The sequence below is a fragment of the Empedobacter sp. UBA1574 genome, assembly GCF_002322895.1.
Lineage (GTDB): Bacteria > Bacteroidota > Bacteroidia > Flavobacteriales > Weeksellaceae > Empedobacter > Empedobacter falsenii_B.
On sequence record NZ_DCOI01000029.1, the window covers coordinates 1 to 47983 of the forward strand.

The following is a 47983-nucleotide window of genomic DNA, read 5'->3' on the forward strand; positions in this document are numbered from 1 at the left end:
AGTGATTAATTCTTGTTATTTTACACACCTCCAAGGGCATACTATCAACGATAAAACAATTTTTAAATTCATTAAATTCTTTCGCTAATTTAAGTCGAATACTATTAATTTGCTCTGATAATCTTCGTTTTCTACGATTGTAAATACTACGCTCAATTTTACAACTTAGCGCTTTAGGAAGATTTCGAAATAAATGATTTTCACTATCAATACCCATAAATTCAGCTGTTAAAACAAGACTTATGAGTTCTAAATCAAAAAGTTTAGGTCTTCTACGTTGATAAATTAAAAGTGTATCTGTGGAAATTTTTCGTAGAACTTCCAATATTCTTTCATAATTAGCAACTAAGTTGTTCATTGTAAATGTTTTAAAGTTAAATTAATTTACTTATTTTCAATGAAATGAACAACTATATTATTTATTAATCAAAATGCACAACGGGTGTCTTATATCTTTTCTTACTACGGAAGTTTTGTTAGGATATCCAATTCTCTTCATAGTCTTATTTTTATAAAATAGGGTAACAAATCTGAACACTATTTTCTATAGAAAAAACGAATGATACATAATTAACATTTTATCCAAATAAGACATACATTGCTTTATTTTTATCAATTATCCATTATTAAATACTTATTAAATGATTAATAAATCTTTTTTTTATTTTTTTTATAAAATTAAAATCGATACTCATTAACAGATAATTTTTATTTGAATTTTATACATTTCAGAAAGTGAAATCACGTTAAAAAATGAAGAATATTTAGGAATATATTAACCTAATAAAAACAAAAAAGGCAACCAATTGGTTGCCTTTTTTATTATAATATTTAAACTGATTAATTAGTCAATTTTGATATTATCGATAACTAAATCATAAGCTTCATCTTTTCCTACTTTTAGTGCAAAAATATTTTCACCAGCAGTTTTTTGAATATCTACTCCTTCAATATTTAGAGTAACAAGAACCCATTCGCCTTTAGTATCAATTTTACCTGTATATTGATTTGCATCAATTGGTGATAAAGATACATTTGCATTCGATAAATCTCCTACATTATATACTACGTATTTTTTATCAGATTTATACACATTTAGTGACAATGATTTCCCAGATGTTCCTTTTACATAAAATGTAATTTTCTTTGGAGTTGCAGGAATTGTATTATTTACAATAGTTGTAAATACGTAATCATTTGCTTTTGGTGTTCCTTTTAAAAGTAATGCATTTGTGTTATCTCTACCAACACCAACTCCGCTAGTTGCATAGGTATCTTTCACTAAGCCAAAAGAGTTAATAGAAGATAAAAAGTCAGCCCAAACATTGAAATCAGAACCTTTGAACAATAAATTTGCTGCTTCGGAATTATTGCCTCCACCTGGATTTTGGCCTCCACCTACATCAAAACGAGGTTGATCAAAGTTAACATCTTTTGTATCACGGATATATACTTGATATGAAGAATTATACTTACTCACAAGAACTGTTATCTCTCCACTTCCAGTTGGCAACTCTACATCTTTAAAAGAAGCGGAACTATTTGTTCTTAAATCAACCTTACCTCCTTTTTTATCAACTAATTTCACATTATCAGCTGTTGAAGTTGATCCTACTGGATAATAAGTTTGTGCTACTTCTGGAGACTCAAATTGTACATTGTTTATTTTCACCAACGTATTTACATTTTCTGGTTTCAAAGCTTCTGCAAGACTATTTACTTCTTTAGGAGCAATTGTTTGAATTGGATCACACGTTTTGATAAATACTTTTTCTCTCAATTCTTTTGGCATACGATCTAAGTCGAAAGTAGTTGCTTGACCTCCTGTTAACTTAGTACCAATTCTAATTGTTCCACGATCTTCAGCAACTTTAAGTCCTTTTAAATAAACCTGAACTGTACTTCCTATTGGATAAAATCCATAAACAGAGCGTTCTGCTAATTCTATTTGTATACCAGCTGTTGCTCCAGAAGCTTTGTCTTGAAAAGAAATTGTATTTGGTAAGTTTCTAGACTCGTCACTTGTAATAACAATTCCTTCTACTATCAAGTCTTCTACAACCATTCCTTTATCATCAACTTTCAAGGTTTTGTTTGATACTTGATCTAATAAATCTTTAATTGTAATGTTTGCTTCTTTTTTTTGTGGACAATCCAAAGATGGAACCGAATAATCATCATCTTGTACACACGATTGCGCTGTAAATAAACCTAAACTTAAGGCTACAGCTATAGTTATTTTAGTTATTGTATTCATTGTATTTTTCTTAAAAATTGATTAAAATCTGAAGTAAAGGTTCGCGAAATAAGTTGTTCCCATTCCATACCACAATTTTGGACCAAATGTTTTTTGATAAGTAGGATCTATTGCATTCGTATATTTCCCTGTTCTCATTTGTTCAAATCCTCCGGTTACATAATCTTTATTATTCAAGACATTATTGATTGTTCCTGAAATTCCTGCAGAATATTTACCAATACGAAATGTTTTACCAACATTGATATTTAACATAAATTGATCATCCATTTTAGGTTGTCTAAGAACTTCTTTTAAACCTTCTTCTGTTATACCTTCAATTGGATAACCTTCTTCTGTTTTTACAAAACGATCTGTTCTTCTATATGCAGCTATATCTAAATAATTGTTCATTAAATAGTTTCCAGATACACCAATCCACCAGAATTTTGGATCACGGTATTCGGCACTTAAAGAAAATCCTGTTTGTGGTCCACCTCCTAATTTATAGTTCTTTATATAAGCTTCTCCATAATTCTTATAAGCGACACCTTCGTTTCTTGCATAATCATCAGAATATAAATTATAATCTGCATTATCTTTATAAACATACTGCCCTATGGCTGCAACAGCAGAAACTGTAAGAACCGGTAATACTTGTGCCTCTACAGCTAACTCTGTTCCCAAATACTCTTTTCCTACACCTGTCATTACTTCAGATACAAATATTTGATCATTTGTTCCGTCGATATAACCAAACGATTTCTTAACTTCGTCTTTAGTTCTTGTATAGAAAGCTGTCGCACGTGCTTTTATACGTGGAGCTCTTAGGATATATGACAAATCACTTGAGAATATTTTTGCACTTTTTACTCCATCAACAGTTACTTCATTTACACGAGCATTTGGAAAAATCTCATCAGAAGTTGGAGCTTCAGTTTGATACAATACATTTGCTTGAATAAAGTTACGCCCATCTAATTTCACTAAAAAATTTGATTTAACACCAAAATCTAAGAAATCGTAAGTTTTACTTTTTCCATAAGATGAATCAAGATAAATTCCATTTCTATATTTACCTTCTCTATAGAATTTTGTCATTGCAGCTTTCATACCTATTGTTACATCTAAAAATTTTCCTTTTATTTTAGATTGAGCAAACAAATCAGCATAATCTCTATTAATCTCATAATTATAACCATAACGATCATCTTTGTAAGAAATCATATCTGGATTATTAGCATCTGTCGGAGTTCTACTAAAAGAATCTTCTCCTTTTACAAAACCTCCTCCTAACAAATCTTCTACTCTACGAAATAACTCTGATTTTGTTTTCTGATAAGAAGCTGCCAAAACGACATCTATATTTGGTGTTAATTCTGTTTGAAAATTTGTATAAGCAGAATATGTTTTATCTTTATTAACATCACTACCTAACCAAAATGCAGAATAACCATCGCTAATTCCTTGATTAAACTTATATAATGAACTCCAATCCAATTGAGAAGCCGTTCCATTCAACCAAGAAGCTTTATTATTAGCTTGAGAAGGTAAATTTCTATAATATAAAGGAGATGGGTTGTACGCATTATACCAATCTAAACGTGAACTACTTTCTTCTCCAAATTGGTAAGAAATAGTTGTCGTTAATTTTGATTTATTATTAATATTCCAATGATGCGTCAACATATTAATTGGTTCGAAAGTTTTCTTTACACGTTCATTACGTTTTTCACCATCTTGCCAACCCCAATATCCATTATAATATATCCCCATCATATCCACCACCTCTTGCGTATTAGGTGAACCTGTAGAACGACGAGTTGGCGCACCAAAACTTGTAAAGTTTAAGGTATGTTTTTCATTAAACTTTTTCTCAACACCTAAATAGTAAGCATATGCATCATAAAAAGTACCTTCTATAATACCTTCATCTGCCCAACGTCTACTTCCTGAAACCATAAATGCCCAACCGTTATCCATTAATCCTGTATTGTATGTTGCCATTACACGATTTCTGTATGAACGATTTGTATTAGAATAAGCCAAACTTACTCCTTTACGCATTGTTGAAGGTCGAGTATCAAAATTTGTAACTCCTCCTAAATCTCCAAAAGCATAATTAGAAGGTTCGATTCCGTATGTTAACTCATCTGGACGACGAGTTACATCATTCAAACCTCCCCAGTTATTAAAAGTTGCACGACCATTATCCATTTTGTTCATACGAACCCCATTAAATAATACGTCATTATATTTGTTGTCTAAACCTCTTGGTTTAAACCAATACGAACCTAATTCGTACGCAGAAACGCGAGCAAAAACATCGCGCGAAGATTGTAAAAGTCCTGAATTTGAAGCTGTCGAACTTTCATCATCAGATAATTCATCATCTGTTAATGTAATAATTCCAACTTCTGCTGTATTTGGATTAAATGTTAATTTAATATCACCTAAGTCAAGCTCTTTTTGCCCTGTTACAGTGATTTCTTTTTCATATGGGTCATAGCCCACGCCATAAACTTGTAATTTGTATGTTCCATCCGGAATATCTACAAACTGAAAATAACCTATACGATCGGTGATAGCAGCATCGCTTACTGCTCCTCCGTCCAAACGTACAGTGAGGTTATAAACCTCTTCACCTGTAGCAGCATTTTTTGCTACCCCAGTAACCTTTGTTTGCGCCTGCGCCATAGCGACAGTTGCAGCAAAGACTGAAAGACTTAACAATAATTTGTTCATTCAAACGAATTTTTATTTATAAATTAGCTCTCTATTTCCTTCATCAGAAAAAATAGGACAACAAATTTAATAAATTCATAATTAATAACATATGTTTAAAATTAATAAATCTTTAACTTTATTAATAATTTTTAATTTATTCTTAACGTTAAATGTTAAAGCTCAAAGCAAATATTCAAGTGCAACTGTAGCCTTTTACAATGTTGAAAATCTTTTTGACACCATAAAATCAGTTGGATATGTAAATGGAACTTTACCTTTTAATGACAAAAATTATCACATTCAGATTGCAGAATCTGACATATCGAAGTACGAAACAGAAGAATTCAAACAAAGTTATACGTACGAAAATATAAAAGGAAAGAAAATTATCCGTCCATTAATTCTTCAAGAAGAATTTTTACCAAACGGAAATAAAAGATGGAATACAGAAAAATATTTCCAAAAAGTCAATAATATTTCAAAAGTTATTAGCGAATTAGGCGCAGATGTTACAGGCTCTGCTCCAGTAATCGTAGGTATTTGTGAGATCGAGACAAGAGAAACTTTAGAAGATTTAGCAAAAAGCTCTGCTTTGAAAAAATACGATTATGGTGTTGTTCATTTCAATTCGTTTGATGCTCGTGGAGTTGATACAGGTTTATTGTATCAAAAATCTCGTTTCAAGGTTATTGATGCAAGACCTCATCCAATTTTCAATTATGATGCTGAAGGTAAACGCAAATATACGCGTGATATTCTACAAGTTACAGGTTTATTAGACGGTGAAGAAATCACTTTTTTAGTGAATCACTGGCCTTCTCGTAGTGGTGGAGAAAAAGTTTCGATGCCAGCTCGTATGGAAGCAGCAAAGGTGATGAAAGGAATTTTTGATGAGTTAAAATCTAAAAATCCAAATGCAAAAGTAATTGCAATGGGTGATTTTAATGATGATCCTATTTCTCCAAGTATTAAAAACATATTTGATCCGGCTGGAGAAATTGCTAAAGTTTCGGATAACGGATATTACGATCCTATGTTACCTTTATATAAAAAAGGTGTTGGTACTTTAGCTTATCGTGATGCTTGGAATCTATTTGATCAATTTATCTCAACTTCATCATTGGTTACAAAAAATAAAGATTATTCAACGTATAAAATCTTCAAAACTGAAATTTACAACAAAGATTATTTAAAAGCGACAGAAGGTGCATATAAAGGCTTCCCTAACCGTATGTGGAGCGGCGATACTTATCGTGCAAACGGTTATTCTGACCACTTTCCAGTCTATACAATCTTATTAAAACAAGCAAAATAAAAATGAACAAATTAGAGCAATTATTTAGTCAAAAAAATAAAAACCTCATTACAATATACACAACAGCTGGGTATCCGAATTTATCGGATACTCTTGTTATTTTAAAAGAATTAGATCAAAATAATGTTGACATTATCGAAGTCGGTATTCCATATTCTGATCCTTTAGCTGATGGTCCAACAATACAAGCTACAAGTGAAAAAGCGTTAGCAAATGGAATGACATTAGATATTTTGTTTGAGCAATTAAAATCGGTTCAAAATGAAATTTCTGCACCAATTGTTTTGATGGGTTACTACAATCAAGTGATGACATTTGGATTAGAAAAATTCTTACAAAATTGTCAAGAAAGTGGAGTTTCAGGGTTGATATTACCTGATATGCCGTACGAAATTTACTTGGCACAACACAAAGAATTATTTGAGAAATACGATCAAAAAGTTACTTTTCTAATTACACCTTTAACAACAGAAAAACGCATCAAAGAGATTAATGATGCAACTTCTGGATTTGTTTATATTGTTTCTAGTTCTGCAACTACAGGTGCAACAGAATCTAATTATAATGAAGATTTTTTGTCAAATGTTAAAAATCTAGGCTTAACAAAACCACATCAAATTGGATTTGGGATTTCGACAAAGGCTGATGTAGAAAAAGCTTGGAATTACGCAAATGGAGCAATTATAGGAAGTGCTTTTTTACGCGTTTTAGAAAATTCAACCGGAAATCTTTCAGAAGCCATAAAAAATTATCTTTCAGAATTGAGATAAAAAAATAGTTTTCAAAACAAAAAGCAAGCTTAATTCAGCTTGCTTTCTATTTTGGAAATGTTTTATCTAAAAAATTATTCAACAATTAAGATGAAATAATTCTTTTTACCTTTTTGTAATAAAACATATTTATCAGCAATTAAATTTTCTGTTGTTAATACAAATTCTTCCGCTACTTTTTCTTTGTTTACAGAAATTGCGTTTGCTTTTAATTCACGACGCGCTTCTGAATTTGATTTTAAGAAGCCTGATTTTTCTGCTAAAGCAGTAACAATATCCAATCCCGCTTCGATATCAGTTTTTGCAATAGTTGCTTGAGGCACACCTTCGAAAACTGATAAGAAAGTATCTCCATCTAATTCTTTCAAATCTTCTGAAGTTGATTTTCCGAATAAAACTTGAGAGGCTTTTTCCGCTTTGCGTAATTCTTCAACACCATGAACTAAAATTGTAATTTCAGTTGCTAATTTACGTTGTAATTCGCGTAAATGTGGCTCTTGACGATGACGCTCGATTAAATCATCAATCGCTTCTTTTTCTAAGAACGTATAAATTTTGATGTAACGTTCAGCATCAGCATCCGCTTGATTTAACCAAAATTGGTAGAATTTATAAGGAGAAGTACGGTTTTTATCTAACCAAATATTTTCACCACCTTCCGATTTCCCAAATTTAGTTCCGTCCGCTTTAGTTGTTAATGGACAAGTAAAAGCAAAAGCTTCACCTTGTACTGTACGACGAATTAATTCTGTTCCTGTTGTAATATTTCCCCATTGATCAGAACCTCCCATTTGCAATTTTGCACCTAATTCTTTGTACAAATGTAAATAATCATATCCTTGAATCAATTGATATGTAAATTCTGTGAAAGACATTCCGACATTCGATTCAGAAGATAGTCTAGATTTTACAGAATCTTTTGCCATCATATAATTTACAGTAATGTGTTTTCCGACATTACGTGCAAAATCGATGAACGAAAAATCTTTCATCCAATCATAGTTATTCACCAATAAAGCTGAATTTCCATTATTCGTATCAAAATCTAAGAAACGAGACAATTGTGCTTTAATTCCAGCAACATATTTATTCAATGTTTCTTCGTCTAATAAACTTCTCTCTGCTGCTTTACCAGTAGGATCACCGATAAAACCAGTTGCACCACCAACCAAGGCGATTGGACGATGACCGTGACGTTGCAAATGAACCAATAAGAAAATAGGAACCAAACTTCCCACGTGAAGAGAATCTGCTGTAGGATCGAAACCTACATAACCAGAAGTCATTTCTTTATTTAGTTGTTCTTCTGTCCCTGGCATAATATTGTGAACCAGTCCTCTCCAAGTCAATTCTTCAATTAATGGATTCATAGTATTTTAATATATTTTTTATCTAATTTTTACAAGGTACAAAGTTATGATTTTTCAGTAGATTATAATAGAGATTTTTGGATATAAAAAATCAAGGTTTTCCTAATGGAAAACCTCTATTTTAAGTATATAATTAATGAGGATAAATTATATTAAAAATGTTATGATGGATTTTGTTTTAATAATGGATTTGAGTTTATCTCAGCTTGAGGAATTACCCACTGCCATCTATTGTCTGATGCCTCAATTGTATACACATTATTAATAACAGTTGTATTATGATTTGCTCCAGTACGATCAAGTTTTTGCCCTAAACGTTTTAAATCATAGAATCTAAATCCTTCTCCCCACAACTCTAAACGTCTATTCAACAAAATTTGTTGGTAATAAGCATCTCCAGTAGTTGTAAATGTTGTAAAAGATGTATCTCTTGCCTTTACTAAAGTAGACAATACTGTTTTCGAATCTGCTTCTTTACCTAACTTATATAATGCTTCTGCTTCTATTAAATACATTTCAGCTACACGCATAAATGGCACATCGCCTAATGAAGACGCAGTACTTTCTGATAGAAATTTTTGAGATGTATAAGCAAATAACGAATAATTTGATGGCAAACCTAAACTTGTATGTTTTCCTGTCGGATCCACAACTTGTACTCTCACATCAGTAGAAGGAAATGCATTATACAATTTCGTATTCATTACTTTAGGAGCTGTTCTAATTTGTGTTGAGTTATAATTTCTTGACATGTACGCATGGAAGTTTCCAAAATAATCTGTCTGATCAGAAATAATTTTAACACCCCACATCCATTCTGGATTCGTATAATCATTAAAACCAGCTTTATACTGAGTTTGAGTCATAAGTGTCAATACCCCTCTTGCTTCTTTCGCAAATTGAGCCGCTTTAGTATAATCTTGTTGCACTAATGCTACACGAGCTTTCAAACCTTTAATATTTGCTACAGAAAAATGTGATTTATTTGCAGCTGTTTTTCCTGTTAATAAAGTTTCAGCTTTATTAAGATTCTCCCAAATTGCTTCATAAGTTTTTGCTACAGTTGCTCTTTCTTTAGGTGTCACTTCTGTAGGATCATCTCTTAAGACAATTCCATCATTAGCATTAGTGTCTCCTGCAACATATCTTTTACCATATGTTTGTACTAACTGAAAATAAGCAAATGCTTTATATGCATAAGCTTCCCCAATAGCCTTATCTCTTAACAAAGGATCTCCTGAAGCAGCTGGTCCATAAGTAATGATATTATTCGCATTTTTTATCATCCCATACCAAAATGTCCATGGATATGAAGCTGTTCCTGAACTTGTATTATTTTGAGTAATCCATCTAATTTCGTCTCTAAACCATCCATTACCCACACTTGGAAATACAACATCTTCTCCCATCACATCAGAAATAATTAATTGAGCTGTATATCCATTATTACCTTGAGAAGAGTTTTGACGTACATACATATTACGGTGCATACCGTTAATAGCTGCCATTAAGTTATCTGCCGAAGAATAAATAGTTTGATCTCCTACAGATGAAGATGGTGTTGTATCTAAAAAGTCATCATTACAAGAAGTAAAAAACAGAGACGATACAACTAATGCTGATATTAAAATTTTAATTTTTTTCATTTTTTTTTAAATTTTAGATTAGAATGATACATTAACTCCTAAACTTACAGTTCTTGAAGGTGTATAACGATATGTCGTTGTACCATTGAAAGATTGTGTTGGTTCCAAACCTTTTTTAGCTGTCCAAGCATATAAATTTTCTCCTGCTAAATAAACTCTAAAGTTTTTTAATCCAACGGTATCTAATACTTTTCTATCAAAGTTATATCCGATTTGAGCATTTCTGATGTTTAAATAATCAGATTTAACCAACCATCTTGTTGAAGCTGCTCCTACTGCACTAGCATTAGCTGAACTTAAAATAGGAACAGAAGTTATATCTCCTGGTTTTTTCCATGCATTTAAAATATCAACATGTTGAGATTGACCTTGCGCATAACTATTCATCAAAGAAGCATAATTCCCATCATACGTTTTTCCTCCTAATTGATAGTTTAACATTACAGATAAATCAAAATTACCAAACTTGAATGTATTTGTAACACTTCCGTAAATATCTGGATTAGAAGTTCCTGAATAAGCGTACAACGCATTATTTTGATTAGTCGTCATTAAAACTCCATTTACAGTTCTAGAGTTTCCATCTGATGCTTTATCAGGATCTTGAATAAATAAACCAGCTCCATCAGTAGGGTCTACTCCGTACCATTGACGTAACCAAAATTCATATAAAGATCTACCTTCAGCAATACGTTTTGTACCATTAATAATTGCATCATCTTTACCTTTTGGCATTTTAATCATTTCATTTTTATTGTGTGCTGCAATCAAACCTAAATCCCATGAAAATTTATCATTGCGAACAATCCCTAAATTCAATGAAAATTCTAAACCACTATTACGCATCTTTCCGATGTTTCTATAAATAGAGTTTCCTGGAACCCCAGCAGAATTAGGTACTGGTTCTGCAAAAATCATATCATTAATATCTTGAAGATAATATTCAATAGATCCTGATACTCTTCTTTTAAACAAAGAGAAATCTAATCCAAAATCCCAAGAATTTTTAGATTCCCAAGTTAAATTAGGATTACCTACTTGACCAAGATAAACTCCCGACTCACCTCCATTGTTGTAACCTAATGAATAAAGATCTAAATCCACTTGATAACCAGGCTCTGCACCAATTCCTCCATCATTACCAACTTGCCCATAAGAAGCTCTTAATTTTAATTCATTAACAACAGAAGATCCAGCTAAGAAAGCTTCTTTATGTATATTCCATCCTGCTGCTGCAGACCAGAAAGTTCCTTGATAATTTTGATCAGAGAATCTAGATGATTTATCTATACGTATAGATCCAGATAATAAATATTTGTTACTGAAATCATAATTTAATCGAGCAAAATACCCTTCTTTTCTAATTACATAATTATATCCAGATGAAGACGTTGGTGTCAAGAAGTTTGACATTTCATAAATTCCTGAAACTGTTTCTCCAATTTTTCTTAAATAACCATAATCTACTTTTCTATCAAAAGATTCATGACCAAGAATAACATCAAAATTATGTAACCCTACTGATTTTTTATAGTTTAATAATTGATTCCAAGTAACCCCTGTATATTTATAAGTTGTTAATCCTAAAGAGGCTGTTCCTGCTGCATCTCCAATTACTTTATTACCATACTCTTTATAAGTGTAATTTCTTACATCATATGTTAAGTTTGTTGTAAATGTCAGCCCTTGTATAATTTTAAATTCTGCAAAAAATCTAGAGTTTATAGCATTAGTATCTTGTCTATTATTATTCAATAATGTTTCTTGTAAAACATTACGTCCTGAACTAGCTGATGCACCTCTACCTCTTGAATCATTTCCATCATATAACGGATTTCCATAAGAATCATAAACTCTTTTACCATTTGCATCATATAAGAATGGAGAATAGATTGGCCCCATTGCACGAGTAAACCAGAATGGATTAATATATGACGAACCACCTCCGTCATCTGCTAATGTAGATTTCACTAAACTACCAGATAAATTCGTTCCTAATTTTAACCAATCTGTTACTTGACTATCAATACTAGTCTTAGCAGTATAACGTTCAAAATCAGACTTAATCACATAACCTGTCTCTTTCGAGTACCCAAAACCAGCATAATAAGAAGTATTATCTGTTGCTCCCGAATAATCTACATCATACTTTTGAAAAGTACCAATTCTTGAAATATAATCTTGCCAATCAAAGTCGTTGTATAACATTGCTGCATCTGTCAATTTACCATCTACAACAACTTTATCATTAGCTACTCCGTAAATATTATTTTTTAAGTTATCTTTAATTAAAGAAGAGTTTGCATAAGCATTTGCCTCTGCTAATGTGTAAGGTAGTTTTGTTGCACTATTAGTAGTTCCTAAAACTCCATTTCGCATAGCTTCCCAAGCTGTCACATAGTAATCTCCAGCTCCAATTCTTGAGTATTCAGGGATTGCTCTAGAGACAACTCCTGTATTAGAAGAAAATCTAAAAGCCCCTTTACCTTTCTTACCTTTTTTAGATGTAATCATAACAACACCATTCGCAGCTGATGAACCATATAATGATGTTGAGGCAGCATCTTTCAATACCGTCAAAGACTCAATATCATTTGGATTCAAATCCTGTAAACTCCCTGTATATACAGCACCATCTACAATATATAATGGAGTAGAAGACAATGTATATGAACTTACACCACGAATTTGCACACTCAATCCAGAACCTGGTTGTCCAGAACCTGTAGAAACTTGCACCCCAGAAACAGAACCATCTAAAACTTTAGCAACGTTTGAAATTGGTCTATTTTCTATGTCTTCTGATTTTATAGTACCAATAGAACCAACTACTGTTTCTTTTTTCTGAACTCCAAAAGCAGTGACAACAGTTTCTTCTAGATCTACTGTATCAGTCTTTTTAGGTTTTAATACTCCTAAATTTGCATTTGTAACAATATACTCTGTCCCATTAATTAATAAAACATCACCAACTTTTGCGTCGATATCAAAGTTTCCATTTTCATCTGTATAAGCCACCTTATCAGTTCCTTTTACTGAAACTTCAATATCAGCTTCAGGAAAACCATTTGCATCATTCACTGTTCCTTTTGTTTGAGCAAATACTGCTGTACTCAACCCAAGAAAAGCTAACAATGACAAAGAAGTCAATTTTTTTCTCATGTGTATTTATAGTTTATTTTAATACAATATTAACATTTTTTAACATGATTTAAAAAAAAAAATGTTTTTTTAACATTATAAAGTAATATTTTCAATTATTGTTAAATAAAATAAATTATTTTTAACAATAACACCTATTTAATGAAAAATCAATAAATAAAATTAATCTCAACAATATAATATTTTTGTATTATTATAATCAATATCTAATCGTCATGCAAACACTTTTCGAGAATGAAAAATTCAAATGGATTAATTTACAAAATCCAACAAAAATTGAGTTAGATGAAATTGCCACAAAATATTGTTTTCAGAAATTAACGATTGAAGATAGTTTGGAGCCTGGACATTTACCTAAATATGAATCAGATGATTCAAAAGTTTCGTTTTTGTTAATTCGTTTTTTTGATAAAGAACACCGTATGTTGAAAAACACTGTTCGAGAATTTAGTCACAAAATCAGTATTTACATCGGTGCAGATTTTATTGTGACTGTTCATCAAAAGGAAACGGATATTTTTGACAAAATTCATAAAAAGTATTTAGCTAATACTGATTCTTCTAGAATCTTAATCAAAGGTATTTTATATCGTATTATTTCCGAAACCATCAAAACTTACGAAGAGCCTGCATATCAAATGGACGAAGAAGTTAATCAACTCGAACATTTGATTTTTACGGATGATTTCAGAAAAATTAAACTTCCTACCTTATATAAAATCAAACGAGAAGCTACAGCTTGCAAAAAAATATTAGATTATACGCTTGAAGCACTGAAAGAATATCGCGCAGATAACAAAAAGACAAGTTCATCACAGGATTTGTACGAAGAAAACGTAAAAATGTTACACTTGCATTCGCAAATTGTAGATGATGTACAAAGTTTGTTAACAATTTACCTTTCGTTAAATGGACAAAAATCGAACGAAATCATGCAAATGCTTACCGTTTTTTCAGCATTTTTCTTACCCTTAACTTTTATCGCCGGAATTTATGGAATGAATTTCGATTTCATGCCCGAGTTAAATTACAAATTAGGCTATCCAATTTGTTTACTTGTCATGTTATTAGTGGTAATTTTTATTTACTTTTGGTTCAAGAAAAAAAAATATTTATAATTCAGTATGATTTTCGTAACGGGAGGAACAGGTTTGGTTGGCGCGCATTTGTTGGTAGAATTGGCAAAAAAGCAACAACCTATTCGTGCCTTAAAACGAAAAACATCGAACACAGCAATCATCAAAAATTTCTTTGCAGAACAAAACGCTTTACAGTTTTATCAATTTATTCATTGGATTGATGGTGATTTGTTGGATGTAACTGAACTTCCGAATTTATTAGACGGGATCGAAACAATTTATCACGCTGCAGCTTTTGTTTCGTTTGATGAACGTCAAGAAGAAGAAATTTTCAATACGAATATTTTAGGAACTGAGACTTTGGTAAATGAAGCGATTGATTCTGGCGTGAAAGAATTTTTCTTCATCAGCTCTATTGCTTCGATGGATGATTTGAATCCAGCAACTAAAATGATTGACGAACGTTCTGGTTGGAATAATGGCTTGACGCATTCTTCTTATTCTATCTCAAAATTTAGAGCAGAAATGGAAGTTTGGCGTGCTTCACAAGAAGGTATTAAAGTTATTATTATAAATCCTGGTGTAATCATCGGAACTTTGGATACTAAACGTGCAAGCGAAAGTTTGTTTCAACAAAATTCATCAAAAAGCGATTATGCTCCTTCGGGCGGAACAGGATTTGTTGATGTACGCGATGTGGTGAAGATTTTTTTAGAGTTAATTAATCAACAAGTTTACAATCAAAAATTTGTGGTAATTTCTGAAAATAAAAGTTACCGAGAAGTATTTGATCTTGTTTCGATCAATAGCAAACGTTCAGTCAAAAATGTTTCGAATACAACCTTGAAAATCATTAAAAATCTATCTATTTTTAGTCGAATCTTTGGTGGAAAATATATGACAAAAGCGAATTATTATTCGTTGACAACTTATACCAAATACGACAATTCTAAAGTTAAAAATTTGCTTCAATACGAATTTATTCCAATCAAAGAAGCAATTGATTATCATTATAAACGCTTTCAAAAGCTGAATTCTACAAAATAGTTTACTTTTGTTTTATGGAACAACAATTCATTTCAACACTTTCAACAACTGCTTCGGAATTAAAATCAGGAAGCGTTTCTGCTAAAAGTCCATCAAATATTGCGTTGGTAAAATATTGGGGAAAAAAGAAAAATCAAATTCCAACCAATAGTTCAATTAGTTATACGTTAACCAATAGCTATACAGAAACTGAATTAAAATTTTCGCCAAAAACATCGGATGCTTTCGAAGTTGAAGTTTATTTAGAAGGTGAATTGAAAGAAAGTTTTACTCCAAAAATCATTACTTTTTTCGAAAGAATTACGGCTTACATTCCATTTTTGAATCAATTCAAATTTGAAGTTCACACACATAATTCTTTTCCACATAGTTCTGGAATTGCTTCTTCAGCTTCTGGAATGTCGGCAATGGCATTATGTTTAGTTCAAATTGAGAATATTCTTGGCGCAAATTTATCAGAAGAAGACGCCAAGAAAAAAGCTTCTTTCTTGGCTCGTTTAGGTTCTGGAAGTGCTTGTCGTTCGGTTTACAAAGGTTTGGTTGAATGGGGAGAAAATGATTTTATCGAAGGTAGTTCAGATTTATTTGGAACAAAATATCCAGATGTCGAAATTCATGATGTTTTCAAAACTTTTCATGATACCATTTTATTGATTCACGAAGGTCAAAAATCGGTTTCTTCTACTGTTGGTCACAATTTAATGAATGGACATCCGTATGCAGAACGTCGTTTTGTGGAAGCAAATGAAAACTTAAAAGCTTTATTACCAATTTTAAAATCTGGCGATATCAAAGCGTTTGGAGAATTGGTAGAACATGAAGCTTTGACATTGCACGCCATGATGATGATGTCGAATCCTGCATTTATTTTGATGAAACCAAATACAGTTGCTGCTTTAGAAAAATTGTGGGAGTTCCGTCGTGAAACAGGAAATCATTTGTATTTCACATTAGATGCTGGCGCAAATGTACATTTATTGTATCCTTCGCAAGATGCGGAAGCTATTGAAATTTTCATCGAAAATGAATTGAAACAATTCTGTCAAAACGGAAATTATATAAAAGATAAAGTGAGTTTTTAATCACTTCTAAAATAAAAGGTTGTCAATTATTTGATAACCTTTTATTTTTTTATTAATAGTTTCTCCATTAACCCAAAAATAATCAAACTCAAAAAAATACTCATTCCGATAACAACAATAATATTTCCTAAAGCAATTTCGACAGGAAAGAAAACAAATCGTATTGCGGAAATAATTGTTGTAAATAGAACTACTTTTAACCAAAAAATGTAATCAAGTTTAGTATTAGGAAGAATTTGTTTTGGCATTTTATAAATCCAAAAAGCAATAAAAATTGCACCTAAAAACTGCTAAAATGTTGTAAAAATTTATACCCTTTTACTTCGAAATTATTGAAAGGAATTTGTACCCAAGTTTCCTGTAGAGCGTGAACATGTTTCGCAAAAAATCCCCATTCGTGAGTAAAAGTATACCAAAAAAGATGCGAATAAGCTCCTATTATAATTGAGAGAATTATGATTATCCAATGTTTTTTGAAATAATCAATCCAATCGAAATCTAGGAATTGAGCAAATCGTTCTTTAAAAAAATAAGGTAAATGATGAATTAAAACATTTCGGACAAATAAGTGAAAAACGAAACAATAAATAATAGCAATTGGTAAATCAAAATACAAAACGCCTCAAAACAAATGAATATACCTCGCTACAATCTCCATTCGAGAGAAATATTCTAAATCTGGCGACATCGAACCAATGATTAATCTCGTCATCGAAAACCAATTCGATTTTAGCTTTTTTAGCGCAAGAACAATTGCTGGATGGCAAAAAGTTAGTGGCATTTAGGTTTTATTTTGATGCAAAGTAAATCAAAATATCCATTAATTACCAAAACGTTTGATGTTAACTTTTCGCTCCTTAATTTTCAAAATAAGCGGTTCATATTCTGTATTTTGTTCCTTTTCTACCGTTACTTTATTCAAATATGTTTTTGCATAAACATGTTCTGGTAAACTATTTTCTACAAGATGAAACGTATAATTTCCGACAGGTAAAAAAGCTGTATATTCACCTCTATCATTTGTTTTAACTGTAAAAACCTGTCCATTTTCGTGATTAAAAATCAATGTAAATCCGAATAAATTTGCCGAAACCTGATACTCCAAATTTGAAGATAATTCATACTCAACTTTTCCTCTCACAATACCAGTTTGTTGCATTGGAATAGAAATAGAAGTCGTTTTCGCATTGATATTAACCGCGAAATCTTGTGCAAACCATTTTTGTCCAGGAAGTTTGATTATATAATTACCATAAGGAACTTTTTTATACTTGATATTTCCTTCTAAATCTGTAATAAAATTCGTTTCATTTATCTTTACATTACGACTATCAGCCACTTTATCACCTTCATCAAAAATACCATTTGCATTGTAATCATAAAACACAAACAAATTCAATGTTCCGTCTTTTACATCTGTCACAGTGCGTTTCGCAGGCAAATTATATTGAACACCAACCTGCAAATAAGTTTGTTTGTTGTTAAAAGTTTTCGAATCATAATGACTAAAACTAGCTTGTGTACTCACAATAAAATTATCAATGGGTTGATAATCTAAAGAAGCTCCAAAAGTTAGAGTATTTCCAAAATTTTTGTCAATATTATAATAAGTAGAAACTGCTGTATTTAATTTTTTTTGAAAAAAGCTTTGACGAAAACTCGCCGAATTTGTAAAACGTTCTAATTGATGATTTAAATTATTCATCGAATAAACTTCTGCAATCATCATACTTCCTCTTTGATAAATTGAGTTTAACTGAAAGTTTTTAACACTCCACGTTAATTGTCCATAAACAATTGGATCAGCATTTCTCAATTCTTTTAGTTCAGAAAATCCTCCCAAAGCATTCAACACCAACTGATGCACACGAGAATTAGACAACCACGTAAATGTTCCGTTCAAATAAGCTGATTTAAAGTCCATCGGCATATACTTAAACGTCTCATAATTCAGAATATTTGATTTTTCTAAATTCAATTTAGGAGAAATCGAAACATTAAAATGACTTGCCAATTTGAATGATATACCCGTCTCAAAACGTAACGCTTTCGACTCATTCGCTTTTGTATAATTCATCAAATATGGATCGATAGATTTCGGATTGTTATTGGTAACCGTTAACGAAGACCACAACGAAAATTTAGAAAACGTTCGTTGAAAACGCTGATTAAGATACAATGCTCCACGTCGTGTCCCCGGATAATATCCTGAGCTGTAATAATTGGAACTATAAAAATCAAATTTACCAATTGTTCCAGAAACATTTGCAGAAATCGACATCGAGTTTTCGACATTGTTCGTCTCTTTAAATTTTGATAAACCATACCCAAATTTCACTGAATGATTCCACTTATTTGGTGTAACCCATTTGTAACCATTTGTCAAAATAAAGTTCGTTGTAGAATAAGTTCTATCAAACAAAGCTGTTGTTTCTAATTCGTTTTTATCTTTTATTAAAAATCGTCCATTCGCAAAAGTTGTGTTGCTATTCTTGAAAACATCGTTCGTCAAATCATCTAATAAATTATAATTTTTTTCGACCGTTCCGACTACAATTCGGTTATCATTCTTATCATAATTATTAAAAAACATCACTCCTCGTCCGTTAACTGGAATATCAAAATCGTTGTTATTGATTGATCCGATTAAAATTCCTTTGTCTTTGCGTTGATATTTCACCCAAGAATCTGTCAAAACCATGTCTTGATTCTTATTCCAAGTTGTTCCATTAATATTATATGCAAATTCATTCAACCCAACCGAAAATTCTTGATGAGCCATTAAGTTATAATTCGCATTAGCAGAATTAATATCGCGAGCAGTTAATCGAACATAATTTGAAGAAAAATTGGTCCAATTCTGATTTAGCATTGTTGGATCTATATACACACGATTGGAACTTGCATTCTGTATCGTAAAAAACACATTTCCTGCAAAATCTTTGGTCGTTGTATAACCCGAAACATTTGCCTGAAAACTTTCAATTTTCATCATATCTCGGTCGACATATTTAGAAAATCGAACAATTTTTTCTTGAAAAGCTTCAACTATAAGTCGTTTGTTATTATAAGTATAACTTCCTCTGAAATCAGGAAGTACATTGGTTAACAAAATTTCTTCGGCTTGATTTCCCATATTCATTACTTTTAATTCATAATGAATAGAATCTCCTTCTTGACGGTAAAAAATATTACTCTGGACAGGAAAAATTTTGATGTTTCTCTTTTGCAAAACAACAACTGAAGTAACAGATTTTCCTATTTCTTTTTTGCTTAAAAAATCAATAATATTGAATTCTAAATCTAATTTCCCAGCCATTTGCGATTTACTCACCGTAAATTGCATAGGAATAAAAGCCTTCTTGTTTGGATTGATTTTTATTTGAAGATTATCTTGCGAATACGATCTTATAGCCGAAGGGATTTTAAGTCCTAGACGAGCATTTATCGTATCATTGGTTGTATTTTCTAATTGAAGAATAACAGAAAAGTTGTTGCTATCTTCTAATTTAACTTCTTTTATTGTACTAAATTTCAAACCATTATTTATAGCTTGAGCATGCAAATTTTGTCCGCTAACAAGCATAAGCAGAATAAAAAATACGCTCCGAAAATAATTGATTGAAAAGAACATATTGTTTTACAAAGGTGTAATCGTGTACAACAAAGAAGTTGAATAATTCCCAGGTTTGCTATTCAAAATTTTATTATCCGACGGAGTTGTATAATAAATAATATTATACTTTTTTGAAGCTGTTTTAGAACTATTCGTCATCAATGATTGATTGTAATTCGAAAGTTTTATAACCTTAGAAAGATTATTTGTTTCGATGTCTTTTATCTGAACATTGATTGAATTTAATTCCAAATTCTGCGCATCACTTGATTGTAAATATTGATTAATCGACGAAACTTGAATATCGTAAGCTGTATCAGAAGAAACAATTAAGCCATTTTGATATTCTTTCTTCACACCATTTCTATAATCTTGTATTGTATTGAAAACCAATTCTGCATTTACAGCAGAACCATCGACCGCAATAGAAAACGCCGGAGCTGATTCGTAATTTCCGTTTGGACTAATTTGCATTTCAATCGGAAAAAGACTTTTACCAATCAGGGTTCCAAATTCATTCAATAAAGAAAACTCGAATTGAATTGGATAATTGTTCCATGATTTTAGAGCATTTAGATATGTTCCTGCATCTATCACAATATCATAATTCAAGACAATTGCACCATATTTTCCTGTAGTTGTAGCAATAGTCAAAGGAGAATTTCGGATAAAATAATTTGGAGAAAAACTCATCGCGATGTTATTCTGAATAACTCCTAATTGATTTAGCGTAGGATAATTCTCTGAATAATATTGAGAAGTTGTATAATTATTGAATTTCAATTTCAGTTTTTCGACAGGAAATTCTTTTTTCTCAGAATTTACAATAGGCGAAACAACACGCGCAACTAAAGACCAATTTTTATAATTTAATGCACCAGTCATATGCATTTGTACAGCCACAACATTAGACACTGTAACTCCACTACTTCCATTCACTAACACCCAACCTTTATTATGAGCATTTAACGTAAACTGAGCAGAAACTGCCATTGTCAACAATACTGTAATTGTTGAAACTATTTTCTGAAACAAATTATTATTTATCATTTGAGAACGTCAATTCAGCAATTTTCAATTGATCATCTTTCTCAAAACTTAAAGTTGAGGTAACAATATACGAGCCTTTTGGCAAATCCTTTGGCAATGGTATATATACAATTCTTTTATCATTGGGTAAACTATAGAAAACTGCATCTTGCAATTTTGTTTGTTGACCATTTTCTTGATTAATGATTTCATTTGTAATCGTTCCTTCGCTCCAAACATTTCCTTCATTGGAAATATTAAGCACCAAACGATTTTCAGTTTTATCGTAAACAAAATTTGTAAACTCTACATTTGTATCACGTGCAATATTTAATCGTTGATAAATTTTGATACCTGTACGAATCGAGAATATAATATTTTCTCCACTTTTGTTTTGTCCAGCAATCGGATTTGTTTGCGTGATGTACATCATTGCTGTATGCACACTCTCTGTATTTATCTTTTCTGGAACTTGCATCAGAACTTCTATTTCTTTCGATTCTCTTGGCAAAAGTGTAAATGTATTACTTGGTAAAACTGTGATCCAGTTTGCATTACTTGTTGGTAAAGTATTAGGTTCAGAGACTACATTACCTCCAAACTCATCATACTTCCAATCATTAAAAGAAACAGACAACTCTAATGTATGTACATCACTTACATTGGTTACCATAATCTTTTTACGCTCAGACTCACCAGGATTTAACGCAAAATAAGTCCTTGGTGGACTTACAGTAATACCTGATTGTGCACTAATCTTAGTTGAAACGATTAAAGCTAAAAAAGAAACGATTGTTAAAAAACGAAGAACTTTCATAAGCAAAAACAGAAGTGATATTTTTCAATATCACTTCCTATTTTTTATATTATTGTGCTTCTATTGTATAAGTTACAGTAGTTGTATACACGGTAGGATTCTCAACATTGTTATATTTGTTAACATAAGCGTCTCCTCCTGTTCCACTATACGCAACGTTAAATTTTAAATTTGTACCACCAACATTACTAGAAATCAAGTTTTTGTCTGATTTATCTAATGTAACTGCACTGAAAGTTGATCCTGATTGATTCCCTGTACCTAAAGTTGCTACTAAGTTAATTGTATTTACAGCGATTTGATCAGTTTTTCCGTCTTTTGTAAAAACTAAATTTTCATCATCAGATTTCACTTTAACAGCAAAACCGCCAGTACTATATACAATTAAGTGGTCGTTCATGTTTGCAGTTACACCCTTAGAATAATCATCTTTAGTCTGATATACTAAATCAACTGTATTATTACCACCAATAACAATTGTTTGAATTGGCTTTAGTTTTACGTTTAATGTTGCTGTTGCTGTTTTAGGCCCAGGCCCAGTCGTAGTGTTATCTTGAGCGAAAGCTGTTCCAGAAACTAATCCACAGAAAATTGTTAAAAAAAATGCTAATTTTTTCATCATTTTAAAATTTGTTAAAAATTTATTAAAAAATATTTGTTAAATAAACTGGTAGTTTATATATTTAAGATTGGTTATTCTCAAATGCGATGCAAATGTAGTAGTTGTTTTTTATTCTTAAAAGATTAAATCATACCAAAAGATGATGAAAAACGACATTTCTAACTATTTAATTCGGAGTGCTTTGTCTGAATTTAGTCGGAGAAATCCCCGTGTTTTTCTTAAAAAACGCAGTAAAATTGGTCTCTTGAAGGAAATTGAGTTCCAGCGCAATGTCTTTTATTGACATTTTTGAGTTGACTAATAAAATCTTTGCATTTTTAATCAATTCTTCAACAATCATTTCTTTTGCTGTTTTACCAAAAACGATTTGAGTTGCTTTATCTAACCTTCTTTTTGTAATAAAAAGTTTATCACTGTAAAAAGATACTTGTTTATTTTCCTTGACATTTTCTTGCAAAAGTTTTTTGAATTTTGTCGCAAGTTCTACATCAAAATCATCTTGTATAAATTGGCTTTGCATATCAAATGTTTCCATTTGACCATTGATAATAATACGTTCCAAAAGATTATGAGCAAGCTTCATATCTAATTTATTTTCGAATGCAGTAAAGAAATATTGCAAATAATTAGCCTCAAAAATTGGAGCAGAACAAATTGTATTCTCAACAATATTTATAATATCTCGCGAAAAAAGTGTAGAATTTTCTAACTTCAAGTTCTCTTCGATTGATTTTGAATAAAACTCTTGTTTAAAAACAATATAATAAGCATCTGTACGAGTAGTTTGTTTCACAAATTCTTGAGAGATATTGGGAGCTATAAAAAGAAAATGATTTTTAGGAATCGAATATTCTTTTCCATTTATTTTATGAACAAATTTTTTAGAACCAGACCAGATTATTCCAAAATACTCATCAACAGATAACTCTTTTCTCAATTTTTCTGTATGTAGGATATCATTCAATTCAAATGCAGTTATACCTACATCAAAAACCAAATTATTATAAACTTTACGATTATTCCACAACATACGTCTATACTATTTTATCAGTGTTATCAATGCAAAATTAGGACCATTTTTAACCAAATTACTTGATATAAATCAAGTTATAATTTTAGTGCTCCAAAAATAATAAAATACAATATGCTATTTAAGTATTTTAAAAAATTAACTAAAAAAGAAAGCTTATTTTTAATGAATAAAAAAAAGTCTCAATAAATATTGAGACTTTTAAAACGTATTTTAATGTAGAAATTTTCTAATAACCGTCTGCTCCTTGCTCTCCTTTTACAATCGCCAATGCAGAAGATGTTCCAATTCTTTTCACGCCTAAAGCGATCATTTTTTCAGCTTCTTCTGTTGTGCGAACTCCACCAGAAGCTTTCACTGGAAGTGAACCTGAATTTTCAAGCATCAATTTAATAACATGCTCGTTTGCTCCATTTGGTTCTCCATTTTCAGTTTTATAAAAACCTGTAGAAGATTTTACAAAAACTTTTGATGCATTTTCTTCACCTGCTTTCTCTAAAACAGTATCACGAATTAATTGTGTTATACCAACAATCTGTTCATCTGTTAAAGCAGCAGTTTCGATAATCCATTTTACAACTTTACCTTCACGCAATGCGACTAATGTTGCAGCTTCTACTTCTTCTTTTACTTTATCACTATCACCTTTTTTGAACGCTTCGTAGTTTACTACAAAATCTAATTCATCGGCTCCATCAGCAATTGCTTTTTGCGCTTCTCTCAACTTTTCATTCAAATCGTAAGTCCCTTCAGGAAAACCAATTACAGTTCCCAAAACAACATTCGATTTTTTCTCATCTAATAATTCACGAACTGATCTTACATAATCAGGACGAATCATTACTGCATAGATATCATTATCAATAGCTTCTTGTGCTAACTTATGCACCATCTCTAATGTATCAGAATTCGAAATACCTGCTTGTTCAGGTGTTTTAAGATACGTCGAGTCTAAATATTGATTAATATTCATCTTTGTATATTAAAGTTTTATTTGTCTATCTATTGGTTGCTCCAACGAAATTATAGTTTCTGTACGTGTAACGCCATCAATTTGCTGAATTTTTTTGTTCAACACATTCATTAAATGTAGATTATCACGACTCAAAATTTTAAGGAAAATCCCGTAATTTCCCGTTGTAAAATGAGCTTCCACTACTTCTGGAATCTCTTCCAAAGCTTTCACAACTAATTTATAAGAAGAAGGTTTGTCCATAAAAACACCAACAAATGACATCGTTGAATAACCTAAAATTGAAGGATTTACAATTACTTTTGTCGAATCAATCACTCCAGAAGCTTCTAATTTCTTGATACGTTGATGAACAGCCGTATTTGATATACCTAATTCTTTTGCTAATTGCGAAACAGGTATATTAGCATTGTCCATAAAGGCATTCAGAATCAACTTATCGATTCCGTCAATCTCAACCTGACCATTTTCGTGGATTCTCACCTATTCTTAAAATTATACCGCTACAAATTTAATATTTTAAAATGGTATAAACGGGAAAATGGTCGCTATATCCACCGAAATATTTTCCGCCAACAAAAGTTCTGAATGGCAAACCTGTAGATTTTCCGCCTGTATTCTTCAAAAAATCAGCATCAAAAATATCTGTTTTTATATATTCTAAATTTGTGTGAGAAGTAAAAAATCCTTTCGAAAAAAGCTGTTGATCAAACAACATCCATTGTTTTTTAAAAATCATCGAACCTCTTTTATAGGATTGTAGACTGACCATTGGATTGAATAATTCGTTTCTGTTTATTTCTTCTTGTTTAGAACGAGTATCCAATTCATCAATTAAGTCAGAATTTGTTGGAGAATCATTAAAATCTCCCATCACTACAATTTTTTCCGAATAATTTTCGGTTAACAAATCGTTAATTCTTTTTCGAATCGTTTTAAAAATATGTTGACGTTTTAATTGATTGACTTCTTTATCAATTTTAGAAGGTAAATGAACAATAAAAAGATGAATAATTTCGCCAACTAAATTTCCTTTCACATATAAAATATCCCGTGTGTAAGATTTTGTATCATATTGATCTTTAAAGATAAATCTAATTGGTTCGCTTTCTAAAACTTCAAAAAATTGTTGACGATAAATTAATCCAACATTTATTTTTCTTTCGTCTAATGATTCATATAAAAGTGTTTTATAATCGCCATCTTTCAAAAAATCATTTTGAATCAAATCTTCTAAAACTTCTTCATTTTCAACCTCAGCCAAACCAACCAAATATGGCAATTCATTTGTTTCTAATTTACCAATTTTAGAGATGCAAAATGCAATCTTATTCACCTTTGTATCATAACGATTATCTTTCCATTTGATAAAATTACTGGGCAAAAAAGATTCGTCTGAAGATTTAGAATAAAAATTTTCGACATTATAAAATGCGATTGTCGCTAAATTTTGTTTCAAAAGAATTGTTTTCTGCAAAATTAAGAAAGAAACTAAGTTTATAAAAATTGGTTTCTTAAGAAGCATTAAAAAGACGACTTTCTCAAAAGTGAACTTATACATAAAGTTGAAAAAAAAATCAGTCAAAAATTATCAACTTGAACAATTTTCTTTCAATAAATTATCAACTTGACTACCTATCAAAAATCATGTTAAAAATTATACTAAAATTAGTGTAAATGATTGATTTATGGTCAATTTAATCTGCTAAATATTGTATATTTGCAAAGTTTGCAGTTTCTGCATTCAAAATTGAAAAAATGTATTTTTAATTGACTATTATTAAAATAGTCTCAAAAAAATTTAAAACATAATGTCAAAAATTCATTACACACTTACGGATGAAGCTCCGATGTTGGCAACTCACTCATTTTTGCCAATCGTACAAGGATTCACGAAAACAGCTGATATTACAATCGAAGTTCCAGATATTTCTTTAGCTGGACGTATTTTAGCTAACTTCCCTGAATTCTTAAAAGAAGAACAAAGAATTCCTGATGCTTTAGCAGAATTAGGAGCTTTGGCGACTACTCCGGAAGCAAATATCATTAAGTTACCTAATATTTCGGCTTCTGTTCCTCAGTTAGACGAAGCAATTGCAGAATTGCAAGCGAAAGGTTTTGCTGTACCAAATTATCCAGCTGAACCAAAAAATGAAGATGAAAAAGCAATCAAAGCTAGATACGGAAAAGTTTTAGGTTCTGCTGTAAATCCAGTTTTACGTGAAGGAAACTCTGACCGTCGTGCACCGAAAGCTGTTAAAAACTATGCAAAAGCTAATCCTCACAAAATGGGAGCTTGGGCTACAGACAGCAAAACAGAAGTTGCTTACATGAAATCCGGTGATTTCTATGGTACTGAAAATTCAACTACGTTAGAAAACGCAACTGAATATACAATCAAATTTTACGGAGAAGATGGTTCTGTTCAAGAATTAAAATCAGCAGCACCTTTAAAAGCTGGAGAAGTAATTGATTCTTCTGTAATGAACTTAAACTCTTTAAGATCATTTGTTCAAGAAGCGATTCAAGAAGCAAAAGACAAAAACGTATTATTGTCTGCTCACTTAAAAGCAACAATGATGAAAGTTTCTGATCCAGTTATTTTTGGAGCTATCGTTGAAACTTTCTTTAAAGATGTTTTCGTAAAATATGCTGATACTTTCAAAGCATTAGATATTAATCCAAACAATGGTTTAGCTGATTTATTCGAAAAAATCAAAGGTCAACCTCAAGAAACAGAAATTAAAGCTGCAATTGAAGCTGATTTAGCAAACGGACCACGTGTAGCAATGGTGAATTCTGATAAAGGAATTACTAACTTCCACGTTCCTTCTGATATTATTGTTGATGCATCTATGGCTGCATTGGTAAGAAACGGAGGTAAAATGTGGAACAAAGATGGTGCTGAAGAAGATACAGTAGCTATTATTCCAGACCGTTCTTACGCTGGTTTCTACGAAGCTGTTGTAGACGATATGAAAGCAAATGGAGCTTTAGATCCAACTAAAATTGGTACAGTTCCTAATGTTGGGTTAATGGCTCAAAAAGCGGAAGAATATGGTTCTCACGACAAAACTTTCCAAGCTCCTGCAAACGGAACAATCAAAGTTGAAGACGCAAACGGAAACACATTATTAGAGCAAAAAGTTGAAACTTCTGATATTTTCAGAATGTCTCAAACTAAAGATGCTCCTATTCAAGACTGGGTTAAATTAGCAGTTAACAGATCTCGTTTATCTGATACTCCTGCAATTTTCTGGTTAGATAAAGGAAGAGCTCACGATCAACAAATCATCAAAAAAGTTGAAAAATACTTAGCTGATCACGATACAACAGGTTTAGATATTCGTATCATGGACGTTAAAGATGCTATGAAAGAAACTTTAAGCCGTGCAAGAGAAGGAAAAGATACTATTTCTGTTTCTGGTAACGTTTTACGTGACTACTTAACAGATTTATTCCCAATTTTAGAATTAGGAACTTCTGCTAAAATGCTATCTATCGTTCCATTAATGAACGGAGGTGGATTATTCGAAACTGGTGCGGGAGGATCTGCTCCAAAACACATCGAACAATTCGTAGAAGAAGGTTACTTACGTTGGGATTCTTTAGGTGAATTCTTAGCATTACAAGCTTCTTTAGAGCACGTTTCTCAAACACAAGGAAATGCAAAAGCTCAAACTTTAGCTGATGCTTTAGACGAAGCAAATGCTAAATTCTTAGCAACTGACAAATCTCCAGGTCGTAAATTAGGAACTATCGATAACCGTGGTTCTCACTTTTACTTAGCAATGTACTGGGCAGAAGCATTAGCAAATCAAACAAAAGATGCTGATTTAGCTGCTAAATTTGCTCCTGTTGCAAAAGCTATGGAAGAAAACGAAACAAAAATTAACGAAGAGTTAATTGGTGCACAAGGTAAACCTCAAGATATTGGTGGTTACTACAAAGCAGATTTTGCTAAAACAACTGCTGCAATGCGTCCATCTGCAACATTAAATGCAATTGTTGACGGAATTTAATCCAACAACATTTCTTTATAAATCAAAACCTCGAGAAATTCTCGAGGTTTTTTTGTTAAAGTCTTTTAATTAAATTCATTAACAAAAATTAACATTATTCGAGAAGAAAAATCGTCATTCAATCAAAAGTTATGATAAATTTTAATAAAAAGTATGAATGAAAATCATCTAAATAATGATAATTTTAAGAATTCAAATTCATTCTATTAGATTAATCATTCTCGCATGAAATATATTTATTTACTCGCATTATACTTTTGCTCGATTACAACTTTTGCGCAATCAAAATTGGAAACGGCTATAAAAAGTCTGGATACAAATTACGCTCAAGAAAAAGTTTATTTATTATTTGATAAGGAAGATTACATTGCTGGAGATAATATTTGGTTCAAAGCTTATACATTAAATGGCTACAAACCAAGCTTAATTTCTACAAATCTTATTGTTGAATTATACGATAAAGACAAAAAATTAATCGACCGAAAATTGGTTCCGATTGTGAACGGTGAAAGTGACGGAACACTGAATACCAAAAACGAAAACGAAGAAGGAATTTACTTTGTAAGAGCCTACACAACGTACATGACTTTCTTCTCAGAAGAATTTCAACATATCAATCAAGTCAAGATTTATAATCCAAATTCTAAATTAAAACTTGTTCCAAATCCAAATTTAAAATGGAATGCAAAAGCTTTTGCTGAAGGTGGAAATTTCATTCAAAATCAGACAACTAAATTTGCTGTAAGATTAAAATCGGACGGAGATTTACCAAAAAAATGGAATGGTTTTGTATTCGAGAAAAATAATCCTACCAATAAAATTACAACATTTGATAATCTAGATGAAAACGTTGCGACTTTTGCGTTGAGAGCAGAAGAAGGCAAATCTTATCAAGTACAATTAAATGACGAAAAAGGAAATCAACAAATTATTGATTTACCTGAAGCTAAAAAAAATGGGATTCTGATGAAAGTTGTTCGAAATAGCAAAGACATTGTGATCCAATTAAAAAGCATCAATCAAGAAAATCCTTTATTGAATCATAAAATTATTGGAACAATTAATAATGAACTTGTAATGAGTTCTCAAATTGTAAAAAGTGTGGAATCGGTTTCAACTTATGTTCCAAAAGAGGTTTTAGACAATGACAAAGGTATTTTGAACATTGCCATTTTTGATGCAAATGATATTCAGGTTGCTCATCGTTTGATATTTATCAATCCAAAAGAATCGTACAAAAAACCTGAAATTTCTTTCGAAACAACGGCTAATCCACGAGAATTAAACACAATTAAGGTAAAATATCCTGAAGAAATTAATTTTTCGGCTGTTATCAAAGATCAAAAAAATAATGATGAAGACAATTTAATTTCTGCAATGTTATTGACGCGAGATTTTAGTTCGAAAATTAATCATCCTACACAATATTTTAAAAATAATGAATTCTCAGAAAATCTGGATGCGCTTTTAATAACAGAAAAATGGAAAAGATTTAATTGGGAAGATTTAGTGGTTGGAAATATCGTAAAACCTACTATTGACAACGATCGTAGATATCTTTCCTACAAAGTGAAAGCATATAATAACGGGAGAGAATTGAGCAATGCTTCGTTGAGTATTATTTATAAAATGCAGAATAATGGAAAAGAATTTGCAACGCTTGATACTGATTATGAAGGAAACTTCGAGATGAATAATTTGTTTTATTATGGGCCAATGGCGATGAATTATTTCTTGAATTCGGAAAATGGAAAATCTGCCAACAACGGAACTTTAACTTTATCTGTTGTGCCAAATTATAAAAGTACAAGTTATAAATCCAAATTGCCTGCAACGCCTTATTTATTAGAAGAAATTACGAATAAAGAAGAAGTCGAGAAGCAGAATACGTATAAACAGAACATCAAAATCATCAATGATAAAAGTATTCGTCTGAAAGAAGTTGTTGTAAAAGCGGATAAAAAATCGAAAACTGAGAAGCTGAACAATGAATTAAGTAGCGGAATGTTCAATAACATAAACGAAACTGTGATAGATTTCGTAAACGAATCTCAGCCAATAGAAGGTTATACAAATATTATGGACTTTTTAGCTGGACGAGTTGCAGGATTAACGGTTTCTAACGGAGTTCCAAAAATTAGAAATTCTGAAGTTGCAATTTATTGGAACGAAATGAAAATGACTTCAGATAATTTAACTAGTATTAATCCTAGAGATATTGCGATGGTAAAAATTTTCAAAGGCGCTGGTTTACTTGGTAATGCAATTGCAATTTACTCTAAACGAGGAAGTGATGCGCCAGTTGATAACACGCCTATGTTACCTAATAATTTAATTCAAATTGGTGGTTATAATCAATCCCTTCCATATTTTAACAATGATGATTACGAATCGCTTTACAACGATGTTCCGAATGACATAAGAAGTACTTTATTTTGGAATCCTAATTTGTATACAGCTCCAGGAGAAGACACAGAAATAGAATATTTCAACAACGATAAACCAAAAGATTATCAATTAACTATAATTGGTTTCGATGAAAAAGGAAATCCTGTTTATTATGAAGGAAAAATAAATTAAATCAAAAACCTCAAGAGATTCTCGAGGTTTTTGGTTTTAATCAAATTCGTCGATAATATAGTAGGGTTTGTCGATTTTAAAGTTCAAAAAGAATCGATTTGGAGAATATTTGTTTAAAATTAATTCAACATGAAAACATTTATTCAACTTATCATTTTATTTAGCGCTAGTTTTCTATTTGCTCAAAACTATACACTAACAGGCGAAGTTATGGAGCAAAATAAAGCGCTTCCTTATGTTGACATTACCTTATCTAATCAAGACACAATTATCAATTTAACAACAGATGAACTTGGAAAATTCGCTATTGAAGCAAAGAAAAATACGTACAAATTTGAAATCAACTATTTTGAAGAAATTGTTTTTCAGAAAGATATTCAATTGAATAATTCTATCGATTTAGGAAAGATTGAAATTAAAACATCTACAAACTTGAAAGAAGTTGTCGTTGGAGCAGAAAAGAAAATCATGGAACGAAAAATCGATCGGTTTGTTTTCAATGTAGAAAATTCTACTTCAGCGGCTGGCGGAACTGCAATGGATGTTTTGCGCGTCACTCCTGGTTTGAATGTAACAAATGATAATATTGCGGTTTCTGGAAAAAATTCTGTAATGGTTTTGATTGATGACAAACCAACTTATATGTCACAAACGGATTTGATTAATTATTTGGAAAGTATTAGCGCTTCTGATATTTCAAAAATTGAAGTCATCACGACTCCGCCTGCAAAATATGAAGCAGAAGGAAATAGTGGAATTATAAATATTGTAACAAAAAAAATAAAAAATAATAGCTGGAATTCCACTATTGGAGCATCATATACGCGAAGTAAAAGAAACACAGAGCGCTACAATGCAGCTTACAATTTACAAAAAGATAAATGGACAGTTCAGACTTCGTTGAATGCTGGAGATAGAAGATTTCTGAGAACATGGAACAACGAATTATTTTTCTCTGATGCGCGCAGACACAACATTTCTTACACAGATTATATAAACAAATATCTAGGAGGACGATTCTCTGTTGATTATAAATTAACCGATAAATGGACAATTGGTTCTAAATTTTCATTCAACAATTCGAAATATAATTCAGAAAATCCACAAGAAATGTTTTTCAAGAATTTAACGAACGAAGTTTATCAAACAAATAAAGGAAATTCATTCGAAAATGGTAAGACGAATCAATCTTTGGTCAATCTTTATTCTGAATTTGCACTTGATTCATTAGGTAAAAAGATTTCATTTGATGCCGATTACGCCAATTATTCATCTCCTATGAATAGAACTTATGCAACCAATTCTTACAAAAATAATCAGTTAATAGAAGATTCTTTTTTTGGTGGAAAAAGTAATTTAAACAATCGTATTGAGAATTTTTCATCTAAAATTGATGTAGAACTTCCTTTAACAAATTTCAATTGGAGTTTTGGGGCTAAATTTTCGCAATCAAAATCAAATAATTTGGTTGAAGCATATAAAGCAGACGAAAATTACAACTATACATTTGATGAAAATTTGTCGAATCTTTTCAAATACAAAGAAAATAACGAAGCAATTTATTTGAACGGAAGTAAAAAGTTTGGAGAAAAATGGCAGATGCAAGCTGGTTTGAGATTAGAAGCAACACAAACAGAAGGTTTTTCGAGAGAAAATAATCAAACGAATAAAACAGATTATATCAAACTGTTTCCGTCATTTTATTTGTTGCATACTTTTGATAAAAGTAAAAGTTTAGGAATTAATTATTCGCGTCGTATCAATCGTCCAAATTACGAAAGTTTAAATCCTTTTCGAATGATACAAAACGAATATGTTTACAACGAAGGAAATCCTTTTTTGAAACCAGCTTTTACACACAATTTAGAACTTACTTTTACTTACAAAAAATTTGATACTCGACTTTATTATTCAAGTTTGAGAGATGGTGTCAATCAAGCTTCAATCATTGATGAGAACACAAAACATAATACTTTTGTTTGGATGAATTTTGTAGATTCGGATAGCTTTGGTTTGAGCCAAAATATGACGATAAATCCTACAAAATGGTGGTCAAGCGTTACTACTTTTGAAGTTTCTTATTCGAGCGCAAATGTTGCAATTTCTTCTAAGCGATTCAAAGGTTGGTCGAGTTCATTATTTTCGACAAATGATTTTACGCTTAATCAACAAAAAACGATGTTTATTAACTTGATTTATTTTCAAAATTTTGGAGAAACTTTCCAAAATTATAAACTAAAACCTTATGCTCGTTTCAATCTTTCGTTCAAATATTTGATGTTAGATAAAAAATTAGAATTGAGTTTGAATGCAACAGATATTTTCAAAGCGCAAGAATATTTATCACAAAATAACAATGGAATCGTACAAACTTTTGCGAATGTATGGGATACTCAAAGCATAAGAATTGGATTGAATTATAAATTCGGAAGTAATAAATTATCAGTAAAAAATCGCGAAACTGGAAATCAAGATGAAGTAAATAGAATGTAAAAATAATAATAAAAGACGATTTTATAAAATCGTCTTTTATTATTTAAAACCTCGCTTGCACTTGCACACTTCCCGTATGTATTGGCTTATTTTCTTCGGTTTTTCGTCCATCATACGAAATATTCAATTGCAAAAAACTTGTGATTTGCCGTTGGATTTGCAACTGCCAAACAAAATTATTTCCAGCGCGCAAACCTTCCATCATTTGATTTCCAACAACAGATTCTTGGTTTCCGATAAATTTATTGTTGATAAAACTAAAACTTCCCAACAAACTCATTTTATCCGAACCGTTCCATTGAATTTCTGTTCCCAAATCCGACTGATTTAATTGCTCTTCACCCGAAACATTCTTCTTATTTTGATAATTATAAAACAACGACGCAACAAGATTTTTTTCTGTTTGATACGTAATTTTTGGTGATAAACGAAGATTATTTAACTTATATCGTCTACTCAAAAATAATTCAGAATCGCTGTTAATCACCATATATTCAGTATCGAAACTTGCGATTAGATCTTGCAAAATCTTATAACGCGCTTGCAACAAATAACTGTCTGAATCACGGTATTCAGAACCTGTGTAAACATACGTTTGGGATTGTTGTTGATTGTAAATAAAATTTGACGACCATTTATATTGTGTTCCTTGATTAAAGAAAATCGACGAACGAATACTTCTTGTTTTACCTAAAATTTGAGCCGAATTCGTAAAAGGATTCCATTCTAACGTCGTTCCTTCTTTGCGCAACGAGTTACTTGCCGAGATATTTTGCTGAAACATCCAACGATTCCAGAATTCATTTTCGGTATTAAAAACTTGTTTTGGACGAAAACGCAACGTAAAATTGAATTGATTTTTATTCGTTTTCAAATACTCGATTGTATTCGTATACACGCGAATATAATTTGCTTGGTCGATAAATTCTGCCACTTCAAACTCGTCAATTTGCTCAATTCCATCGCCGTTATAATCCGTCCATTTGTAAATTCCCATTCCATCCGAAACTTTTACATACTGAAATTCACGCTGCGGTTCCACACCGCTTCCCACTTCATAATCTACATTTAATTGTAAACCTTGATTGAAAAAAGCTTTGTACCATTTTACGCTTCCTGTCATAAAATCTTCGTTCGGCGCATCTAAAAATTGATAATTAACTCGTCGATAATGGAAATTTAAATTTAATTGATGATTTTGTTTTTGTATTAATGTTGAATTAAAAATAGCTCCTTTACTTTGTTGAATATTTTGCCAAGTCCCTAAACGAACCGAATCGTCTTGACGTTGATAAACCGTCAAATCGATTTTATGACCAAGCGAATCTGCAAAACCTCCTTTCAACTGAAATTCATTCCATTTAAAACTTAAATCTGATTTTTGATTTTTTGTCAAATCATCCATGTCATTATTCTCGCCCCAAACTCTCGCTCCAACCCAAAATTTATTTCCAATTTTTCGTTTTCCATCTACCATATAACGCGCAAAATTGGTATTTTGAAGCGTTGCTTTTGTTGATAAAATATTTGCTTGCGCAACGATTTCGTCTTTTTCAGTTTTATAATTTGCATCAAGTTGATTTCTCAAACCTTTGTACAAACCAGTATTTTCAAGATAATCGAATTTATATTGTGCATTAAATTTTTCTTTCCAAGATGAATTGATTTTTGCTGTGATAAAATTCTGATTTACGCCACTTAATTCTTGTTCCAAATTAAAATCTCGTGCAAATTCAACAGCTCGTAAACGCTCTGCACTTTTATAATTTTTATTAATAAAATTCCATTCCGCATAAGGTGTAATTTTCCAATTTTTGAAAGAAAATGTTTTTTCACCATAAACACGAGTTGCTAAACCAGAATTGTTTTGATCATCAATCGATGAAAATAAATTTTGATCATAATTACTCAAACCTAAATTAAAACCAACATTTCCATTATTTCTCAATTGATATTGTCCATTCAACGTATAAATCTGCAACTTTTTAGGCGAAATTAATTGCTTTATTGGTTCATAATCACCTTGTAAAACTCCAGCAATTGCTTCGTTATATTGAAAGACTTTCCCATTTTGATTCGCATTTATTTGTCGATAATTTCCTTGATTAGCGCCAACATACGTGAAAGCCACTTGATACAATTCATCGTTTGGATCCGTCGAATATTCAAAAATATCTAATCCATTTTGATTTACTTTTCGATACAAGATTTTATTCGAATCATACGTCGTTTTCTCTGCAGAAATGGTGTACATTTTATCTGGATCATTCCCTGCATTTGCCAAAATTTGCTTTTCAGCATCTGTCAAATCATTTCCAAGTGAATTATTCTTCGAATCTCCTTGAGAAAAGAAAAAACCTGACAATTTCAATCGTTCCGATTCGTATTCAGCTCCACCATAAAGTAAAACTTGTGAATAATTTCGAGAATTGTACAAATACTCCACATTAATACGCGTATTTGCGGTAATCAATCGGTTTGAAGTGAAAGAAATTTCTCCTGTATTGTAATTAATTACATAATCATTTTGCTCGCCACGCTCCAACAAAACACCATCAATATATACTTTTTCACTTCCCGAAATAATAATCACATACAATTCATTATTCTTTCCAGAAAGCCTGTAAGGACCTTGATTTCCGTCTTGTCCAACAAAATTAACACGCATAAATTCACCTCGTGTAATGCTTCCAGAAGCAAAAATATTGGTCGACGATTTTTCGCTTTTTAACTGAGTTGACAATTGTAAACCTGTTACTTTTTGATTAAATGGATTGAAAAAATCTCGTTCTTGATTGGTATTAATATCAATATGTCCAGCTCTAATTTTCGAATTTTTACTGGCTAATTCGATGTAAACTTTATCAAATTCTTGCAGATTTTGCGTGTATCCATCCGATTCTATTGGCACATTATTATCCGCAATCGCCGCATTTACTGTAATATCATCCGATAATTTTCCTGACAATTCCAAATCCAACGAAGATTGCACAGACGCACTTTGATTATTCCCAAAACGAATACCACGAACCATCGAACCTTTACTATTCAAACCATCAAAAACATCTTTGTTCGCTTGTTTTGAATTCGGTTCTATTTGATGAAAAATATCAACTGGTTTTGCATCATTAACAATGATATTCGGATTTTTGGCATAAAAAACAGATTCGGCTAATTTTGGATTAACAAAATACTGAATTTTCACCATTTGTTTGGCGATTGAAGAATTGAAATAAACCTCGTTTCGTTCAAAATTTATCGTATAAAATTCTTTTGAAATTGGATTTCCTGTTGAATCTAAAATTTGAAATTTTTCGGATAAAATTCCTTTATTTTGAAGCTTTATCGTATCAGAAAGTTGAACAGAATCTTGTCTAAAATTAGGATTTTTCCACCCAAAATGTTGAGCAAAAACAAAACTGTTCACTAACCAAAAACATAGAAAAAATAGAATCCGAAACTGCAAAAGATTTTATTAGAATAACGAAAATTTAAGCTAAAAATTTTACTCGAAATTTAATCACTTTTTTTGAATCAAATAATAGTTTCTTTGGATACGATCGTTATAATTTTTTTGATTTTTTGAAGAATGATTCAAATCGACCACACCAATTTTTTTGATTGAATAATTATTGAAATGATCCGCAAAAAAAGTAGAATCTGACGGACTTGCTAACATTCCAAATTTCTCTTCTTTCGGAAAGATAGTTTTCTTTCCATCGTTAATTGCAGGAATTGAAGTCCCATAATCCAACACTATTTCAGGAACAAAACTTTGCCATTCGTATGTTTTGATTTGATTTTGTTGTTCTAATTTTTTCAGATTTTTAGCAGAAGAATACAATTCTTCGGAAAAAGTTAATTTGGAAAGTGGAAATCCAAACGCAACAACTGAGCACATCAATAAAATAGTTGAGTAAAATATCTGTTCGAATGATTTTATCTTTAATCCTTTAAAAATTGAGATTCCTAAAATTAATCCTACGACAGCAAAAGGAATCGACCAAACCAAAAATTCTGACAAACGATCTTTTGTATAAATAAAAACACCAACTGAAATTGCGATTCCTATTATTCCGTATAAACCAAACGCAAAATTGGTAAAATATCGTTCAGTTTTATTTGATAAATTTTTGAATTCTAATCGTAAATATTCGATATAAAAGCCAATATTCATCGCTAAAGGAATTAAAACTGGTAATAAATATCTTGATTTTTTTTCTGGAATTACAGATAATAAAACCACCGATAAAATCGTCCATAACCAAGCAAATTGATAGGCTTTTTTGTTTGCAACTTTATTCTTTAGATAGGGATAAATCAAACTTACCAAAGCCGGAATTGTCCATAAACCAGATTGCGTAAAGAAACTCCAATAATAATAAATTGGGCGAGTATTATAGCTATGCCAATTGTTCACTTCCTTTTGAGAAGCCGCTAAAAAATGTTCTGGATCAAAATATTTCACATACATCATCCATGCAAATCCTACAACACAACCTAATATTATCGTTAAAATTGTAATTCCTAAATTTCTTCCTAATTTGTATCTATAAACAATAAAATAGGCAATTAAAAAAGGTAAAAATAACGCATACAACGAAACTGGACCTTTGCTCATTATCGAACAAGCCAACAAGAAAAATGCAGCAATAAAATTGAATAAATTAAATTTTGATGATTGAAATTCTTTCACCAAAAACAATATTGCTCCCATCACAAAACTATGCGTGTACATGTCCCAATTGTTATCTCTCCCTGAGAAAAACACGTAAAATGAAGTGATTAAAACCAATGAAGAATTAACAACTTGTTGTTTTGTTAAATCGAAATGCGTTAATGTTTTATAGAACCAAACGACTAATAAAATGGTAATTAGAACAACTGGAATGCGTAGCCAAAAAAAGTTTTCGAAACCAAAAACACTTCCAAAAACAGCTGTAATCCAAGTTGGTAAAGGTGGCTTTTCATAACGAGGCAAACCGTTAAGCGTGGTAAAAATCCAATTTCCATCGTGTACCATTTCTCGCGCCGAAATAATGTTTCGAGCTTCCATAATGTTGGTTTGTAAAGCGCCAAGATTGACAAACAACATCAAAATTGTTACGATGATTAAAAATAAAACTGAATTTTGCTTAATCCACTGAACCATTTTTTTCTTTTCGTTTGATTAATATATTTCGAGCATAAACGATAAATCCCATAAAATGACCAACAAATAAAACGGGATCTTTTCGAATAATCGCGTAAATTAAAATCAACAATGATCCTGTTAAACTAATTGCCCAAAATCCCATTGGTAATTGCGATTCGTGTTTTCGTTCGGAATAAATCCATTGATAGACGAAACGAAATGTAAAAAGTACCTGAGATACGACTCCTAAAAATAAAAGCCACATCGGAATTTTTTCGTTTTTGAATAATAAATCTACATCAAAAATTCCGTTATTGAAGCCATAAAAAACAATTAATGCAGGAAAAATATACAGAAAAATACGTACTATTTTTGGAAATTCTTTCCAATGATTTTGAAGTTGAATATTTCTGATATAGATATAATACGTCAATGTTTGTCCCAACATAATTGAAAAATCATGACGCAAATAACCATATAAAAATAGCAAAACAGAGGCAAACAAGCTAACTTCCCAAAATAATTTTGGTGTAAGAACTTTTTTATTCTTTTCGGAAACAATCCATTGTAAAATAAGACGACTCGAAAAAAGTGCTTGTGCAAGAAATCCAATACTGATGATAACCCAATTTGGCATTATGCTCTTTCTTGAATTTTATAATTGATGTATTTTTTCTTCATCCAAACAAATGCAAAACAATCCATTAACGGTCCTAATAAACGATTCCATAAATTGAATTTTGATTCGCCTGCTATACGTGGAAAATGTTTGACAGGAACTTGAGTTACTGTTCCGTTTTGTAATAAAATCATAGCTGGTAAAAATCGGTGCAATCCTTTGAACATCGGAATTTTTTTCGCTTTTTCAGCATCTATAACTTTTAATGGGCAACCTGTATCATCCATTCCGTCATTGGTAAATGCTCTACGAATAGAATTGGCAATTTTAGATGACATATTTTTCACGAAAGAATCTTTGCGATCTGCACGAACACCAGTCACCAAATCAAATTGATCTGCTAACTCTAATAATTTATTGAAATCTTCTGGATCTGTCTGTAAATCTGCATCAATATAACCAACCCATTTAGATTTCACTGTATCAAAACCAGCTTTTATAGCAGCAGATAAGCCATAATTTTTGTCAAAAGAAATATAATGAAAAGCTTGATTTCTACTACAAATCTCTTTCATAAGAGCCAAACTTTTGTCTTTAGAACCATCATTAATCAATAAAATTTCAGTCTGTTTTATTGACTTTGACAGATATTGATTCATTGTTTCTTCCAATCTTATCAAGTTATCTTCCTCATTATAAATTGGGATAACAATTGTAAACTCTGTTGACATTTTTATATTATTTCAAAGGACAAAGCTATGAAATTATCAAACGAAATTAAAATATTTTTATAGAAATTAATTTACTCTATATCAAATCAATATAAATTTTATTCAATGATAAAAAACAGCTTTTTAAACCAATAATTTATCCATTTCTTGAATAAGAATCCTCTTATCTTCATTATTAATCAAGACTACAGCATTTCCTACTCCATAAGGTTTATAACGCTCTAAGAAGCTTTGATCTTTAAACAAACCAATTGTTTTTGTAGACGCAGCACAACTCAAATGCATCATACCAGAATCGGCTGCAATCACAAATTCGCAACTTTTCATCAACGCTGCAATTTCTCTCACATCTTTACTATAATAAGTAGGCAATCTATGATTTAACATCGAAATATTTTCGACAGGTAAAATTTCAATTAGATTATATTCTTGCGAATATTTTGGATAAAATAAATTATAAAATTCTATCCACCATTCCTCATCATAACATTTTACACCTGTTGCATACGTAAAAAACGCCAACGTTCTCTTTGAAGGATCTTGAATCAATTCATTTAACATTTCTACTCCTTTCAAAGATTCTTTCTCTGTTAGCTGAATATTTAGAGTTGGAATATCTAAATTCCCTTCTTTATTTTTAAATAATTCTATGAATTTTCTAAACAGATAAACTGGATATTGCGCTTGATGAATATGAATTTCTTGATTCGAATTCATTTCAAATTCATTTCCAAAAATTTTATACTTAGAATTCGCAAAAGAAGTTGAAAGTCGTCCTGAAGATGAATTTTTATCAACATTAATGACTAAATCGTAATTCTTTTTTTTGATTTTTAGCCAAACTTTAGCGTATTGAATCAATTCTTTGAAAGGTTTTTTAGGTAATTCAATAATTTGATCAACTTGAGGATAGTTCTCAAAAATAATCGGAGCAACCTTACCTTTTACAAATAAGTCAATTTTAACACCAGGATTATATCGGATAATTTCCTGAATCAAAGGTGTAATCAATAGAATATTTCCTAAACGCTGATTGGGTCTGTTTATCAGTACTCTATTAAGTTCAAGAGGTTTTTCTTTGTCTATCTTTGGCAAATTACCATCACCTATTCCTCCTGTTAATCGACGCATAATTGTACGACGAAAATGATTGACTGATTTTTTAAAATTCATTAAAAAGTGCTCGTTAAAAAAATACCTTTATTGTATTCTTATTTTTCCACGAAACTATGTAAACTATTGGTAATTACGAAATATTTTTTTCATAAAAAAAGATCTCTTATCGAGATCTTTAAATTATTTTGTTTTCGTAGGACGAACTTCTATTTTACTTGGCAAAACATTTGGATTCATTTTCAATAAATCAACTACCATTTGTCCTAAATCTTCGGGCTGAATTTTCCATCCATCCTCCGAATTTGGCACATGATCATTAAAGTTTGAAGTCACAGAACCAGGCATAATCGTTGTACATTTGATATCATAATTTCTCAAATCTAACATCGCTGCTTGGGTAAAACCGACAACGCCAAATTTCGAAGCATTGTAACCCGCTCCATTCGCAAAGAAATTTGTTCCCGCCAAAGAAGCAATCGAAATATAATATCCTTTCGAAACTTTTAGTGCTTCAACAGACGCTTTTATTGTATGAAAAACTCCTGTCAGGTTAGTATCAATCATCGCATTCCAATCTTCTAAAGAAAGTTCATCAACTGGCGCAAATTTTCCTAAACCAGCATTTGCAATCACAATATCCAAACGTCCAAACGCAGAAATAATTTGCTCAATTGCATTTTGTTCATCTTCGAAATGTCTCACATCCGACTGAATAGCCAATACATTTTGATTTCCTAAATAATGACGAGCTTTTTCAACATCATCAATGTTTCGTCCAGAAATTGCCACTTTCAAACCATTTTCTACCAATGATTTTGCAATTCCTAATCCAATTCCTTTTGTTCCCCCCGTTATATAAGCTACTTTACCTTCTATATTTTGCATAATTATTTTAGTTTTATTTTTGGTTCAGCCAATTCCATTTACCATCTTTTCGGTAAATAAATCCGCCTTCTTTTGCGTTATCTTGATGCACATAAATCGCATCATAATCTAAAGTTACGATTTCATTTTTAGAAACTCCATTTAAATTTCGTTTCACTCCATCTTTATAATTCGAATAAAGTGGCGTTCCTTTTGGAATCATCATCAACGTTCCGAAATCATAATTTGTAATTTTGAACGGATCTTTTGCTCCTCCCAAACCATAAATTTGACTTCCTTTTTTCATATTATTCACAATAAATAAACGGATATTTCCTTTTGTATCAATCATTCTATATAAATAATCCACCACACCGTCACCAAAAAAGTCGCCTTTAATTGCGAAGCATTTGTAAGCTGTTGCTAAATAAAATTCGCTAAAAGCTGGGTGCGTAGAAATTTCTGTTTCGAATTGATTGACAAAATTTTGTTGTGTGATTAAATAACCACTAAACGCATACAAATCGCCTTGAGCAGAAGAATCATTAACTCCTTCATCCAAAATTAATTTAGACGAGCTAACATCTAATTTCACCCAGTTTCCACTTTTTGCTTTCCCATTATCTTTAATTGCAAACGCTTCACCTTTTTCTGAAATTTTAACAGGATATCCATACGGAATTTTACCAATTCGTTTTCCATTCGGACTTGTTCTAACTGTCAATCCTTCTTGCGCTATAACTTGATAAATTTCTTGTGAAAACACAATAGAACTCATCATCAAAATGAATCCAACAACTATTTTTTTCATGATGTAAAATTAAAAAGCTTCAAGTAATCTTGAAGCTTTTATATGAACTATTTTAAATTAAAATTTATCAAGAATTCTTAGTCTTTTTATTTTCTTTTACAATTCGATAAGCGATGTAAAGGAAGATCAACCAAACTGGAATTAATTCTACTGAAATTTTAAGTCCTGTAAACCACATAATCACTAAAATTCCAAATAAGAAAATTAGACAAATATAATTACTGATAGGATACAAGAAAGATGGAAATAATGTTTTTGTATTCTCCAAATTCTTTTGTTTTCGGTATTTAAGATGTGTTATCGAAATCATAATCCAGTTAATTACCAACGAAGAAACCACTAAAGACATCAATACATGAAATGCATCTTCTGGAATTATTTTATTAATTAAAATACAAATTGCTGCGAAAAAAGATGAAACTAAAATCGCCATAACAGGGACGTGATTTTTGTTTAATTTTTTTAAGAATTTAGGCGCATTTCCTTGTTCTGCCAAACCATATAACATTCTACTATTACTGTAAACAGAGCTATTGTAAACTGATAAAGCAGCCGTCAAAACAATAATGTTTAGTGCATTGGCAATTAATCTTGAAAAATCAATTGTGTTACCAAAAATATTTAGTTTCAAATGATTCAAATTCTCAAAAACCATTACAAAAGGACTACTTTTATCCGTAATCGTTTCCCAAGGAGCTAACGAAAATAAGATAATTAATGCTCCAACATAGAAGATTAAAATTCTATAAATTACTTGATTGGTTGCTTTTGGAATTGTTTTTTCTGGATTTTTAGCTTCAGCAGCTGTGATGCCAATCAATTCTAAACCTCCAAAAGAAAACATAATAAGAGCCATTGCGGCGAATAATCCACTAAAACCGCCTTCGCTATTACCAGATAACCAACCTTTTGGAAAAAAACCTCCGTTGTTCCAAAGATTTTGTATTGTTGCTTGTTCACCTCCAGTTCCGCTTATTAATAAGTAAGCTCCGAAGATTATCATAGCAATAATGGCAATTACTTTGATGATAGAAAACCAAAATTCAGCTTCACCAAACATTTTTACTGAGCCTAAATTCAATGCGTTAATCACAATAAAAAAGAACAAACTCGACGCCCATAATGGAATTTCTGGCCACCAAAATTGTACATAAATTCCGATTGCAGTCAATTCGGACATACTTACTAAAACGTAAAGAATCCAATAATTCCAACCAGAAGCAAATCCAGCAAAAGATCCCCAATATTTATATGCAAAATGACTAAAGCTTCCTGAAACAGGCTCGTTAACAACCATTTCTCCTAATTGGCGCATAATAAAAAAGGCTATAATTCCTGCAATTGCATATCCCAAAATAACAGATGGTCCAGCTAAAACAGCAGCAGGTCCAATTCCTAAAAACAAACCAGTTCCAATCGCGCCACCTAAAGCAATCAATTGAATATGTCGGTTAGTAAGGCCTCTTTGTAATTCTTTTTCTTCAGTATTATTTATTTGACTCACGTGTGATGTATTAATTTGTTAAATATATGTAAAAACTATTTTCTAAAAGAACAATTTGAAGAATTGTCTTGTTTGAATTAATATAAAGAAAATGCTTTAATAATAAATTTTATTCATGTTAAATCGTATAAAATAAAAGAAAGTATTCAACTAAATTCCTAATTTTATAAAAATCAATCTTATGAAAAAATTATTTTTCACTTTTTTACTGACATTATTTACCTCTGTTCAGCTTTTTGCAGATGGACCTTTTTTATATTCTTTACCTTTTGGTTCGAGAGTTTATCCTGATGAAACGATCTTAGAAAAAACGAAAGAAAAAGGAATTGATTATTCTACTTTCGAAAAATATATGTTGGATAATAATATAGAATTAGGCAAAAAAGTTGGGCTTCTTTCTGAACTCGAAGTTTATTTTGTGGTGAATGATAATCAAAAATCATATTTTGTTGATTATAAAGAGAAATTTAAAAAGTCAGTTGGAAAGAAATTTGGAACTAAAACTCCAATCAATGAACGATTTTTAATTGCGTTGATGGATGATTACGATATAGAATCTCCTAAAGTAGAAGTATATCAAAAATTTGTTGATGAAAACCCTCAAAGTAAAACGATGCAATTTGTGAATATTTTTGCTTATAATTTTAATCTTATTTGGGATGATGATAAAAAAGATTATTCTTCTATGAATGATTTTATAGAAAAATATCAAGATAATTGTTTGCAAAATTTTGAGAGTTTTAACAACGATACTTCTGCCGATATTTTTTCTGAATTTGAAGAAATTATTGCGTTAGGATACAATTGCGATTATGCTTTGAATGTCTTGCTCCTGCAAATAATCGATTGAATATTCTGAATCAAAAAACAGGATTTACTTTAAATAAAATTGCAAATGCAGAACCAATTCCAAGAATGGTTGTGACGTCAAATGCTTCTCAAATTGGATTGTCGGCTTATGAATGGTTAGGTGAGGAAATGATGTTAATTTCAAGCTTGAAAATTTCGGATGAAGAGAAAACTCTTCTGAATTATTTTGCCGTAAATGAAACATACAATTATATCAATCATGTCAACAATCTATATGTTTTATTTGAAGCGATTCAGAAAATGCCCTCACAATTAGCGAAATCTGCGAATAATAAATCTGTTGAAAAAATTGCTGCAAAAGATAATTGGAAGAAAATAAATCAATTGTATGATGTATTGAAAAAGAATTTTCAAAAAGAGAATGAAATAGCTGTAGATTCTAGCTCAAACCTTGATGATTTGCGTAATTTGATTTATTATTTGTATCTCAATCCAAAAGAATTGTCAAAAGTTTATCAAAACTAATTATAACCGAAATATTAAATTTTTTCAAAGACTTTAATTCGTAAATGTTGTAGATTTTATTTTAAATTTATCTTCTAAATAACAAAAAAATGAAATCAATTTATTTTCTTGGATTGGGAGCTTTAGGAGCAAAATATGCAGCGAGTTTTTATGAATATAATCCAGAAATTGTAAGTGTAATTGTAGATGAGGAGCGAAAAAATCGATACGAAAAATCGCAAATTTTTGTGAATGATAAAGCGTATGATTTTAATTATGTCACAAAAATCGAGGAGAATAATTATCCAGATTATATATTTTTAGTCGTTAAAAGTTCACATTTACAGCAAGCGATAGAAGATATGAAGCCTTTTGTTGGTGAAAACACAATGATTGTAAGTTTGATGAACGGAATTTCTTCTGAACGTGTTTTGGCAGATCATTTTGGATGGGATCGTGTGGTGAATGCAGTTGCATATATGGATGCTGTAAAAGTTGATAATCGCGTGACGTTTTCGAGTATAGGAAAAATTATTTTTGGGAAAATGGATTCAATTAATCATGATAAATTAGTCGATTTACATGAATTGATGAATGTTGCTGAAATTCCAAATCAATTATCGGATGATATTCAGAAAGCGCAGTGGGCGAAATATTTGGTAAATGTTGTCGGAAATCAATTGACGTTTTTGTTGGAGTTTCCATATGGACAATTTCGTACCAATCAACATCTCGAGGTTTTAATGGATATGATTTCTAATGAAGTTCTTGCAGTTGGGAATGCACATGGAGTTGCAATTGGTCAAGAAGAAGTGGATCGAATGAAATCTACGATGAAAATTGTGGATGAATTTGGTAAAACTTCGATGTTACAAGATCGCGAAGCAAAACGATATTCGGAAGTGGATGAATTTGCAGGCGAAATTATCAGTTTAGGAAAACAATATAATATTCCGACACCTTACAACGAGTTCATTTATAATATGGTAAAATCAATCGAAGAAACATATTAAAATAGTCATAAAGTCATTCAATTTTGGATGACTTTTTTATTTGAAATCAATCGCTTTTGGATAAGCAACTTTCTGAATAATATAAATCGATAGCATAAAAAATATACTCATGATTAATGTTGCAACAGGTAAATATTTTATCGAGTCAGAAGGTAAAATCATTGGTAAAATAACCATTGCAAAAGCAGGAGGTAAGCGTAAATCTGTTAATTTCAAAATAAACATTACGATAATCAAATCGATCAAGCCAATGATTAACCAATTATCAAGATAATGCATTGTTAAACAACCAGCCATTGTAGCCATGAACATTACAAGAATACGTTTTAGACGTACGGTTAATTTTAATGTTGGATTATTTAAAGATTCAAAAGAAATTACGATAATAGGTGGAATAGCAGAGAAATGTGCAAAACCGCTAAAATAACAAGCTGTAAACCAAACTACACATAATCCGATTAACCATCTGTTATGGCTTGTATAAATCATTGGAACCGCATTTTCAGTTGGTTTTAGTTTGAATATTTTTATTGATAGAAAAAGTAAAAAGACAAATAGAAATATCGCATATAGAAATACAAAAGATTCTGTATTTGTAACAATTGGTAATAATCCCGTAGCTAATGCTGGCGCAAGTTGACTTTTAAAAATTTTCAAGACAATTAACATTGCAACCAATACCAATGCTAATTTGAATGATAATATAATCGGTAAAAAATTAATCCCAAATCCTAAAATAGCAGTTATGGATGGAAGTAAAAAAATATGAAATGGTCGTTGTAGCCATTTATTTTCTCGAAACGTTAAAATTCCGACAGATAATGCAGCAACTTCTGGTAAAATAATTTCTTTATCATCATAAATCATTGCTGTTCCAATCATGATTAAAATAAATAGAAAAGCGACAGAGTATGAGACAAAAGATTCTTTATTACCTAAGATAGATTTCATGAAATAAATGTATAAAAAAAACCTTTGCAAATATACAAAGGTTTTTGTCGGGGTGGCAGGATNNTACACCCCGATTCGGTCATTCAAAAAAAATGCGGAGAGACAGGGACTCGAACCCTGGCATCGGTTTCCCGATGACAGATTAGCAATCTGCTCCATTACCGCTCTGGCACCTCTCCTGGTTTTTAATAAAACGTGTGATCCAGTCAGGATTCGAACCTGAGACCTACTGCTTAGAAGGCAGTTGCTCTATCCAGCTGAGCTACTGGACCGATCCAAAAATTCATTGAATTTTGTCGGGGTGGCAGGA

The 47983-nt window shown here is 31.1% G+C and carries 34 protein-coding genes, 2 tRNA genes and 2 pseudogenes; 11 read left to right on the forward strand and 27 right to left on the reverse strand.

What is annotated here, in order from left to right:
- The 3 genes and pseudogenes from B3578_RS08515 to B3578_RS08525 all read right to left on the reverse strand — a co-directional run.
- Positions 1-358, reverse strand: a pseudogene (locus B3578_RS08515) (IS982 family transposase); the annotation flags it as partial.
- Between the two features lie 486 nt (positions 359-844).
- Complete coding sequence (locus B3578_RS08520; protein WP_291047841.1) at positions 845-2257, reverse strand: DUF5689 domain-containing protein; 1413 nt, start codon at positions 2255-2257, stop codon at positions 845-847.
- A 21-nt stretch (positions 2258-2278) separates the two neighbouring features.
- Positions 2279-4981, reverse strand: coding sequence for a carboxypeptidase regulatory-like domain-containing protein (locus tag B3578_RS08525; RefSeq protein ID WP_291047843.1), 2703 nt, complete (start codon positions 4979-4981; stop codon positions 2279-2281).
- Between the two features lie 91 nt (positions 4982-5072).
- Here B3578_RS08525 and B3578_RS08530 point away from each other — a divergent pair, with 91 nt between their 5' ends.
- Positions 5073-6278 carry an endonuclease gene (locus B3578_RS08530; RefSeq protein WP_291047845.1) on the forward strand — a complete coding sequence of 402 codons (1206 nt, stop codon included), beginning with the start codon at positions 5073-5075 and terminating at the stop codon, positions 6276-6278.
- 2 nt (positions 6279-6280) lie between these two features.
- Complete coding sequence (trpA, locus tag B3578_RS08535; RefSeq protein WP_291047847.1) at positions 6281-7048, forward strand: tryptophan synthase subunit alpha; 768 nt, start codon at positions 6281-6283, stop codon at positions 7046-7048.
- 74 nt (positions 7049-7122) lie between these two features.
- Here the strand turns inward: trpA and tyrS are convergent, their stop codons facing one another.
- The 3 genes from tyrS to B3578_RS08550 all read right to left on the reverse strand — a co-directional run bounded on the left by tyrS (position 7123) and on the right by B3578_RS08550 (position 13226).
- Positions 7123-8418 (reverse strand): tyrosine--tRNA ligase, encoded by a 1296-nt coding sequence (gene tyrS / locus B3578_RS08540; RefSeq protein ID WP_280050042.1) that lies wholly within the window; start codon positions 8416-8418, stop codon positions 7123-7125.
- 161 nt (positions 8419-8579) lie between these two features.
- Positions 8580-10064, reverse strand: coding sequence for a RagB/SusD family nutrient uptake outer membrane protein (locus B3578_RS08545; RefSeq protein WP_291047849.1), 1485 nt, complete (start codon positions 10062-10064; stop codon positions 8580-8582).
- A gap of 18 nt (positions 10065-10082) precedes the next feature.
- Positions 10083-13226 (reverse strand): SusC/RagA family TonB-linked outer membrane protein, encoded by a 3144-nt coding sequence (locus B3578_RS08550; protein WP_286495243.1) that lies wholly within the window; start codon positions 13224-13226, stop codon positions 10083-10085.
- A 215-nt stretch (positions 13227-13441) separates the two neighbouring features.
- Here B3578_RS08550 and B3578_RS08555 point away from each other — a divergent pair, with 215 nt between their 5' ends.
- Genes B3578_RS08555 through B3578_RS08565 form a run of 3 tightly spaced genes read left to right on the forward strand, consistent with a single transcriptional unit; the run spans position 13442 to position 16434 of the window.
- A complete protein-coding gene (locus tag B3578_RS08555) occupies positions 13442-14344 on the forward strand; it encodes a CorA family divalent cation transporter (protein ID WP_291047852.1) in 903 nt (300 codons plus the stop codon).
- A gap of 6 nt (positions 14345-14350) precedes the next feature.
- Complete coding sequence (locus tag B3578_RS08560) at positions 14351-15352, forward strand: NAD-dependent epimerase/dehydratase family protein (RefSeq protein ID WP_291047854.1); 1002 nt, start codon at positions 14351-14353, stop codon at positions 15350-15352.
- Positions 15353-15366: 14 nt separating this feature from the next.
- On the forward strand, positions 15367-16434 hold the full coding sequence (locus B3578_RS08565; RefSeq protein WP_125350010.1) for a diphosphomevalonate/mevalonate 3,5-bisphosphate decarboxylase family protein: 1068 nt from the start codon (positions 15367-15369) through the stop codon (positions 16432-16434).
- 41 nt (positions 16435-16475) lie between these two features.
- Here the strand turns inward: B3578_RS08565 and B3578_RS08570 are convergent, their stop codons facing one another.
- The 10 genes and pseudogenes from B3578_RS08570 to B3578_RS08615 form a co-directional block, all read right to left on the reverse strand.
- Positions 16476-16682, reverse strand: coding sequence for a hypothetical protein (locus tag B3578_RS08570; protein ID WP_286495245.1), 207 nt, complete (start codon positions 16680-16682; stop codon positions 16476-16478).
- 32 nt (positions 16683-16714) lie between these two features.
- Positions 16715-17215, reverse strand: a pseudogene (locus B3578_RS08575) (DUF4184 family protein).
- Between the two features lie 39 nt (positions 17216-17254).
- Complete coding sequence (locus B3578_RS08580; protein ID WP_291047857.1) at positions 17255-19972, reverse strand: hypothetical protein; 2718 nt, start codon at positions 19970-19972, stop codon at positions 17255-17257.
- 102 nt (positions 19973-20074) lie between these two features.
- Positions 20075-21100 (reverse strand): hypothetical protein, encoded by a 1026-nt coding sequence (locus tag B3578_RS08585; RefSeq protein WP_291047859.1) that lies wholly within the window; start codon positions 21098-21100, stop codon positions 20075-20077.
- Positions 21090-21896, reverse strand: a complete 807-nt coding sequence (locus B3578_RS08590) for a molecular chaperone (protein ID WP_291047860.1) — start codon at positions 21894-21896, stop codon at positions 21090-21092. The genes B3578_RS08585 and B3578_RS08590 overlap by 11 nt, the downstream gene beginning before the upstream one ends.
- A gap of 49 nt (positions 21897-21945) precedes the next feature.
- Complete coding sequence (locus B3578_RS08595; protein ID WP_291047861.1) at positions 21946-22515, reverse strand: hypothetical protein; 570 nt, start codon at positions 22513-22515, stop codon at positions 21946-21948.
- A 169-nt stretch (positions 22516-22684) separates the two neighbouring features.
- The gene (locus tag B3578_RS08600) at positions 22685-23548 is read right to left on the reverse strand and encodes a helix-turn-helix domain-containing protein (protein WP_291047863.1); all 864 of its coding nucleotides are present in this window, start codon (positions 23546-23548) and stop codon (positions 22685-22687) included.
- A gap of 229 nt (positions 23549-23777) precedes the next feature.
- Positions 23778-24521 (reverse strand): deoxyribose-phosphate aldolase, encoded by a 744-nt coding sequence (gene deoC / locus B3578_RS08605; protein ID WP_280045461.1) that lies wholly within the window; start codon positions 24519-24521, stop codon positions 23778-23780.
- A 9-nt stretch (positions 24522-24530) separates the two neighbouring features.
- Positions 24531-25004 (reverse strand): Lrp/AsnC ligand binding domain-containing protein, encoded by a 474-nt coding sequence (locus tag B3578_RS08610; RefSeq protein ID WP_114998761.1) that lies wholly within the window; start codon positions 25002-25004, stop codon positions 24531-24533.
- 28 nt (positions 25005-25032) lie between these two features.
- The gene (locus B3578_RS08615) at positions 25033-25980 is read right to left on the reverse strand and encodes an endonuclease (RefSeq protein ID WP_291047866.1); all 948 of its coding nucleotides are present in this window, start codon (positions 25978-25980) and stop codon (positions 25033-25035) included.
- A 352-nt stretch (positions 25981-26332) separates the two neighbouring features.
- Between B3578_RS08615 and B3578_RS08620 the strand changes: the two genes are divergently transcribed.
- The 3 genes from B3578_RS08620 to B3578_RS08630 all read left to right on the forward strand — a co-directional run bounded on the left by B3578_RS08620 (position 26333) and on the right by B3578_RS08630 (position 33616).
- Entirely contained in the window at positions 26333-28543 is a 2211-nt protein-coding gene (locus B3578_RS08620; protein WP_291047868.1) for an NADP-dependent isocitrate dehydrogenase, read from the forward strand.
- Between the two features lie 225 nt (positions 28544-28768).
- Positions 28769-31123, forward strand: coding sequence for a hypothetical protein (locus B3578_RS08625; RefSeq protein WP_286495255.1), 2355 nt, complete (start codon positions 28769-28771; stop codon positions 31121-31123).
- 129 nt (positions 31124-31252) lie between these two features.
- A complete protein-coding gene (locus tag B3578_RS08630) occupies positions 31253-33616 on the forward strand; it encodes a TonB-dependent receptor domain-containing protein (protein WP_291047871.1) in 2364 nt (787 codons plus the stop codon).
- A 43-nt stretch (positions 33617-33659) separates the two neighbouring features.
- Here the strand turns inward: B3578_RS08630 and B3578_RS08635 are convergent, their stop codons facing one another.
- The 8 genes from B3578_RS08635 to B3578_RS08670 form a co-directional block, all read right to left on the reverse strand.
- The gene (locus tag B3578_RS08635) at positions 33660-37043 is read right to left on the reverse strand and encodes a hypothetical protein (protein WP_280050626.1); all 3384 of its coding nucleotides are present in this window, start codon (positions 37041-37043) and stop codon (positions 33660-33662) included.
- A 93-nt stretch (positions 37044-37136) separates the two neighbouring features.
- Positions 37137-38768, reverse strand: coding sequence for an ArnT family glycosyltransferase (locus tag B3578_RS08640; protein ID WP_125349996.1), 1632 nt, complete (start codon positions 38766-38768; stop codon positions 37137-37139).
- A complete protein-coding gene (locus B3578_RS08645; protein ID WP_221855455.1) occupies positions 38752-39387 on the reverse strand; it encodes a lipid-A-disaccharide synthase N-terminal domain-containing protein in 636 nt (211 codons plus the stop codon). Before B3578_RS08645 ends, B3578_RS08640 begins: the two co-directional genes overlap by 17 nt.
- Complete coding sequence (locus tag B3578_RS08650; RefSeq protein ID WP_221855457.1) at positions 39387-40100, reverse strand: glycosyltransferase family 2 protein; 714 nt, start codon at positions 40098-40100, stop codon at positions 39387-39389. Before B3578_RS08650 ends, B3578_RS08645 begins: the two co-directional genes overlap by 1 nt.
- A 123-nt stretch (positions 40101-40223) precedes the next feature.
- Entirely contained in the window at positions 40224-41273 is a 1050-nt protein-coding gene (locus tag B3578_RS08655; RefSeq protein WP_114998777.1) for a glycosyltransferase family 9 protein, read from the reverse strand.
- 123 nt (positions 41274-41396) lie between these two features.
- Positions 41397-42101, reverse strand: coding sequence for an SDR family oxidoreductase (locus B3578_RS08660; RefSeq protein WP_038330800.1), 705 nt, complete (start codon positions 42099-42101; stop codon positions 41397-41399).
- A 13-nt stretch (positions 42102-42114) separates the two neighbouring features.
- Positions 42115-42891, reverse strand: a complete 777-nt coding sequence (locus tag B3578_RS08665) for a hypothetical protein (RefSeq protein WP_125349992.1) — start codon at positions 42889-42891, stop codon at positions 42115-42117.
- Between the two features lie 67 nt (positions 42892-42958).
- The gene (locus B3578_RS08670) at positions 42959-44395 is read right to left on the reverse strand and encodes an amino acid permease (protein ID WP_371875724.1); all 1437 of its coding nucleotides are present in this window, start codon (positions 44393-44395) and stop codon (positions 42959-42961) included.
- A gap of 181 nt (positions 44396-44576) precedes the next feature.
- On the opposite strand from B3578_RS08670, the gene B3578_RS08675 reads away from it, so the two are divergent.
- The 3 genes from B3578_RS08675 to B3578_RS08685 all read left to right on the forward strand — a co-directional run bounded on the left by B3578_RS08675 (position 44577) and on the right by B3578_RS08685 (position 46722).
- The gene (locus tag B3578_RS08675; RefSeq protein WP_221855474.1) at positions 44577-45245 is read left to right on the forward strand and encodes a hypothetical protein; all 669 of its coding nucleotides are present in this window, start codon (positions 44577-44579) and stop codon (positions 45243-45245) included.
- The gene (locus B3578_RS08680) at positions 45242-45730 is read left to right on the forward strand and encodes a hypothetical protein (protein WP_221855472.1); all 489 of its coding nucleotides are present in this window, start codon (positions 45242-45244) and stop codon (positions 45728-45730) included. Before B3578_RS08675 ends, B3578_RS08680 begins: the two co-directional genes overlap by 4 nt.
- A gap of 89 nt (positions 45731-45819) precedes the next feature.
- Positions 45820-46722 carry a ketopantoate reductase family protein gene (locus B3578_RS08685; protein WP_125349990.1) on the forward strand — a complete coding sequence of 301 codons (903 nt, stop codon included), beginning with the start codon at positions 45820-45822 and terminating at the stop codon, positions 46720-46722.
- Between the two features lie 36 nt (positions 46723-46758).
- On the opposite strand, the gene B3578_RS08690 is transcribed toward B3578_RS08685, so the two are convergent.
- The 3 genes from B3578_RS08690 to B3578_RS08700 form a co-directional block, all read right to left on the reverse strand.
- Positions 46759-47673 (reverse strand): hypothetical protein, encoded by a 915-nt coding sequence (locus B3578_RS08690; RefSeq protein ID WP_125349989.1) that lies wholly within the window; start codon positions 47671-47673, stop codon positions 46759-46761.
- Positions 47674-47768: 95 nt separating this feature from the next.
- Positions 47769-47852: transfer RNA gene (locus B3578_RS08695), tRNA-Ser, on the reverse strand.
- A 19-nt stretch (positions 47853-47871) separates the two neighbouring features.
- Positions 47872-47945, reverse strand: a tRNA-Arg gene (locus B3578_RS08700).
- Between the last annotated feature and the right edge of the window lie 38 nt (positions 47946-47983).

Bases quoted from the DNA above. Each gene is read 5' to 3' on its own strand.
- B3578_RS08645 (WP_221855455.1), bottom strand. From the start codon at position 39,387: ATGCCAAATTGGGTTATCATCAGTATTGGATTTCTTGCACAAGCACTT.
- B3578_RS08525 (WP_291047843.1), bottom strand. From the start codon at position 4,981: ATGAACAAATTATTGTTAAGTCTTTCAGTCTTTGCTGCAACTGTCGCT.
- B3578_RS08640 (WP_125349996.1), bottom strand. From the start codon at position 38,768: ATGGTTCAGTGGATTAAGCAAAATTCAGTTTTATTTTTAATCATCGTA.
- B3578_RS08530 (WP_291047845.1), top strand. From the start codon at position 5,073: ATGTTTAAAATTAATAAATCTTTAACTTTATTAATAATTTTTAATTTA.
- B3578_RS08560 (WP_291047854.1), top strand. From the start codon at position 14,351: ATGATTTTCGTAACGGGAGGAACAGGTTTGGTTGGCGCGCATTTGTTG.
- B3578_RS08690 (WP_125349989.1), bottom strand. From the start codon at position 47,673: ATGAAATCTATCTTAGGTAATAAAGAATCTTTTGTCTCATACTCTGTC.
- B3578_RS08545 (WP_291047849.1), bottom strand. From the start codon at position 10,064: ATGAAAAAAATTAAAATTTTAATATCAGCATTAGTTGTATCGTCTCTG.
- B3578_RS08660 (WP_038330800.1), bottom strand. From the start codon at position 42,101: ATGCAAAATATAGAAGGTAAAGTAGCTTATATAACGGGGGGAACAAAA.
- B3578_RS08625 (WP_286495255.1), top strand. From the start codon at position 28,769: ATGAAATATATTTATTTACTCGCATTATACTTTTGCTCGATTACAACT.
- B3578_RS08675 (WP_221855474.1), top strand. From the start codon at position 44,577: ATGAAAAAATTATTTTTCACTTTTTTACTGACATTATTTACCTCTGTT.
- B3578_RS08565 (WP_125350010.1), top strand. From the start codon at position 15,367: ATGGAACAACAATTCATTTCAACACTTTCAACAACTGCTTCGGAATTA.
- B3578_RS08685 (WP_125349990.1), top strand. From the start codon at position 45,820: ATGAAATCAATTTATTTTCTTGGATTGGGAGCTTTAGGAGCAAAATAT.
- B3578_RS08620 (WP_291047868.1), top strand. From the start codon at position 26,333: ATGTCAAAAATTCATTACACACTTACGGATGAAGCTCCGATGTTGGCA.
- tyrS (WP_280050042.1), bottom strand. From the start codon at position 8,418: ATGAATCCATTAATTGAAGAATTGACTTGGAGAGGACTGGTTCACAAT.
- B3578_RS08555 (WP_291047852.1), top strand. From the start codon at position 13,442: ATGCAAACACTTTTCGAGAATGAAAAATTCAAATGGATTAATTTACAA.
- B3578_RS08590 (WP_291047860.1), bottom strand. From the start codon at position 21,896: ATGAAAGTTCTTCGTTTTTTAACAATCGTTTCTTTTTTAGCTTTAATC.
- trpA (WP_291047847.1), top strand. From the start codon at position 6,281: ATGAACAAATTAGAGCAATTATTTAGTCAAAAAAATAAAAACCTCATT.
- B3578_RS08600 (WP_291047863.1), bottom strand. From the start codon at position 23,548: ATGTTGTGGAATAATCGTAAAGTTTATAATAATTTGGTTTTTGATGTA.
- B3578_RS08650 (WP_221855457.1), bottom strand. From the start codon at position 40,100: ATGTCAACAGAGTTTACAATTGTTATCCCAATTTATAATGAGGAAGAT.
- B3578_RS08570 (WP_286495245.1), bottom strand. From the start codon at position 16,682: ATGCCAAAACAAATTCTTCCTAATACTAAACTTGATTACATTTTTTGG.
- B3578_RS08520 (WP_291047841.1), bottom strand. From the start codon at position 2,257: ATGAATACAATAACTAAAATAACTATAGCTGTAGCCTTAAGTTTAGGT.
- B3578_RS08630 (WP_291047871.1), top strand. From the start codon at position 31,253: ATGAAAACATTTATTCAACTTATCATTTTATTTAGCGCTAGTTTTCTA.
- deoC (WP_280045461.1), bottom strand. From the start codon at position 24,521: ATGAATATTAATCAATATTTAGACTCGACGTATCTTAAAACACCTGAA.
- B3578_RS08550 (WP_286495243.1), bottom strand. From the start codon at position 13,226: ATGAGAAAAAAATTGACTTCTTTGTCATTGTTAGCTTTTCTTGGGTTG.
- B3578_RS08585 (WP_291047859.1), bottom strand. From the start codon at position 21,100: ATGATAAATAATAATTTGTTTCAGAAAATAGTTTCAACAATTACAGTA.
- B3578_RS08665 (WP_125349992.1), bottom strand. From the start codon at position 42,891: ATGAAAAAAATAGTTGTTGGATTCATTTTGATGATGAGTTCTATTGTG.
- B3578_RS08595 (WP_291047861.1), bottom strand. From the start codon at position 22,515: ATGAAAAAATTAGCATTTTTTTTAACAATTTTCTGTGGATTAGTTTCT.
- B3578_RS08655 (WP_114998777.1), bottom strand. From the start codon at position 41,273: ATGAATTTTAAAAAATCAGTCAATCATTTTCGTCGTACAATTATGCGT.